This window comes from Pseudomonas sp. 2024-210 (assembly GCF_045062345.1).
Taxonomy (GTDB): domain Bacteria; phylum Pseudomonadota; class Gammaproteobacteria; order Pseudomonadales; family Pseudomonadaceae; genus Aquipseudomonas.
In genome coordinates this window covers 379,532-437,202 of sequence record NZ_JBJGEJ010000002.1, presented here as the reverse complement: position 1 = coordinate 437,202, position 57,671 = coordinate 379,532, and the positions used below count along the sequence as shown (strand labels likewise).

Sequence of the window (57,671 nt, the reverse complement as noted above, 5' to 3'; positions counted from 1 at the left end):
CCGTTGGGTCTGTGGCGTGAATGGCGCGGTATTGCTCGGACATGGGATCTGGTTCCAGCACATAGGTTTTACCCTCGTGCGACAACACTTTCTGCCCCTCGATCAGGTAAAGGCCTGGCTCATTCACCTTGGTGCTGGGATAGATTTCAATCAGGCGTTCATAGGGGCGCAGATCAACGTTCCATAACCGCTGAGTACCATTGCGCAGGGTGATTTTTTTGAGTCCATCGATAATGGGAGACGCCGCGATGACGGCGCCAGCACCTGCTGCCAATGTCGCCATATTTTCCAGCACGGCACTGATGTGGGCCCAGGCCGCTTCCTTGTCGCCGTCAGACCACTCATGAATGCCTTCGATGGTTTCATAAAGCAGTTGCCCCGCCATCACTGCCATCATGACTTCGCCCAAGGGCGGTATGACCATCGCCACAAGGTTGACTGCAAACAACCCAATGTTCAGGTACTGCGTATAGCGCAACGAACGATTATTGGCATCGGCCATCGCGGTGGGTAACGTCATGACGCTCGCATTGGCAAAGGCTTGGGTGCGCATCTCTTTGAGCAATGTGCTCCAGAGATCCAGCTCTGCCCAATAGGCTTCGTCACCCAAGGTAATGGCATTAACGTGAATACTGGGGTGGTCAATCTGAACACGGCGTTTATGAGTTAGCGGGTTGGGCTGTACGGCCAGCGCCAACGAAGCCAGTGGCGCCAAACTGCGGAACCAGAACTGGGTGGTTTCGGAGCGAAACCATCTCAGTCCCCAAGGCTGATCAGGCGCATCATTAACGTACTCGGTTAAGCGCCTGTAGTAATAAGGACGATCCGCTTGTTTAATAAACCGGCTTAGAAACTCCTGATAGGGCGTTAGCCCGCTTTGCGTCAAGGTCGTACTGCGAGCCGTTAGCTTGCGTACCAGCTCGTCACGAAAATCTCCAAACGTGGCATACCACTTAAGGGGATGCTCCGGATCGCCCGCAATCCAGACAATGAACTGGTCGGCATATCGGTATTTCACCCCGAGGGCGAAGACCACACAGCCATGCAGCGCAAGCCCCATCACACAAGGGGTCCAGTACCACAGTTGCTGGTCGCCCACTCTGATCTTGTGCTCACCGTTGATCACGCGCATCAGCAGCGCGTGGCTACTGGAACCGATATCCCCTTTGAGCAAGGCAATTTCCGCATCCAGCTTGAGCATGGCTTTTTGCTGAGTGGCATAGCAGTGTTCCAGTACGCCTTGGGACACCAGGTTCTGGGGATTCAAGTACGTCTGTAGGTGTTCCTGATATTGAGCGCCAATATCAAGGTCGCGGCACAATTGGGTGAAGGTCTCGATTTTCAGTGAGGTTGTATAGGGTTTAAAGCGCCCCAATTCATCAGGCTGTGTAATAAAGCCGGACTCTTCAGTAAAGTAATTGACTCGCGTTTCGGGCTGTTCAAAGTTATGCAGCGCCGCTTGCAGCAATGTCAGCGTACGTACGCTCTGCGCCCCGGACTTGACACCGAAGGCATCCACCGTCGGCGTGTAGAGCCGCAGATACACTTCATTCACAGGCAATGTGAAACCCGCAGCGTTGAGGGCGGCCTCTAACAGCGGTTGCGCGAAAGTCTGCGCCGCCTGCAGGGCTCGTAGGTGGTTATCCAAGCGATTTTGCGAAGTAAATCGAATCTCCAGTAACGTTTTGAGCTGTTTTTTTTGCGTATCGGTCGCAGTGGCATACCACTCCGGAATATGGGGTTGGGTGTTCTTGAGTTCGATTTTGCGTTCAACGCTGGTGTCGACCAGCCATCGGGGAAGTGACCGCTCAAGAAAGGCATCATGACGCCCTCGCCGTGCCGGTTGAATACTCAGAAAGGACGCTGGAGTACTGGAATCAAACATGGTTGACCCTCGATAAATGTCTGAGTCATCAGCTTATCGAGGGGCAACCTGCAACAAGGGTTATCTATGTAGTGCCGCTCACTTAAGCAGACGCGGCGCTTTACACGCCGCGGCGTATCAAATTGATGACGAATCGGGAGTCAGCTGTGCCTGTTTACAGCTCATCAGCGTCAGGCTCTACACTCAACGCCTCATTCGTCAAAGAGCGCCTGAGGGCTCGCGTTTCCTGGTCAAAAACGCCCAACAGCGAGTAATACGCCTCATCACTGAGTACCTGCTCTGGCGCCACCTTCATGGCGAGGGTGTCCGCCGCCTTCTGGATCTCATTGCTTAATAGCGACTTATCCTCTTCGGACAACTCTGCTCCCTTCTCTGCTAATTTGTCTTGCGCATCCTTCAAGTCGGTCAATGCATCTATTTTATTTTTTATCGCCTGAAATTCGTCAGCGTTAGAGCGCTCAAGGAAGTCAGTCCACATTGGCAGTTCAATTAACTGATCACGCAACCCTGTACCCGCCTCCAGGGCTCTCACGTGGATAGCCGCGTTCTCTACCATTTCTGCGGTGACATCCGGCTCAGGGAAAAACATTTCGGCCATTTGCCAAGGCAAATCAAGCTGGTCTTTAAGACCGACGGTGTATTTGAGGTAAATTTCGACTTCATCGATGGACCTCAGCACAACGCCGTTACGCCTGTTAGGTATGATATTCCCCGCATCGTCGTACTCCGGAAAACGACGACCTTCGGCGAGCAATTCATCCACCCGCGCACGCGCAATCTTCCCTAATTGATTAAGACGCGCCTTACCTTTGGACAATTCTACCATCTCGAGCTTGACCAGCCATTCCTGTGGCAACTGGTAGATTTCATACAGCATCACCTCAACGCCCAATGCACTGAATATCTGTGCCCCGGCATCCACACAGGTCGCCGGCGCCAATGCCATTAGAAAAATCTTGTCGCGAAGCTGAGCGCTTTCGTCCATCGACCCCAGCATCCGCCATAATTTAACTTGCATGTCCAGGATAACTTCGAGTGACCGATCCTTGAACGACGCAAACTGCTGTCTGAAAAGATTAAACAGAGGTTCTGAACCATGCTCCTGCTCTATGCGATTCCATAATGCTTGATTACTGACGGCCACTTCGGAGCTTAAACCGCGCAACCATTTGCGACTGTCTCCTTCCAGTCCAGGGGGAAATTGGCGTTCGGGATCAAGCCCCGCGGCTGCCCTGTATGTTCTCAACTTATTGAGCACCTCAATTGGCAACTCTTTGTAAGTCACTATTGCTCGGGCCAGGGTATTAGCCCTATCAGAACCTGGCACTTCATCAGGAATGCTCGATAAGGTGTTGTATTCAAGGAACATCTGGAATTCTCGGGGCCGTGGGACAGCCAAAAAACCTGGTGGCCATTGCATGACCTTACAATCTCTCAAATTCAAGATATTCAGATGCGGCATATGACTGATATCCGGGGGCAACTTGATAGGGTTGTGCTCCAAAGACATCTCAAGCATGCGGGGCAATCGGCTCAGCTGGTCCACAGACTCAGGCGTCAGTTCAATTTGGTTAAACGACAAGTCCAACTTGCCCAAACGCGGCATAAGCCCTATCGACGGGGGTAATTGCTTCAAATCGCAATGCGTGATATCGAGCGAGCGCAACTTTTTGAAGTGAGACATAAAACCATTGATGCCATCGGTTGCGCCTATACCGTCTATGATCAGGCGGGTGACATGCCCAAAGTCCGCCGCCAATGGCGGCAAGGACTCCAGAATGGGGCCCAACCCCGGCCTGTTGAAGATCAACATTTGGCCTAAAGGGCGGTCGTTCGATATATGCCGGGCCCCCACTCGACGCCAGGCGTTCTTCAAACGATCACGCACCCAATGTCGCAGGCTCAGTATTGTGCGTTGCCTCTCAGACAAAAGGTCATCTGCCCTTTGTCCGTCAATAGTCGAAGTAATCCATTGATTGAGCGTGCTGTCCAACTGCGCGAATTCATCCTCCAACGCCTTTATACGAGCCGCTGCATTTTCCCCATGTGCATTCAGATAACCCGACAGCGCCGCCTCAGTTGATTCGGGATAGAGGTTGCGCAATCGTGCCGTCAAGACTTCATTAGCGGTGGGAGTAGCACTTGATGCGCCTCGGCCACTGAGCGGATAGCCCAGTCGACCATCAGACAAACGCTCAGGCGGCAGAAAAAAAGGACGATTATCGGCTTGCATACCTAAAAGCTCGCGCAACACGGGGCGCGATAAGGCGTGCTGCTGGAGCTTGAGCTTTAACTCCCCCCCCTGGCCAACATGGGGCAAGCCAATCGCGTTGCGATGCTCATCCGGCAGGGCATGTTGCAAGCTGCTGTAAAGGTCATCAACACCCTGCAACTCATTGCCTTCGCCATCGAACGCCTTATACCTGCCATCCGAGATTCGGGCTAATACCTTGCGGTCACTCGCCTCACTCTCTCCAAAGCTGGCTGTCAGCTCGCCATGGAAATGGTCATTACGTATTTCAATACGCAGGTCGTTTTTCCAGCCTGGCAGATTGCCAAGGGTATTCAACACCAAGGTTTCGGTATCGGCCGTAATCAAACCGTCCAAATACCCTCCTAAATAAGCGCTAGACAAGCGCGTTTGGCGCTGCCGTTGGCGCGCGACCCTGTACAGGCGCGCCGGTAATTTACCGCTCTTGAGCTGAAGACTTTCTGCCGGGCTGACTTCAGCCACTAGCTCACGCGCCAGGGTAGTCGACAACTTGGGGAACACACGTTTGATGAGCTTAATGGATGCGCTGGCCGGGTCGGTGTCCAACACGGGTTCACCATACAAACTTGAGTAGAGGCGATGCATGTGTTTTTCCATGTGCATGGCCAGTCGCTCTTTGAACACCCGCACTCGCTCTTCGGTGTCAAAGGAAACCCGTTCACCCAGTAACTCTGTTATTTGCGATTCACTCAGCGCACCTATAACTCGCGCCGGAAGTTGCCCCTCCATCAACGCTTCCTGGCCAATTCTGATGACGTTACTGCCCGTTGCCTGTGAGCTGCCGTAACGCTTGGCTTTTTGCGGCGCCCAAGGCTCATCGTACACATCAAAGGCCAGGGTCTGCGGCCACCTCGCAAGCTCGGTGGTAAAGATCACACTGTACGTACTCAGCGCTCTGGAGAGACGCCCGCCCCTTACTTCTTCAACAGCCTTCATGGCTCTGGTGTAGGCCCTGAACTGATTCAAACTGTTGATCAGCATTCCGGATAATGGCTCGTCCTCGACAAACATGCGCCGAAGATCATCTTCCTGTACATCACTGACCCTAAGGATGTGGTCGAACTCCGTATCGCTAAGATCCGCGCTCAAGCCCCCCAGACGGCGCTTGAGCATCGGCAGATCCCAGGTCAGAGGCCGCTCTCCCTCATGCACCCATATACCCTGCCCTTTGTGTTTGAACACAGGTTTATAAGCATGGGGGTTAGTAGGATGGCCGGCACGGTAATCCCCGGAAATGGGATCGAATTGCAGCACATAGGTTTTACCTTCGTGCAGCAGCACGTTTTGACCTTTTATTGTGTGCAGCCCTGTGTCATCGGATCGGGAATTGACAGGGATTTCAATTGAGCGCTCGTAGGGACTCAGGTCTTCATTCCACAGCCGTTTTGAACCATCGGGTAAGTAAATCACTTTGAGTTTTTCGAGAACAGGCGCCGCAACGTGAAAGAGGCCAGCCCCTTCCGCCAGTGTCGCCGTATTTTCCAGTACGTCGCTGATATGAGCCCAAGCTGCCTCCTTGTCACCCTCCCCCCACTCGATAAAACCCTCGAAGGTTTCGTAAACCAATTGCCCCGCCATGACCACCATCATGAGCTCGCCCAAAGGCGGTACGACCATCGCCACCAGGTTGACTGCAAACAGCCCAATGTTCAGGTAGTGCGAAGTGCGCAATGAGCGATTATTGGCGTCGGCCATTGCAGTGGGTAGCGCCATACCTTGCGCATTGGCAAAGACTTGAGTGCGCATATTGTTGAGCAGCGTGCTCCATAGATCTATGTCTGCCCAGTCGCTGCCTCCGTCCAGCGTGGTGGCAGTGACGCGGACCGAGGGATGTGCGAGCTGAACACGGGTTTTATGGGTATCAGGGTTGGGCGGTACGATAAGCGGCAATGACGCTATCGGCGCTAATGCGCGCACCCAGAATTGGGTGTTTTCGGAGCGGAACCACTCCAGACCCCAAGGTTGATCAGGCGTATCTTTAACCAGTTCGGTTAAATGCTGGTAGTACCGAGGTCGATCACTTTGCTGAATAAACCGGCTAAGGAACGCTTGATAAGGCGTAAGACCTGTCTGTCTTAATGCTGTGTTGGGAGCCGTAAGTTTGCGCACCAATTCGTCGCGAAAATCATCAAACGTGGCATACCACTTGAGCGGGTGCTCAGGGTCGCCTGGAATCCAGACAATGAAGCTTTCGGCATATTTGTATTTCACGCTCGGCGCGAACACCACGCAGCCATGCAACACGATTTTCATTACACAGGGGGTCCAATACCACAGCTGCTTATCGCCAACCATGATGTGACGCTCACCGCTAATGACTCGCTGGATCAGCTCGTGTTCGTTGGAATTTATATCCCCTTTGAGCAACGCAATCTGCGCATCCAGCTTGAGCATGTCCTTTTGCTGAGTGGCGTAACGGTGCTCCAGTACGCCTCGGGACACGGGTTCCTGGGGATCCAAATACGGTTTGAGGTACTCCTGGTATTTAGCGCCAATATCAAGGTCGCGGCACAGCTGGGTGAAGGTCTCGATTTTAAGAGCGGTTATATAAGGTTGAAAACGCCCCAGTTCATCGGGTGTTGTAATAAAGCCGGACTCTTCAGCAAAGTAATTGGCTTGCGTTTCGGGCTGTTCAAAGTTGTGCAGCGCCGCTTGCAGCAATGACAACGTACGCACGTTCTGGGCTCCACTGGAGACGCCAAAGGCATCTACAGTGGGTGCATATAGCCGCAAATAGACGTCCTTCACGGTCAAGGCAAACCCTGCTGTCTTGAGAGCGGCCTCCAATAATGGCTGCGCAAACGCCTCAAGCGATTGGACTTTGCCCAAGTGCTGATCCAGACGGTTTTGCGAGGTAAATCGCGCCTCCAGTAAAGGTTTGAGATGTGCTTTTCGAGCCGGTGTCAAAGCGGCATACCAACCTGGCATACGTTTTTCGGTGCTTTTAAGTACTGCATGATGCGCTGGTCTGGCGTCTACCAGGTAGTGGGGGATAGAGGCCTTTAAAAACTCATAATGGCGTGATTCGGTAATAGGCGTTGCGCCGGGTGGCATGGCACGAGCTGTCGTCTCAGACATGGAAAACTCCTTGATAAATGATGAGGACATCAGGTTATCGAGGCGGTGAATCACTCAAGAGGTATCTATATATCCCGGGGCGATAGGCAGGCAGATCCGTGGCGGTATTGCAAAGTTACTTTAACGGCTAAGATGCACCACCCGCTTAATAACAGCTCTTCATCCAGGAAATTGGCCATGCGCCTGTCAGAATTCATCGTGCAAAACGTTGACCGCATCGTCGATGAGTGGGAGCAATTTGCCGCAACCATCACGCCACCTGCCGAAAATATGGACAGCGTCGAGTTGCGCGATCATGCCAAGGCCATTTTGATAGCGGCCTCGCGCGACATGAACACCGCCCAAACCGCCAGCGAGCAGCAGGCCAAGGCTGAGGGCGAATGCCTGGACAAAACGCCAAGCCTGGACCAAGCCTCTGCCAGCCATGGCGAACTGCGCCATGCGGTTGGATTTGATCTGGTGCAAATGACCTCCGAGTTTCGCCATTTGCGCGCGTGTGTCATTCGCCTTTGGGTCGAGAGCGTGAAGACGGCTGAACACTCGCACCTGACGGAGATGATCCGCTTTAACGAAGCCATCGATGAGGCACTGGCCGAATCCACTGCGGCCTATGCCGAACAGGTCAATCGCTCGCGGGACATTTTCCTTGCCATTTTGGGACACGATCTGCGTGCGCCCTTGCAGGCGGTGAGCATGTCTACCGAGATGCTGGAACGTAAAGCCACACTGGACACACCCGCGCAGGCGTACGTGTTGGCCATCAAAAACGGCACTCGCCATATGGGATCAATGGTCAGTGACCTGCTGGAGTTCGTGCGCAGCCGGCTTGGCAGCCGGATGCCGATCGAAACCGTATCCATGGATCTGGCGCATGCGTGCCAGACGGCACTGGAAGAAGCCACTGCCGGACAACCCCACTGTGCCGTTACTTTGCATGTGGAGGGTGACGTGGTAGGGCAATGGGACCCGCGACGTATGGGTCAGTTGCTGCAAAACCTTATCGGCAACGCGCTGCAACATGGAGCCCGCAAGGGAGAAGTGCGGCTGAGCTTGAACGCAACGGCACAAGACGTGACCTTACGCGTTCACAATGTGGGCCTGCCCATCGCCCAGGATGCAATGGCGACATTGTTCGACCCGCTGGTGCGTAGTCCCAGCGAAGACATCGACCAACCGGGCACCTCGACCAGTTTGGGGCTGGGTCTATTCATCATAAAAGAAGTGGTTGATGCTCACGGCGGCAAGATCGATGTCACCTCCACCGCAGGCGATGGCACGACCTTTACTGTGGTGTTGCCGAAAAAGCCGTGATACGTGTAGTCGTTGCCGCCGGCTGCAAGCTGTTAATGCTGGATCACAGCTCGCAGCCTGCGGCAGCGACTACCGGTCAGTCACGCGTAGAGTTGCCTACAAACCGCCCCAGTCGTTGCTTGAGACGCTGGTTCTCGGCGCGCAACTGCTGCACCTCCTCGATCAGGTCCAGCGCCAGGGCGACGCCTTCCCACTCAAGCTCCAGGTCTTTATGCAGCTTGGCCGCACGTTTTGCGATGACCAACTCATAGTCTTCAAAACGCCACGCATCCGGAGCGTGGCCCTGAGGTTCGATAATTCCGTGTTCGACAATCTCTATCACGTAAGTGGCCGGGATATTGGCCTCTTCGCAGAACCTTTCCATGTCCAGCTGAACGATCAGGGTGTTGCTCATGATCAGTTACTCCATTGGGCTCTCGGATCAAATGCCGCTTTGTCGGCGAGTTCTTGCCACAAGGCTTTGGTGGCCTCGTCGCTTTCTTTGGGCATGACCACTTTCAATTGGGCATACAAATCACCGCGCTGGCCTTTCTTGTCCACCAGGCCATGACCCTTGATGCGCAAGCGATGACCTGTCTGGCTGTCGGGGCGCACAGTCATCATCACTTTGCTGGTCAGGGTCGGCACGGGCACTTTGGTCCCTAGCGCGGCTTCCCACGGTGCGACCGGCACGGTGATGATCAAATCATGACCTTCCACGTCGAACTTCGGATGCGGCGCGAAACGAATGATCAGGTATAGATCACCATTGGCTGCGCCGCCTGCACCCGGCCCACCCTGGCCTTTGAGGCGGATCCGCTCACCGTCGGTAACACCGGCCGGGATCTTCACGTTCAGGGTTTTGCTGACACCGCCAATCTGGAAGCTGATCGGCTTCGACTCACCCGACAGGGTTTCTTCAAGGAAAATCGGCAATTCCATTTCAACATCCTGACCGCGACGGCCTGCACTACGGCCAGACTGGCCACCAAAACCGCCTCCGCGCGAACCGAAGATCGAGCTGAAAAAGTCTGAAAAATCGCCAGCGTCCTCGAAGCCACTGCTGGAGTGACCCTGCCATCCGGGTGGGCCCTGAAATGGCTGACCATGCTGGCCATATTTGCGAATTTCGTCGTATTCAGCCCGTTTTTCGGGGCTTTTCAACGCTTCATACGCCTCGTTGACGTCCTTGAACTTCTCTTCGGCGTCTTTTTCTTTACTCACATCCGGGTGGTATTTGCGTGCGAGCTTGCGATAGGCGGTCTTGATCGCCTTGTCGTCAGCCGTGGGCTCGACACCCAGGATCTTGTAATAGTCTTTGAAGTCCATGTAAGGATCACCATCCGTTATCAGAAACGCGCCGCTCAGCGCCCAGAATGCTCGGTTTGCCTGGTCTGCACATTGACCGACCTCAACCCTGTGACCGTGCAGCGCTGCGAAAATGTTCGATAGCTTTGGAGCTACCACGCCAATGTCTGGAAGTTTGGGGATGAAGGATAGTCTTTCAAGAGGATTAAAACCTGCGAATTAACGAATGGTCGCGCTTCGGTTATGTGAGCGACTGACATACACTGCGCGGCCGTTTTTTTAACCGGAACATGATCGACATGAAAAGCGCCACTCCAGCACGTGCCTGCGGCATCGACTTCGGCACGTCCAACTCCACCGTCGGCTGGCTGCGTCCAGGCGTGGAAACCCTTATCGCGCTGGAAGACGACAAGATCACCCTGCCCTCCGTGGTGTTCTTCAACATTGAAGAACGTCGCCCGGTGTATGGACGTCTGGCGCTGCATGAGTACCTGGAAGGCTACGAAGGCCGCCTGATGCGCTCGCTCAAGAGCTTGTTGGGCTCCAAGCTGATCAAACACGACACCAGCGTTCTGGGCACGGCCATGCCGTTCAAAGACCTGTTGGGCCTGTTTATCGGCCAGTTGAAAAAACGCGCCGAAACCACCGCTGGTCGGGATTTCGAAGAGGTGGTGTTGGGCCGCCCGGTATTTTTCGTTGATGACGACCCTCTGGCCGACCAGGAAGCCGAAAACACCCTGACCGACGTGGCCAGGGCCATCGGTTTCAAGGAAGTGTCCTTCCAGTACGAACCGATTGCGGCCGCTTTCGACTATGAGTCGACCATTGAGCGCGAAGAGCTGGTACTGATTGTCGACATCGGCGGGGGTACGTCCGACTTCTCGCTGGTACGCCTGTCACCCGAGCGTCGCGGCATGGACAACCGTCAGGACGACATTCTGGCCACTGGCGGCGTGCACGTTGGCGGGACCGACTTCGACAAACAGCTCAGCCTGCAAGGCGTAATGCCGCTGTTTGGCTACGGCAGCCGCATGAAAAGCGGTGCCTACATGCCCACCAGCCATCATATGAACCTGGCGACCTGGCACACCATTAACTCGGTCTACGCTCAGAAAACCCAGATTGCACTGAACAGCATGCGTTACGACATCGTCGACACGGGTGGTATCGACCGTCTGTTCAAATTGATAGAACAGCGTGCCGGTCACTGGTTGGCGATGGAAATCGAAGAAACCAAGATCGAACTGACCCACAACGACAACCGCCATTTACCGCTGGATCGGGTAGAGGCCGGGTTGAGCGTTGATTTGAGCCGGGTAATGTTTGAAGCCGCCATCGACAACCAGCTGGAGCGTATTCGTAACAGCGTGACCCAGTTGCTGAACAGCGCCGGTGTGGGTGTCGAGGACGTCGACACCGTGTTCTTCACCGGGGGTTCGAGCGGTATCCCGGCGTTGCGCCAGAGCGTCTCGGCCATGCTGCCAAATGCCCACCATGTTGAAGGCAACATCTTCGGCAGCATCGGTAGCGGCTTGGCGATTGAAGCTAAAAAGCGGTATGGCTAAGGGCAGCTGTAAGCTTTAAGCGGCAAGCGGCAAGTAAAGGCAAAAGCACAAGCAACACCGTGCACTGCTCTTAACGTGTCGCTTGCAGCTTGTAACGTGCAGCTGCCTCCATCACACCAATTCCAATTGCTTCAACTCACTTTTCAAATACGCGTAATAGATCGGCCCAGCCACTACGCCCGGCAGGCCGAAGGCTGCTTCGAATACCAGCATCGCCAACAGCAATTCCCACGATTTGGCACTGATCTGGCCGCCAACGATTTTGGCGTTCAGGAAGTATTCCAGCTTGTGGATAACAATCAGATAGCCCAACGCCGCCACCGCCACCCAGATCGACAACGACAGGCCGACGATGGTGATCAGGGTGTTTGAAATCAAGTTGCCGATGACGGGCAGTAACCCCAGCAAAAAGGTCAACATGATCAGCGTCTTGGTCAACGGCAGGTGCACGCCGAACAACGGCAGCACCACGGCCAGAAAGATCCCGGTAAACACAGTGTTGAGCAGTGCGATCTTGATCTGCGCAAACACAATGTTGCGAAACGCACGCACCAACAGGTGAAGACGATCAAACATCGCAGCCGCCAGCGGCTTGCGTCGACTGATATCAGGGATGCGTTGCAACGCGATGATGGCGCCCAGCACCATGCCGATCAGCAACGTCACAAACATGTGCGCCGCATCTTTGCCAACCAGTTGCAGGTCACTCAGGTGTTTGTTGGCCCATGCCCCAATGGCGACACGGAACTCAGCAGCACTGGCCGGCAAATAGCTGTCCAGAAACGGCGGCAACTGCCCGCGCGCCCGGTCGACCACCGCCATGAACTTATTCAGTGAGGCACCGGGGTTTTCGGCCTCATGCAGTAAAAAGCTGATCGCACCCGCAAAGATCAACGCCAGCACGCTGACCACCACTGTGCCCAGCAGGGCCACGGCCAGCCAGCGTGCCCGGCGCCCGGCAATCAGGCGCTGGAGTTGTGGCGTGAGCATGTTGACCAGCTCGTAAACCAGCAAACCGGCCAGCAAGCTGGGTAACAGCCTTAATGGAAAAACCAGTAATAAACCGATAGCAATGATGATGTAACTGGCCAACAGGATGTGACGCTGAGAAAACGATGGCATACAGCCTCAAAACGAGCAGCGCGAAAGGATGGGCAGTCTGCCAGCCTTCGTCCGGCAGCACTACACAATGTGATGGTTGGCGGGCAGCCCACAGGAGCCACTGACGCTTATTTGTTCTTCAAGCACTCGCTCATGAACGTTTTACGCGCGTCACCTTTGAGCGCCTGAGTGGTGGCGGTGGCGTTGCAGGTTTTCATTCTTTCTTGCGGCGAGGTCGGCTTGGCTTTCAGGCAGGCACTCATAAACGCTTTGCGCTCATCGCCCTTTAGGGTTTTAGCGCTGGCGTCAGCGTTGCACGAAGTCATTTTGTTTTGCTGGGTGGTGTCGGCAAAACTGTGGGAGCACAGCACCAAACCCATCAGCAGAAAAGGAACACGCAACATCTTCATGGAGTTTTCTCCTTAGGGCCGCACCGAATGGCCGCGGGCTTCTCAGCAGTGTAGCCAAACTCTGTTACTTGCCACTTCGATAAAACTTTCTGCTCGCGCTGAACTCACAGCCTATGAACCGACGTTGCCTACAGAGCGATGCGGCAACCTGATGAGTGAGGAGATTGAAATGACCGACATAAAACTGTCCGATAAACAAACCCTGCGCGATCGTGCCCGCAAGAACGTCGAAGAAGGTGCTGTGACACCGGGCTACAGCGCTGACCGTGAAGAAATCATCCGCTTGCTCAACGAGTCGCTGGCCACCGAGTGGGTGTGCGTCCTGCGATACAAGCGTCATTACTTTATGGCGGACGGGATCAAAGCGCACGTGGCGGCGGAGGAGTTTCTGGAGCACGCCAATCAGGAAATGCAGCACGCTGACAAGCTGGCCGAGCGCATCGTGCAACTGGGCGGCGAACCGGAGTTCAACCCTGACCTGCTGTCCAAAAATTCGCACGCGCAGTACGTCGCGGGCAAGAACTTGAAAGAAATGGTGTACGAAGACTTGGTTGCCGAGCGCATTGCGGTCGACAGCTACCGAGAAATCATCCAGTACATCGGCGACAAAGACCCCACCACGCGTCGGATCTTCGAAGAAATTCTCGAGCAAGAAGAAGAGCACGCTGACGATATGGCTGATCTGTTGAAGGGTCTATAAAAGCTACCCTCACCCTAACCCTCTCCCAGAGGGAGAGGGGACTGGCTTGTGGTGTATCAAATATCTGTTTTTACCTTTAGCCCCCCTCTCCCTTGGGAGAGGGGGGCTGATTTTTGCCGTAATGCAGCTCTGCTTTTGCCTTTAGCCCCCTCTCCCTCCGGGAGAGGGCTGGGGTGAGGACAGGCTTATTTCACCGTCTTCGGCACTTTGCCCTGCTGCATTTGCTGCAACAGTGGTGCGCATTCATTAGGCTCCCCACCACTCGGCGCAATCAAAGCCAGCAACCCTGCCGCCGGACCTGCAATCACACCCAACGCCACCATGCCAGCACCGCGCAACAACAAGGGCACCGCCTGGACGCCAGCGGACGGATTGCCAAATGTGCCGCGTACATACAACGGCGAACGCAGCGAAAACACCCTGAACCCCTTCGATTCAGGCGTGATCTTCAAGTCCAATTGCTCTGTGGCAAAGTTGGCGGTGCCATCGATGTAAATAATCGCGTTCTCTGTATCGAACACAAATAACTGAGACGTCGCCAGGCCGTTCTTGATCCCGAAGTCCGCGGCGGCGCAGTTGATCTTCACGTCTTCGTCACCAAAGATCTTGCCCACCACGTAGTTACCCACGTTCAACCCGGCGATTTCCATCAGGCTGCGGCTGATGGCGCCATCGTTGATGATCATCTTCAAGCCACCATTGGCCGTGCCCAGCAATTTGGCCACTGAGTTGCCGCGCCCTGAAAGATGAGCATCCCCATTCAGCTCGCCAAAGCTGGTTTTCATCGGTTCAAAGGTCGGGAACAACTGCTTGAGCTTGAAGTTACGTGCTGTCAGTTTGGCCCGCCCTTCCAGCGGAGTATTTCGGCCATTGAGGCGGATTTGCGCGTCCAGCTTGCCGCCCGCCACGCCGAAACGAAGGGGTTCAAGGCTCAATTCACCGTTGTTCAGCACCACATGGGTGAACAGATCGGTAAACGGCAATTCGGCGCTCTGCACGATACGTTTGCCGGTGAACTCCACATCGGCGTCCATGTCTCGCCAGCGCTCAGTGCGGAACTCCTCGACAGGTAACACTTTGCCCGCAGGCTGTTTGCTCGCTCCGCCTCGGGCTTTTTGCTCTGAGTTGGTGTCGGCGCCAATCAACGGAGCCAAGTCAGCCATCAATAACTGGTTGGACACCAACTTGCCGGAGAGCTTTGGCCGTGGCTGACTGGCCGCGTATTTCAGGTCGCCATGAATATCGCTGCTGCCAATCTTGCCGTTGAAGTTTTCATAGGTGAACACGGCACCGCCCGGTTCATGCAGCTTGGCAATCAGATGGCCATCCGTGGAGTAAGGCGGCGAATCGGGTAAGGTCACACCCGTCAGCGGGTAGAGGTTGCTCAGGCTGCTACCCGCCAGCTTGAGGCGTAAATCCAGTGCTCCCAGATTCAGTGGGTCAGTCAGCGTACCCGCCAAGGCCACTTTAGTATCGGCAATGCTGACCTGTGCTTGCAGCGGGAACGGCCTGGCGGCGTCCTGCAACGCCAGCAAACCGCCAATTTTGCCAGTGCCATTGAGTTTCTGGCCGTGATACTCCCCGTTCACCTTTAAAGCAAAGGCATAGTCTTGCGGGGCCGCGCCCTTTTCCTGAGCTTTTTTCGCTTCCTTTTCCCCGACGATCTCACTGAACGGAATCGGCTTGCCCAACGGATCAATGACCACATCCAACCGCGTCCTCAAGGTTTGGTCGTTCAGGGTCACGTGACCTTTATCGAAACCAATCGCCCCAATGTCCACCGTCCAGTCTGAAGGTTTGGCATCGGGGTCTTTCGGATCGAAGGTAAAGGTCCAGTTGGCCCTGCCGTCAGCCAAACGCTCAAGGTTGGCACTGGGCTCAGTCAAGTCGATGCGCGGAATGGCCACCGTCTCGGTCAATAACGCCAGCGGTGACACGCGCGCTTCAACCTTCTTGAGGCTGGCCATTTGCGGGTTTTTCGACCACTCGGGATTGCCCAGGGTAATGTCTTCAGCAATCACATGGGGCCACGGCACCCACGCCCGCCAGCCTCCCTCACCCTCTTCGCGCTGCCAGCGCACGGCCAGGTTGCCATTGATAGCAAAGGGCCGATGAAGAATGTCGGACACTTTGGTGTTGATTGTGGGCTTGATGCGGTTCCAGTCGAAGGTCGCCAGGATCACCACCAGTACGGCCACCAACAGGAAGAAAATACCGATAACCCAGGCAAGGGTTTTACGGGTGCGCGTCATATCACGACTCCTTTCATGCAACTGAACGTCCTTATTAAGACGTTATTAAGGTACGACTGACAAACAGGGCTCAAGGTTTAACCCGACCTTCACTTTCGTAAAAAAAACATGGAAGAGGCCCGGACTAGAGCAGTTGAACCTGGACAATCAATTGTGTTGATTATCACCATTGGCCTTATGAACTTTGATCTTGAGAAGGCAAGCGTAGCATTGGCACCCTACCTACTTGATTGCACTGCTACGGAGTACCCTCATCATGAAACGCCCTGTCTTGTTTGGCCTGAGCCTGTCACTGCTTGCCTTTAACGCCTTTGCGATGCCCGCCGAAGACGAACCTACGCCCATGGTACAGCCTGCCTCCAGCACCTTGAGCCAGCCCCTGAACCCAATTGCTGAAGACGGTGCTCAACGCACGCTGGATCAGCAAAACCGTGTGGCTGAAGATGGCTACGACCGCACCAAAGGCAGCACCTTTGTCGCCGAAGGTGGCGCTGATCGTCTGGCTGAAAGAAATCAACGTGCGAGTTAATACCGACGCCAGCGGCCACCCGGCTTATTGAGCAACACAGCGTTCGACGTCATCAAAGCCGATTTGCTAGAGTGCGCCGCTGTACTTGTCTGGAATACCAGCCCCGATGCTGCCCCGCGCCGAACAGAAGCAACAAACCCGCCTCGCACTGATGGACGCTGCCCGCCACCTGATGGAATCGGGACGCGGCTTTGGCAGCCTGAGCCTGCGTGAAGTCGCCAAAACGGCTGGCATTGTACCCACCGGTTTTTATCGCCATTTCAGCGACATGGACCAACTGGGCCTGGCACTGGTCAGCGAGGTCGGCCAGACCTTTCGCGAAACCATTCGCCTCGTGCGTCACAACGAACTGTTTATGGGCGGCGTGATTAACGCCTCGGTGCGTATTTTTCTCGATGTGGTTGAAGCCAACCGCTCTCAGTTTCTGTTTCTGGCCCGCGAGCAATACGGTGGCTCACAGCCGGTTCGCCAGGCCATTGGCGCCCTGCGCGAAGACATTACGCTGGATTTGGCCACTGACTTGGGCTCCAAACCCAAATTGCGGCATCTCAATCATGCCGGGCTGACCGTCATTGCCGATCTGGTCGTTAAAAGCGTGTTCGCCGCCTTGCCGGATGTCATCGACCCGCCCGCCCAGATGCTGCCCGATTACTTGCAGCCTCAGGCCAAGATCAGTCAGCAACTGCGTTTTATCTTTATCGGGCTTAAACATTGGCAAGGTCTGGGCAGCACCGAATAACCCCTCAGGCGCACCTTTCTGGTGCGCACGCAAGCTAATCACGCACCAGCTTTGACCTTGTCGCACCCTTCCGAGGCTTTTTTCCTACACATTTGCACCACACCAGCAGGTTGGCGCGGCCTTTGCTCTGCTCAAAGCATTGTCATTCGCAGGAAGCCTTCCGATGTTGGTGATTCATCGCAGAGTTCAACCCCACCCCGTGTGGAGCGCCGAGTTACACCTGCACTTCGAAGCCCGCAGCAAAAGCCGCCTGCGCTGTTTCAGCAGCGACGGCGAAGATGTCGGCCTGTTTCTTGAGCGCGGTCAATCGCCTTTGCATGACGGCGAGTTTCTTCAGGCTCAGGACGGGCGCATCGTGCGGGTTTGCGCCAGCCCCGAAAAACTGTTGCACGTCACGTGCAGCAATGCCTTTGAGCTGACTCGCGCTGCCTATCACCTGGGCAACCGCCACGTCGCGCTACAAGTAGGGGACAGCTGGCTGCGCTTGCTTGATGACTACGTGCTCAAGGCCATGCTTGATCAGCTGGGTGCCCACTGCGACACCATCGACGCCCCGTTTCAACCGGAGCATGGCGCCTATGGCGGCGGTCATCATCACTCAAGAGCCGGTGAAGAAGATTTCAACTATGCCCCGCGTCTGCACCAATTTGGCGTGCGTTTGTGAACCCTGCCTGGGCGCTGCTGCGACTGGCCAGTCCACAGCTGCCCATTGGGGGTTACAGCTATTCCCAAGGGCTGGAAATGGCCGTCGACACTGGCCGCGTCGTCGACCCGGTGACGGCCAGCCGATGGATAAGCGATCAGTTGTTGCTCAATCTGGCGCGCTTTGAAGCGCCACGGTTGCTGGCGCATTGCCAGGCAGCGGCAGACGAAGATTGGGAGCGCTTGCAGCGCTTTTGCGACGAACACCGTGCCAGCCGCGAAACTCGGGAGCTGTATCAGGAAAGTCGACAAATGGGCTATTCCTTGCAGCAACTGCTCACGGGCCTGCCCGAACTGGACGACCCTGCCCGCCTCTTTCTCAGCCAACAGAACGAGCCCCATCTGGCCCTCGGCTGGGCCTTGGCGGCGCGTACCTGGGGCATCAGCCCACAGGACGCACTGGCGGCCTGGCTGTGGAGCTGGCTGGAAAACCAATTGGCGGTGCTGATGAAAACCTTGCCGCTGGGTCAACAAGCGGCCCAGCGCATGACCAGCGAGCTGTCACCCGCGTTGCAGCTGGCTCAACAACACGCCAGCTGTCTTGATTTGAACCACATGGGCAGCGCCGCGTTTGGCCTGTCATTGGCGAGCATGGCCCATGAGCGCCAGTACAGCCGTCTGTTTCGTTCCTAGGAGATGTCATGAACACACAACCTTTACGCGTGGGCATCGGCGGCCCGGTAGGCTCCGGCAAAACGGCCCTGACCCTGGCCCTGTGCCTGGCCCTGCGCGACAAGTACAACCTGGCCGTCGTGACCAACGACATCTACACCCGCGAAGATGCTGATTTTCTGGTGCGCAACGAAGCGCTCGCGCCTGAGCGCATCATCGGCGTTGAAACCGGCGGCTGCCCGCACACCGCCATTCGGGAAGATGCGTCGATCAACCTTGAAGCGGTCGACCAATTGAATCGGCGGTTTCCAGGTCTGGATCTGATTTTGGTGGAATCGGGTGGGGATAATTTGTCCGCGACCTTTAGCCCGGAGCTATCAGACCTGACCATTTACGTGATCGACGTGTCGGCTGGCGACAAGCTGCCGCGCAAGGGTGGGCCGGGAATCTGTAAATCAGATTTGCTGGTCATCAACAAAATTGACCTGGCGCCGCTGGTCGGTGCCTCGCTGGAGCTAATGGACAGCGACACGAAACGCATGCGCGGTGACAAGCCTTTTGTGTTCAGCAATCAAAAAACCGGCCACGGGCTAGAAACCATCGTGGCGTTTATTGAACGTCAGGGTTTGTTGGTTTAAATCCGAACCTGTCGCCGCTGCCGCAGGCTGCGATAGGGGCCGAAGGACCTTCACGTTTATTTAAAAACAGGGTCGCTGCGCAACCCATCGCAGCCTGCGGCAGCGGCTACAAGTTTTGCGTGTATCATGTCGCGCAAACGCCCCAGCCGTGACGACGCCCGCCAATGCCCGATGTAGCCCGCACCACCTTTGCGCCTGAATTGACCGCCACTTTTGCGGCCGTGCAGCAGCATTTCCGTCAGGTCATTGTGCCGCTCTGGCAAGGCCCGGGCTGGAATGCCGAGCTGGCCTTACCCTACGAGGCGCTCAGCCCCGAGCATCGGCCGCTCCCGCCCCAGCGCTATCGGGCTATGGCCTGCGCCCGTCAGTTGTATGTGTTTTCCAGCCTCATCGGCGACCCGGCCTTCCCTGCTGCTGCCGAGCGCGCAGCCGATTTGTTTCGCTCGCTGCAAAGCCGCTTTCATGACGCCGAACACGGTGGCTGGTTCTACAGCATCGATCCCCACGGGGCGCCGCTGGACACACGCAAAGACCTCTACACCCACGCCTTCATCATCTTCGCCTGTGCTCATTACTGGGCCAAAGTACGCGAGCCGATGGTGGAGTCAGCGCTCAATGCCGCGTTACAAGTGGTTGCAGAGCGTTTCAGTGACGGCAAGGGCTTGTACGAAGCCAACCTCAATCAGGATTGGTCCTCGCTGAACACCGGCCCGCTGCAAAACCCGCTGATGCACTTGGCCGAAGCGTTTCTTGCCACCTTGTCCGTGCGTGACGATGCCGCCGTGCAATCCGCCTTGTTGGCACTGGCCGACGGTATGCAGCAGCGCTTTATCGAGCCTGTGCATAACGTGATGCTCGAAAAACCGTGTGGGGCTGTGGATAACTGGTTTGAGCCGGGGCATCAGTTCGAATGGCTGTATCTGCTGGAATCGTCGCCTTTGTTGCGTTCAGGGGCTTTGCACGGGTCTCTGGATCGTGCGTTCGACTTTGCCGAGCAGGTAGGCGTCGATCCTGAAAGCGGCGCTGTGTGCGGGATGCTGGCGCCTGATGGCACGCTGCGCGATGGCACGCAACGCATTTGGGCTCAAGCCGAGTACGTGCGCGCCCTTACGTTGCGGCCAGACAACCTGACGCGCTTGCAACGCCAGTTGCGGGCGTTGCAGCAGCAGTTTTTGCATGCCGGGGGCTGGTACGAGTGTCGGGATGCCGAGGGCAACATTAGCCGCGAAGACATGCCGTCGACCACGCCTTATCACCTGGCGACGTGCTACAGCGGCTTGGCGCAGTTTTTCGGGTAAGGCAAAACCCTCACCCTAGCCCTCTCCCAGAGGGAGAGGGGACTAAAAGCCAAAGCAAATCTTCAGAATGACCCGGGTCAAGCGCCCTCTCCCCATGGGAGAGGGTTGGGGTGAGGGGCTTACCGACTCAAGCAATCCACTTGCGATCCCCGGTAAAGCTGATGGTCAGCCAACGCGCACTGTCCCCCGGCCCCAGCAACGCGGAAATTTCTTCGCGCAGCGCATCAAGGGTGTTGATGCTCGTCAGAGCAAAACCCCTTGGCAGTACGATGTGAATTTCGATAAAGCGCGCCCGCCCATGCTTCTGCACATAGGTTTTGTAACCCTCAAAACCGTGGCGCGCCGACATTTCTTCCAGCACTTCACGCACCTTGTCATCGAGCCGATCCGGGGCAATGCCCAACACGTCACGCAAGGCCGGCTTGAGGATTTTGAACGCTGGCGCCAACATGCTCAGCGCCAGCAAGATCAAAATCGCGGGGTCAACGTAAGCCGCCCATTGTGCATAACCTTGCTGTTTCAACACCAAGGCCGTGACAAAACTTATCAACAGGCCCACCGACAACATGGCGTCCACCAGCCAACTGATGTTGTCGAACTGGATCAAGGTGGATTTGAGCTTGAGGTTTTTTCGCCGTACCCAAAAGTAGTAGCCAAATTCGATCACGGTAAACACCGCCGCGTAGGCGATGACCAACCCCAGTTCAATATCACGTCCGCCATTGATGATGCCGAACACACCATTGAGAAAGGCATAGATCGCAATCAAAAACAGGAAGCTGCCTTCGATCAACAGCACCATCGGCTCAAGGTGCCAGAAGCCGAACTGGAAACGCTGATTGCTTTCTTTGGCGATCAATTGCGCCGTAATCAACATCAATACTTTGATAAAAGTCGCGATCAGCGAGAAAAACCCGTCAAACAGGATGGACTCAGATCCCGATACAAAACCCGTCACGATGCCAGCAACGGCCACCGCAAACATTAAAACAGTCGACTGCTTGAGCAATTTCTGCTCACCACGGTTACTCACACGAACTCCTTTCAGCCCCGTTGAATGCGACCTCCTCAGGAGGCCGCGAGTGGGCTGCCAGGCGCGAGTTTACTCCTTGGCGTGACGTTCGATGGCAAAACCGCTCCAGGACTGCGTCACAGGCATCAGTTCAAGACGGTTGATGTTGATGTGCGCCGGGGTGTTGAGCACCCAGAAAATGGTCTCTGCAATGTCTTGCGGCTGGATCGGCTCCGCCCCTTGATAGGTCGCATCGTAGCGCGCCTTGTCGCCGCCAAAACGCACCATCGAGAACTCGCTTTCACACAGACCCGGCTCAATGTTGCTGACCCGCACCCCCGTGCCCTGCAAGTCACAACGCAGGTTCAGGGAAAACTGCTTAACGAATGCCTTGGTGCCGCCATACACATGGCTACCCGGGTACGGATAGTTGCCTGCCACTGAACCCAAATTGATGATCCCGGCACCCCGACCATAGGCAATCAGCCGTGGCAGCAACAGGCGAGTCGTGAATATCAAGCCTTTGATATTGGTGTCGACCATGGTTTCCCAGTCGTCCAGATCGCACTTGGGCGCAGGGTCAGTGCCCAGTGCCAGCCCGGCATTGTTGATCAGCCCCCGCAATGTGCTGAACGAGGGTGGCAAATCGGCAATCGCGGCCTCCATCGCCGCCCGGTCGCGCACATCCAGCACCAGCCCGTGCACTTCGGTCTGTTTGGACAGTTCTTCACACAACGCCTTAAGACGCTCTTCGCGTCGCCCCGTCAGCACCAGTTTCCAGCCTGCCTGCGCAAACCTGCGTGCACACGCTTCACCAAATCCGGAAGTCGCGCCCGTAATAAACAGGGTGGAAGTCATCGTGTTCTCCTTGGCTGGCGGGCTTTGGCCGCCGTTGAAATAGACGCTGAGCAGCATGCCCCGACTGCGTTCGGGCGGCAACCCGACCGCGCTAAATGCTCCCGGACTGTACGAAAAACAACCAATCGCTGCCAGCCCACGTTTTACATAGGCTGGAGCACTGTGCACTCACCTTATCCACAGGCCCGTCCACAGTCTTTGGGGGCAAGTCAAAAAGCTGCAAGCTGCTAGTTACGCGGGGTCCAGAGATTCTTACCGGGTTTATGACTTGACCTTTATACGCCGAATATGCAAACGCCCCAAAAAGGTGCGCAAGGTTAACGTTCAGGAGATAGCCAGAAGCCAGCAATTACACCGTCTAGCGCATTCTTTCCAGAGTTTAACCACAGACTTATCCACAGGCTGCGCAAACATTTAAGAAGGGCTATATAACTGAATAAATCTGTTGACAAATAATCCAGACAGCTTGGTAAAAATCACTGTACGAAAAATAGCCACACCGCTAAACGCCTTATATATAAAGGCCTGCAGCCAACTACTCCCACGTTACCCACAGGCACCTCCACAGCAAACGGGGACAAGTCAAAATGATGACAAAACAGCGATTTACAGCGGCTTTATGTCGCGCTTTCGTAGGGTTGCAATATTGTTTTCCACAATTTCAGGCGCGATAAAAAAGCCCCTGAAAAGGGGCTTGTTTACCTGTGGTTAATGCCCGCCTAAATAGGCGTTACGCACCTCGTCATTGCTCAACAGCTCTTTACCCGTGCCGGTCAATCGGATCTCGCCGTTAACCATCACGTAGGCACGGTCTGAAAGGCGCAGGGCATGATTGGCATTCTGCTCGACCAGAAAAATCGTCATCCCGGTTTTCGCCAACTCACGCAGGGTGCCAAAGATCTGTTTCACCACAATCGGTGCCAATCCCAGACTGGGTTCATCGAGTAACAACAACTTGGGCCGGCTCATCAATGCACGGGCGATGGCGAGCATTTGTTGTTCGCCACCCGACATGGTCATGGCCCGTTGAGTACGTCGTTCTTTCAAACGCGGAAACAGCTCGAACATACGCTGCATGTCTTCCGTGGCGTATTTGTCGCCAATGGGGATGGTGCCCATCAACAAGTTCTCTTCGACGGTCATGTCCGGGAACACCCGGCGCCCTTCCGGCGATTGAGCAATGCCGTGAGAGGCAATGTAATGCGAAGACTTCTGAGTGATGTCCACACCCTGATAGAGAATCTGCCCGCCGCTGGCCCGAGGCTGGCCGAAGATCGACATCAGCAGCGTGGACTTACCCGCACCGTTGGAGCCGATCAAGCTCACCGTTTCGCCCTCCTCGATGTGCATCGATACTTTTTTCAGGGCCTGAATCGGCCCGTAGTGAACGTCGAGCTCCTTGAGTTCGAGGATCTTGTCCGTCATACCAGCTCCTCTTCATCGGCGCCCAAGTAGGCGGCAATCACTTTGGGATCGTTACGAATGGCATCAGGCCCACCCTCAGCGATCACGTTGCCGTGGTCGAGCACCACAATGTGATCGGAGATGCTCATGACCATGCCCATGTCGTGTTCAATCAGCACGACGGTCAAGTCATGCTCGTCACGCAATAAACGAATCATCCCGCTCAGCGCTTCTGTCTCTTGCGGGTTGAGACCGGCTGCGGGCTCATCCAGGCAGATGATTTGCGGCCGCGTGCACATCGCCCGGGCGATCTCCAGGCGCCGTTGCTGACCGTATGACAGCTCACCGGCCAAGCGGTTGGCGCAGTCCACCAGGTCAACCACTTCCAGCCAGTAGAAGGCATGGTCTAACGCGTCGCTTTCGGCCTTGCGATAGCCTTTGGTGTTGAGAATGCCCGCCAGCATGTTGCGGTTGACCCACATGTGCTGCGCGACTAATAGGTTTTCCAGCACCGACATTTCCTTGAACAGCCGAATGTTCTGGAACGTCCGCGCCAGCCCCGCCCGATTGACCAAATGGGTGCCCCCGAACATTTTGTAATACAGCCGACTGGCAAACGCCTTGGGTGACACAAAGTCGGTCAAGCGGAACGGCTCGCCCAGCAGCTTGATCACGTTGGTGCGGGTGCCACGGGCATTGACTTCAATCTGGCCACCGCTGGCTTTGTAGAAGCCGGTCAAGCAGTTAAACACGGTAGTTTTACCCGCACCGTTGGGGCCTATCAGGGCAAAGATTGAGTTGCGCTTAACCTTGAGGCTCACATCGCTGAGGGCTTTGATGCCACCAAAATGCATCATCAATTTATCGACACTCAGCACCACTTCGTCGTGTTTGGCGAGATCGGTCATGGCGCGACTCCTTTACGTGGTGTAACCCCGACACGGCTGATGCGAATCAGGCCTCGCGGTCGCCAAATCATCATCAACACCATCAACACACCAAACAGCAGCACCCGGTATTCCGCAAAGCTGCGCAGCAACTCCGGGGCAACGGTGAGCACAAAGGCCGCTATCACTACGCCCACCGTCGAGCCCATACCGCCGAGCACGACTATCGCGAGGATCAGCGCCGACTCGAAAAAGGTGAACGAGGACGGGTTGACGAAGCCTTGATAGCTGGCGAAAAACACGCCCGCCAGTCCCGCTGTCGAGGCGCCGAGGGTAAAGGCCGATAGCTTGACCAGTACGTGGTTCAAGCCCATGGAGCGGCAAGCAATTTCGTCTTCGCGCAGCGCTTCCCAGGCCCGGCCGATCGGCATGCGGGTCAACCGATGCTTGATGTACAGCACCAGCAGCACCACCAGAAACAGCACGATGTAGATAAACAGGAATTTGATATTGGGGTTGTAGTCCAGGCCGAAGAACTCATGGAACGGCACGCCGCCTTCCTTGGCACGACGACCAAACTCCAGGCCGAAGAACGTCGGTGACGGCACCGGCATGCCGTTAGGCCCACCGGTAAACGACAGCCAGTTGTTGAGTACCAGACGGATGATTTCGCCGAAGCCCAGCGTCACGATGGCCAGGTAGTCGCCGTGCATTCGCAATACCGGAAACCCGAGAATGCACCCCGCCATCGCCGCCGCAATCGCCGCCAGCGGCAGCACCGACCAGAAACCCAGCCCCAGATACTGATACCCCAAAGCCAGGCCGTAGGCACCGATGGCATAGAACGCCACGTAGCCCAAATCGAGCAAGCCGGCCAAACCGACCACGATATTCAACCCAAGGCCGAGCAATACGTAGATCAGCCCCAGAATCACCACAGTCAAAATGTATTTATTGGCAAAAAACGGAAAGACGATCGCAATGACGATCAACAACGGAATGATCCAGCGCAGCCGCGATTTGTAATCCGGCGGCAGCACATGAACGCCAGAGCCGCTGGATTCAAAACCCTGAAGAATTTTCAGCCCCTTGGAGGTCTGTAAAAACAGGCTTAAAAGGAAACGCCCCAGCATCACAATCGCTACCAGCCAACCGACCCGTGCCGGTTGCAAGTTAAAGCTGTAACCGTCGAGCACCACGCCCACGATAGGGCCAAACAGAATCAAAGAAATCAACCCGGCAAGGATCGAGTCGACAACGCTTTTTTTGATATCAATCGGTTTATTAATGGCTGCAGACATACTCACACCTTCGCCACAAGTGGACGACCCAGCAGGCCTTGGGGACGGAAAATCAGAATCAGCACCAACAGGGAGAAACTGAACACGTCTTTGTAGTCAGAGTTGACCAGACCGGCAAACAGCGACTCGGACACCCCCAGAATGATGCCGCCCAACATGGCGCCGGGCAGAGAGCCGATACCGCCCAGTACCGCCGCGGTGAAGGCTTTGATACCGATGATAAAACCCGCATAAAAATCGAACGTGCCGTAGTTCATGGTAATCAGCACACCGGCCAATGCCGCCATGGCAGCACCGATCACAAACACATAGGAAATCACTCGATCCGTATTGATCCCCAGAATGGAGGCCATTTTGCGGTCTTGCTGCGTGGCGCGACACATGCGGCCCAGTTTGGTGTTCTTGATGATGTAGGTCAGCAACCCCATGCCGACGAAGGCTGCAACCAAAATAAAGACTTTGGTGTAGGTCAGTTGCACAAAGCCCGTGCCAATATCGACGCGCCAGGCGCCGCTAAGCAAGGTCGGAACGCCTTGCTGGCGTGAACCCTGAGCAATTTGTACGTAGTTCTGCAAGATCAAAGAAATACCGATGGCACTGATCAGCGGTGCCAGTCGTGTGGAGTTGCGCAGCGGTTTGTAGGCCACGCGCTCAATCACCCAGCCATAGACGCCGGTGACCACGACCGTGAAGATCAAAGTGCCCAACATCAGCAGCGGGAAGGATTCGATACCGAAATACGCCAGCAGAGCCAGACTGATTGCCGCCAGGTAGGCAGAAATCATGTACACCTCGCCATGGGCGAAGTTGATCATGCCGATGATGCCGTAGACCATTGTGTAGCCGATGGCGATCAGGCCGTAGACAGACCCGAGGGTCAGACCGTTCAGCAGTTGCTGCAGGAAGATACCGTCCATAACGCAATCTCACACAGGTGAGCCTTTGCGCAAACCCAGACCTGCCACACCGTCAGCAGACAGTTTTGACAGGCCGGATAAGCGCGACTCTTGGAAAAGATGACAGGTGTTGCAGATGCTCCCTGAGACTGATCAGTAGCCAAGCGCCGATCAGTCGAGGGACTCATCTCACTTCTGTTTTTCCAACTGGTGATACTTGCCGTCTTTGTCCCACTGGTACACCACGTAGTCAGAGACTTTCAGGTCGCCTTTGTCGTCCCAGGCTTTTTCGCCCATCACCGTTTTCACCGGGTTAGCTTTGAGCCATTTGGCAGCGTCCTCGCCCTTGTTGGACTTGGCGCCATTGAAGGCGTCTGCCAAGGCTTGAACCGACGCGTAGGCATACAGGGTGTAGCCTTCTGGCTCGGTGCCGGCTTTGCGGAATGCGTCCACCACTTCTTTACTCTCTGGCAGCTTGCGCGGGTCTGCACCGAAGGTCATGTACACACCGTCGACGTATTGCGGGCCGCCCGCGGTCGCTACCAGTTCATCGGTGACAACACCATCATCGGACATGAACTTGACGTCTTTAAGACCCGCCTCACGCAGTTGACGCACCAACGGGCCCGCCTCTGGGTGAAGGCCACCGAAGTACACGACATCGGCGTCTTTGGAGCGGATCTTGGTCACCAGAGCGCTGAAGTCTTTTTCACCCCGGGTCAGGCCTTCCTCAAGAATGGGCTTCACGCCGCGCTTGGTCAGTTGCGCACTGGTAGCATCGGCCAAGCCTTTGCCGTAGGTGTCTTTGTCATTGATTACCGCCACTTTCTTGCCTTTGAGCACGTCGACAATGTAATCCCCCGCCACAATGCCTTGCTGATCATCGCGCCCACACATGCGGAACATGGCTTTCAAACCACGCTCGGTGACTTGCGGGTTGGTTGAGCCTGGCGTGATTGCAATCACTCCCGCATCGTCATACACCTCCGATGCCGGAATAGTGTTCGACGAACAGAAGTGGCCGACAACGCCAATCACCTTGTCCTGATCGACCAGACGGTTTGCCACCGCCACAGCCTGCTTGGGCTCACAGGCATCATCGCCTGCCACCAGCACAATTTTTTCACCGTTAACCCCACCCTTGGCGTTAATGGCATCTGCCGCCGCCTGCGCACCCTTCATGTACTGCTCACCAAATGCTGCGTTGGCGCCGGTCATGGGACCTGCCACACCGATTTTCACATCAGCCTGAACAAACGAAGAAACGCCCAGCGCAGCAGCCACTGCGAGGGCTAGAAAACCTTTTTTGTAGAACATCTGCGACATGAGGTGGTGCTCCTGAGGTTTTGTTAGATGGCACTTCGACTTCACGTAAAGCGCAGAGCAAGCCGCGTGCCATTGGTTTTTTATTCTCAAAAAAGCGGTTGTTTCCGGGGTGGGCAGACGTCTTTTCTCCCTGTACAGCAGGCGTGCACCCGTCTAGACCGGGGAAGGTCAATCCAAGCTTCAAGGGTCGGCCAAACCCGACACATCACGAGTTGCAACCCGGCCGCTCTGCACTGTGCTACGGCGTCGTAACCGAGTGCGTCACCGAACTGCACACTCTCGGTGCGTCACTGCTACAAGGCGCACCTTTTTAAGTGGGTGGTTAAACGAGCAATCCGTCTCAGATCACAATTCGTAAACACTGACCGGCGTGATACAGCGAAAAACCGGCTTCGTATAAACAACTGCGCAAGCCCGTGCCAGACAGTGGCCGCATGGGTGTGAAGGGAATCGGCAGGAGGCTGGCATCGCCGTGGCACAGATAGTCGGCAAAGGCTTTACCGACCACAGTTCCCGTGGTCACACCGCGCCCGTTGTAACCGGTGACTGCCACTAAACCGGGCGCGGGCTCGAATAAACGCATCAGGTGATCAGGCGTAAACGCGATACACCCCGTCCAGGTACATTCCCACTCCACGCCTTTCAAGTACGGGAAATAGTGCTGCTGAACGCGGTCGGCCCAGGCTTTGAGAAACCATGCGGGTTTTTGATTGCCATTGCCCAGACTGCCCAGCAATAAACGCCCTTCGGCATCACGGCGAATACTGCTGAGTACCTGACGGGTGTCCCACGAACCTTGCCCACCCGGCAGAATGCGCTTGGCACAGTCATCGGTCAGTGGCGTTGAGGCGACCTGGTAGTAATAACCGGGGAAGAAATGACGCCGCAGATCGGTCCATTCGCCTTCGGTGTAGGCATTGGAGGCCAACACCACCTGTTCGGCGCTCACCGCACCGCGTGAGGTCTGAACCGACCAGCGCTGACCCTGACGTTCCAGCCCGGTGACGGCGGAGTGATCAAACAGGCGGCCGCCCAGATCCGTGGCGGCCTTGGCCAGCCCCGAGGTGTAGGCCATGGGGTTGAGCGTACCGGCGCGACGGTCGAGCAAGGCCGCAGCTATTTTCGGCGTGCCGGTGGCCGCTTCGCAGGCGGCCCCTGTGAGTAATTCAACGGGTGCGCCGCGACGTTTCCATTGCTGCTCACGGCTGCGCAAGTCTGCTTCGCCCTTGGCATTGTGGGCCATGTGCAAGGTGCCTTCGCGCCGAAGCTGACAGTCAATGGCGTACTTGTCGATCGTGCTGAACACCAGCGCCGGGGCGGCGCCGAGCATGCGATTGAGCTGACTGCCGACCGCCTCACCAAAGCCGGATTCGATGTCATCGGGGGCGATCCACATCCCGGCATTGACCAGCCCTACATTGCGTCCCGAACCGCCATGACCGGTGCGATGAGCTTCGAGGACGCACACCGTCTTGCCTTGTTCGAGCAAATGAATGGCGGCAGACAGACCGGTAATTCCGGCACCAATGACACAGACATCGACCTTGAGTTCGCCTTTGAAGACGGTCGCTTGAGGTCGTTGCGGCGTGAGGGTTTCCCACAGACATTGTTCGCGTAAAGGCATTGCCAAGCTCCAGAAATGAAACCCAACCACGAAATCAAAAGCCCCTCACCCTAACCCTCTCCCAGAGGGAGAGGGGACTGATTTGCGGCGTTCTTAAAACCGCGTGCGGTCAGCCCCCTCTCCCATTAAAAGCGAGAACTGAATGCACGCGGACTCAAATCCTCCATCAATCCAAACCCCTCACCCTAGCCCTCTCACAGAGGGAGAGGGGACTGATTTGCGGCGTTCTTAAAACCGCGTGCGGTCAGCCCCCTCTCCCATTAAAAGCGGGAACTGAATGCACGCGGACTCAAATCCTCCATCAATCCAAACCCCTCACCCTAGCCCTCTCACAGAGGGAGAGGGGATTGACCGTGGGCGTCCGCAAATCAGCCCTGTATCCCCGAACGCGGGGGGAACTGACCGCACGCGGCCTCAAAAACACCGCAAATCAGCCCCCTCTCCCTCCGGGAGAGGGTTGGGGTGAGGGCAAGGCATCACCTCAATCGAACGTAATCCCCTGCGCAAGCGGCAGTTCAAGCGAGTAATTGACGGTATTGGTCTGACGTCGCATATACCCACGCCACGCATCCGACCCGGATTCACGGCCGCCGCCGGTTTCTTTTTCACCGCCAAACGCACCACCAATTTCAGCCCCGCTCGGCCCAATGTTGACGTTGGCAATCCCGCAGTCACTGCCCGTCGCGGACATAAACTGCTCGGCCTCACGCACATCGGTGGTGAAGATGCACGACGACAAGCCCTGCGGCACGGCGTTATTCAGACGTATCGCATCGGAAAAATCGCTGTATCCGACAACATACAAAATGGGCGCAAATGTCTCGTTACACACCACCTCACTCTGTTCTGGCATTTCCACAATCGCCGGGGCCACGTAGTAAGCATTCGGGTACTGGTCAGCCAGCTGGCGCTCACCGCCAAATACCCGCCCGCCTTCACTCAATGCTTGTTCCAGCGCATCGCGCATGTTTTCAAAGCTGTTCTGGTCGATCAGCGGCCCCACCAGATTGCCTTCAAGCGGGTGACCAATACGGATTTTGGAATACGCAGCCTTGAGTCGGGTGACGATTTCTTCTTTGACCGATTCATGGGCGATCAACCGGCGCAGGCTGGTGCAACGTTGGCCCGCGGTGCCCACGGCGCTGAACAGAATGGCGCGTACTGCCATGTCCAGGTCGGCACTCGGCGCCAGAATCATCGCGTTGTTGCCACCCAGTTCCAGAATGCTGCGAGCAAAACGGGCAGCGATTTTGGGGGCCACTTCGCGCCCCATCCGAGTGCTGCCCGTCGCACTGATCAGGGCTACACGCGGGTCATCGACCAGCGCTTCACCCGCGTCGCGACCGCCAATTATCACTTGGCTCAAGTACGGGGGCGCACCGTCAAAGGTTTTCAACACACGATCAAACAACGCTTGGCAGGCCAGCGCGGTCAGCGGGGTCTTCTCGGACGGTTTCCAAACCACAGCGTTTCCGCACACCAGCGCCAGCGTGGTGTTCCACGCCCAGACCGCCACCGGAAAGTTAAACGCGCTGATCACACCTACCACGCCCAGCGGGTGCCAAGTTTCACGCATATGGTGGCCCGGACGCTCCGAAGCGATGGTCAAGCCATAGAGCTGGCGTGACAGGCCGACCGCGAAGTCGCAGATGTCGATCATTTCCTGCACCTCACCCAGACCCTCCTGAGTGATTTTGCCCGCCTCCCACGACACCAGTTCGCCGAGGTCAGCCTTGTATTCACGCAGCAAATCACCAAACTGACGCACCAGCTCGCCACGGCGCGGGGCCGGCACCTTGCGCCACAGGTCAAAGGCATGCTCGGCACGGGTAACGTGCTGCTCGGCTTCGGCCGCACCCTCCCATTGCACAACGCCTATCTGGCTGCCATCAATGGGCGAATGCACAGGATGTTTGCCCTGTTGGTACAACGCGGGGTTTATCCCTAAACGATCCAGCAATGCGGCAACCATGGGTCACTCCTCAACTCAATAATCGGAAACTCAGGCCATTAGTTGTAGCTGGCTCAAATCGCCGCAACAAACGACCTTTAAGCGAGATATCATTCCGAAAATTCATGCTGCGCTGGTCATCCACCCAAAAGGGCCGCCCGATGCTCAATAAACGCTATCTGCCATCGATCGCCGCGCTGCAGTGCTTTGAAGCCGTGACGCGTCACTTGAGCTTTACCCGCGCAGCAGAAGAGCTGAACCTCACGCAAAGTGCAGTCAGCAAACAAGTGGCCCAGTTGGAAGATTTGCTCCAGCACTTGCTGTTCCGTCGGGTAAGGCGGCGTTTACAACTGACACCGGCTGGCGAGCTGTATCTGGTAGAAGTCCGCAAAATCCTGACCCAAGTCGAAATGTCGACCCATACGCTGCGTTCTTATGGCGGGGAAACTGAGGTACTGCGGGTGGCCACACCCTCAACCTTCGGCGCCCGCTGGCTGGTACCCCGGCTAAAAGGCTGGCGGTTACGTCATCCACACATACATCTGGACCTGTGCAATGAGCGTGTAGCCGATGAGCTGCTGCAAGGTGGCTGCGACCTGGCCTTTTACTTTGGTCAGGGCGCACGACCGGGCAGTGAATGCCTGAAACTGTTTGGCGAAGACATGGTGGCGGTTTGCGCGCCCGCGAACCTGCCAGTTTCGCCGTTCACTGACCCCACGCAACTCACCGATCTGGTTCTCCTGCAAAATGCCTCGCGCCCTCAAGCCTGGCATGAATGGTTTGAAAGCCAGGGCTATCACACAGACCACAGCTACCATGGGCCGCGCTTCGACACCTTTTATATGAGCACCCGGGCCGCTCAAGTCGGATGTGGCGTCGCCCTGCTGCCACGGTTTCTGATCGAAGAAGAATTGAACGAAGGCAAATTGGTGATTGCCTGGCCCCATTCGCTGCCCAGTCAGGACGCTTATTACCTCACGTACCCTGAGCATTCAGCGGGTGTGCCGAAGGTGCGAGCCTTTGTCAGCTGGATGATGGAGCAGTTAGATGATGCACAGGCTTGAAAAAACCGCTGGCAATACTGCCCGCGGATATGCGCCACTAGCGCCATTCATTTAAAACCGCTGAACGTCGTGACAATCAGGCACGGCCAGCATGGAGATTGCCGTTATGAGCGAGAGTGTATTTGCCGATCGCATCGTGCAGAACCTGCTCGACACCGACTTCTACAAATTGACCATGATGCAGGCGGTGCTGCACAACTACCCCAACGTCGAAGTCGAATGGGAGTTCCGCTGCCGTAACAGTGAGGATTTGCGCCCGTACCTGAACGAAATTCGCCATCAGATTGATCGTCTGGGTGAGTTGAGCATGACCCAGGACCAGCTTGGTTTTCTGGAGCGTATTACCTTTATGAAGCCGGATTTCATTCGGTTTCTCGGGCTGTTCCGCTTCAACCTGCGCTACGTGCACACCGGCATCGAGAACGGCGAGCTGTTTATCCGCCTGCGCGGGCCGTGGCTGCACGTCATCCTCTTTGAAGTGCCGTTGCTGGCGATTGTCAGCGAGGTGCGCAACCGCTCACGCTATGCCGACACCGTGCTTTCTCAGGCGCGCGAGCAGTTGTACCGCAAGTTCGACTGGCTTCAGGCCAATGCCAGCACAGAAGAATTGTCCGAGCTTCAAGTCGCCGATTTCGGAACGCGCCGTCGATTTTCGTACCGCGTACAAGAAGAAGTGGTCAGCGTGCTCAAGCACGATTTCCCCGGACGCTTCGTCGGCACCAGCAACGTTCACCTGTCCCGCGAGCTGGACATGAAACCGCTGGGCACGATGGCCCACGAGTGGATCATGGCGCATCAGCAACTCGGCCCCCGGCTGATCGACAGCCAGAGCGCCGCACTGGATTGCTGGGTACGGGAGTATCGCGGCCTGCTGGGGATTGCCCTGACCGACTGCATCACCACTGACGCCTTCCTGAAAGATTTCGACCTGTACTTTGCCAAGCTGTTTGACGGCTTGCGCCATGACTCGGGCGACCCTGTGGTCTGGGCCGAAAAATGCATCGCCCATTACCACCAGCTCGGCATTGATCCGATGAGCAAGACACTGGTGTTCTCCGACAGCTTGACCTTGCCCCGTTCGCTGGAGATCTTCCGGGCGCTGCGCGGCAGGATCAATGTCAGCTTTGGCATTGGCACCAATCTGACCTGCGACATTCCGGGTGTGGAGCCGATGAGCATCGTGCTTAAAATGACGGGCTGCAATGGCTCGCCGGTGGCGAAGATTTCCGATGAGCCGGGCAAGACCCATTGCTCCGACCCTAATTTCGCCGCCTACTTGCGCCACGTTTTCCAAGTTCCCGAACAGTCCCCCAAGGAGTGAATCATGCAGGCCGTACAGCGTCAGATTGCTGAAGACCTCAAGGTCCAGCCACCGTTTAAAAACCAGGACGCGCTGGAGGCTGAGGTCGCCCGCCGTATCACCTTTATTCAGTGCTGCCTGGTCAACTCCGGGCTCAAGACGCTAGTGCTGGGCATCAGCGGCGGGGTGGATTCGCTGACCGCAGGGTTGATGGCCCAGAAAGCCGTCAAGCAACTGCGTGAACAGTCCGGCGATCAGGCCTATCGTTTTATTGCCGTGCGCCTGCCCTATGGCGTGCAGCAGGATGAAGCGGATGCGACCGCTTGCGTCAATTACATCAACCCTGATGAACGCCAAACAGTGAATATTGGCCCGGCCGTCAAGGCGCTGGCGGCCGAGGTCACAGCGTTTGAAGGCAAATCACCTGCAACCGTGGATTTTGTGCTGGGCAATACCAAGGCACGAATGCGCATGGTGGCGCAGTACACAATTGCGGGCGCAACGGGCGGGTTGGTGATTGGCACCGACCACGCGGCCGAGGCGGTGATGGGTTTCTTTACCAAGTTCGGTGACGGCTCTTGCGACCTCGCGCCGTTGAGCGGGCTGGTGAAGAACCAAGTGCGGGCGATTGCACGCTTTTTCGAAGCGCCTGAGTACCTGGTCGAGAAAATCCCGACGGCGGATCTTGAAGACTTGGCGCCGGGCAAGCCTGACGAGGCGTCCCACGGTGTGACGTATGCCGAGATTGATGCCTTTTTACACGGCGAGCCGGTGAGCGAAGAAGCCTTCAACATCATCTGCAAGACGTACGAAAAAACTCAGCACAAGCGTGAGATGCCGTTCGCGCCTTAAGCCTGCGTACATCGTTTGCCCTCACCCCAACCCTCTCCCGGAGGGAGAGGGTGTCGACGGGTGGCGTTGCGCAAATTTTCTTTTGATTGAGTCCCCTCTCCCTCCGGGAGAGGGCTAGGGTGAGGGGCTCATCGTCCAGCCTGAAAAAACGGAATGACCCCCACGCTTTTTTTCGCTTGTCGCCCCGGCCTCCAAACGCTTTGATAGACGCCTGTCTCGTCACCAGAGCCTGCCCCATGCCTGCCTTTGATGGTTTGTTCACACTCGTAGAGTCCGTTCTCGGCCAACCCGCGGCCCACTGGCTGCGCGCCCATGTCGAGGTGCCCCAAGCCTTGCAGCGCTTCAACTGGAGCACGCAGGCCGTGCATCGGGCCTGGTTGGCCGAAGCCCTAAACCTGTGTTTGCTGCACAAACTGGTGAATGCCGTCCCTGACGGCCTGCGCTATGTCGAAGAACAAGCGCAACAAGGTCGAAGAGTCGTGTTCGACCATGGCGCTATTCGTACCGTGGACTGGGCACTCAACGGCCAACTGCCCCGTGGCCGTCAGGCATTTACCCGATTGCTGGAGCCACTAGGCTTTACCGATGTACGCACCTACCCTTTGACCAAACTGAATATGACCGGCTGGGGCTATCAACACAGGGATCTGCCCGAAGACATTGCACAATTTTTTGTCTCGGAATTACACCCCGGACGATTCAGCGAGGCATTTCAACAGGCCGTTAGCCGTGTGGTCGCTTCCAGCCTTGACCCGCTTCACGACGAACACCAGCACATCCTCAAGTGCCTGCAACTCACCCGTCATTGCAGCCTGCAAGAAGCCAACACATTGTTACCCGCGCTCTACCGGGCGTTTGAGCGTCAACACGGCATCGTTTCGGAAGCCGACTATCAATGCCTGCTCAGCGAAAGCGCTGAAATGGCCTGGATTGCCACCGAAGGCAACAGCTTCAACCACCTCACTGATCGCGTCGCAGATCTTCAAGCCTGCGTCGCCCAACAGCGTGAGTTGCAGCGGCCGATGAAAGACAGCATTGAGGTGTCGGCGTCAGGTCGGGTTATGCAAACGGCTTATCGCGCCTGCACCGTGACGCGAGGGTTGACCGATGCGCAGGGGCAACTTCGCGAACACTCAGTGCCAGGATCGTTTGTCGAGTTCATCCAGCGCAAGATCGACCCGGAGACGGGCCATATCGACTTGAATTTCGACAGCAGCAATGCCCAAGGCATTTTCAAAATGACCGACTCAAAAGCCTGACGCGGAATGCAAAAAGCCCTGACGGCGTACGGCACGTCAGGGCTTTTGAACGTGAACCGGATTCTTATTTAAGAACCACAGCACCTTTCATCATCGAGTTGTGGCCCGGGAAGGTGCAGAAAAACTCATAGTCTTCACCCGCCTTGAGCTTAGACACATCGAAGGTCACGGAGTCTTTCTCGCCAGCGCCAATCACTTTGGTGTGGGCAATCACGCGCTCGTCGCCGTCCTTGAGGTAGTTTTTGTCCAGGCCGGCCGCAATCCCGTCAGTGGAGACAGCCTGCATGTCGGCTTTTTTGCTCAGCACCCAGTTATGCCCCATCACGTTTTTAGGCAAGTTGCCGGAGTGCTCCAGGTTAACGGTGAAGGTTTTGCACGACTTGTCGATCACGATTTCTTTGGTGTTGAATGACATTTGATCAGTCGAGTCGACCGTCACTGCACACTCGGCTGCCAGCAAATGGCCGCTGGCCAGGGTCAACAGGGATACCGCAACAGCTTTAGCGAACATGGTTTCTCTCCAAGGCAGGGTACAAAAAACACATAATTTGTATACAGGTTGCACGAAAATGGTCGCATTGCCAATGACCCACGTCATGCTCCCTGTGTATAAAAGGCACTATGAACCCTCTTAACGAACCGTAAACGCTCAACCTTAGGGCTGTATCGACCGATTGGTTCCGTTACACCCCGGAATTAATCCACCTCGCGTTTTTTGAGCGGTGTAAAGTCGTCAAAGCCGCGCAAAAGATCGCCTTGCAAAAACCCAGCTAACGGCTAAGCACTAATACAGGGCAGAATACGCGCCGCTCAACTTCCCTTCGAGCCCCAGAGGATCGCCCATGGCCAAACCAAACTATAACTTCGCTAAGCGTCAAAGAGACTTGGCTAAAGAGCAGAAGAAAGAGGAAAAGCTTGCGCGCAAGAAAGCCGCAGCTGAAGAAGGCACTGTAGAGCCGGGCACTGAAACCGACACCGACGTCGATGAGCAAGGTGATGTTGTCGCTGAAACGACCGACACACCTGAAGAAAAAGCTCCAAACGCGTAACCCCCACGGCCCGGTTATCCACAACCCGGCCCACAGGATCTGTGATCAGGATCAGCAGCGCGCCTGCTGATCCTCGCAGATAGCCTGAGCGTCATTCAGACGCCTTAAGAGCCACTCCCCTTACTCAGCCGCAGCAAATAGCCTACAAGTGCGTGGCAGGCTTCTCAGCGCCCAGAAACCACAACGCCAGCCCGAAGGCTGGCGTTGATCACTTTCCTCCGTAGCAGCTGCCGCAGGCTGCGTCCGACGACAGCGTCGTCGTAAATTCAGAAATCACAGTGCGACTGTAAAATCGCGATTACTGGTTTTACGATCGCTGCGCAATCGGACGCTGCCTTCGGCAGCTGCTACGAATTAGGTCTTAGCGAGGCACAGCCGGTTTGCGGGTTGGCTTTTGGCCTTTGCCACCCTTGGCCGCTTCATGACGCTCTTTGGCCGCCTGCTTGTTACGGGCGAATGCCGCAGCCTTGGCCTGCTCGCGTTTGTCCCACGGGTTACCACCGTCGCTGGCACGTGGCGGCAAGCCCGTGTGCTGGGTCAGGATTTTGGTGGTCTTTTCTCCAGCCACTTTATGGCTGCCAGCCGGCGTCGAGTTTTTGCGACGCGCACTCTGGTAGCTGTCAGTCGCCGGCTGATGCAGGGGAATCAACTGATCTTTACCCGAGCCGATCAGGTCAGCGCGGCCCATGCGGGTCAGCGCTTCACGCAGCATCGGCCAGCCTTTCGGGTCGTGGTAGCGCAAGAACGCCTTGTGCAGACGGCGCTGCTCTTCGCTCTTGACGATGGTGACCGAATCGCTCTTGTACGTGACCTTGCGCAGCGGGTTCTTGCCCGAGTGGTACATCGCCGTAGCGGTAGCCATTGGCGAAGGGTAGAACGCTTGCACCTGATCCGCCCGGAAGCCGTTGCCCTTGAGCCACAGCGCCAGGTTCATCATGTCTTCGTCTTTGGTGCCAGGGTGAGCGGCGATGAAGTAAGGAATCAGGTACTGCTCTTTGCCCGCTTCCTTGGTGTACTTCTCGAACATGCGCTTGAACTTGTCATAGCTGCCAATGCCCGGCTTCATCATTTGATTGAGCGGACCTTCCTCGGTGTGTTCCGGGGCGATCTTGAGGTAACCACCAACGTGGTGCGTCACCAGCTCTTTTACGTATTCCGGCGACTCGACCGCAAGGTCATAGCGCAAGCCGGAAGCAATCAGAATCTTCTTCACACCCGGCAGGGCACGGGCGCTGCGATACAGCTGAATCAACGACGAATGGTCGGTATTCAGGTTCGGGCAGATACCAGGGAACACGCAGGACGGCTTGCGACACGCGGATTCGATTTCCGGCGTTTTGCAGGCGATGCGATACATGTTCGCGGTCGGGCCACCGAGGTCAGAGATGACGCCGGTAAAGCCGGGCACCTTGTCGCGGATCTCTTCAATCTCACGAATAATCGATTCTTCAGAACGGTTCTGAATGATGCGGCCTTCGTGCTCGGTAATGGAGCAGAAGGTGCAGCCGCCGAAGCAGCCACGCATGATGTTCACCGAGAAGCGGATCATGTCGTAGGCCGGGATTTTTTCCTTGCCGTACGCAGGATGCGGAACACGTGCGTAAGGCATGCCAAACACGTAGTCCATTTCTTCGGTGGTCATTGGAATCGGAGGCGGGTTGAACCACACATCCACTTCGCCATGCTTCTGCACCAACGCACGGGCATTGCCCGGGTTGGTTTCGAGGTGAAGCACGCGGTTGGCGTGAGCGTAGAGAACGGAGTCGCCACGCACTTTCTCAACCGACGGCAGACGGATCACCGTCTTGTCGCGGGTCATGCGCGGGCTGGCCAGAATTTGCACCACTTGGGCTTCATTCGGGTCTTCAACCGGGCCTTTTTCCTGCTCAATGGCGCAGGCTTGAGTGTCCTGGGTGTTCACGTACGGGTTGATGATCTTGTCGATCTTGCCCGGACGGTCGATACGCGTGGAGTCGACTTCGTACCAGTCTTTTGGCGTATCGCGACGAATGAACGCGGTGCCGCGCACATCGGTAATGTCTTCAATCTTGTGGCCGTACGACAAGCGCTGGGCAACTTCGACAATGGCACGCTCGGCGTTGCCGTACAGCAGGATGTCGGCGCAGGCGTCGATCAGGATCGAGTTGCGGACACGGTCCTGCCAGTAGTCGTAATGCGCGATACGGCGCAGGGACGCTTCAATCCCACCGAGCACGATCGGTACGTGTTTGTAGGCTTCTTTACAACGCTGGCTGTACACCAGACTCGCGCGATCCGGACGTTTGCCGGCCATGCCACCTGGGGTGTAGGCGTCATCGGAACGAATCTTTTTGTCGGCGGTGTAGCGGTTGATCATCGAGTCCATGTTGCCGGCCGCGACGCCGAAGAACAGGTTCGGCTCGCCCAGCTTCATGAAGTCGTCTTTGGACTGCCAGTTCGGCTGCGCAATGATGCCCACACGGAAGCCCTGAGACTCCAGCAAGCGACCGATGATGGCCATGCCAAACGACGGGTGATCGACATACGCATCACCGGTGACGATGATGATGTCGCATGAATCCCAGCCAAGCTGATCCATCTCCTCCCTGCTCATCGGCAGGAATGGCGCTGGACCGAAACATTCGGCCCAGTACTTCGGATAGTCAAATAGTGGCTTGGCTGCTTGCATGTCGATGACCGGTGTTGAGTGCAAAAAGGAGCGCGTCATTTCCTAAGAAATTCGCGGGCGCGGAATATAGCACAAAAAATAACCAATTCCGACGGCAATGGTCGGCTTTATTCCAGCCCGTACGCAGGGTTGCATACACGATTAGTCCATCTAATGGGCCTATTTAGCTGAACGTTAATTAGAAAAAGCGTGGGTAATCTCCTTGCAACACTCTTCACCCAAGGCTAAAGCTATGACCCATGCTCGCTCTTCTTCCGGGCTTCCCCCTGTATCTATCCATGCTGACTTTATAAAAGAACGCTTACCCAGTTGGGCAACAAAAGCCCGCCCGGCCATACTCGCAGAACTGCGTAGTAGTCTGATCAGAAACAATCAATCGCGGCACGACCTCAATGAATTATTGGGTCAAGTGCAAAGTCCTGAGATCTTCGTCCGCCCTCTATTTAGAGACGCCCTTAGACGACATTTAAGGGGACTTGACGCTGACAAAACTCTGTTTGTTCGCGAATGGCGCAATCAGCATCTGCTCGGTTTGTACAGCACCCATGCCCGAACAACAGAACAATCCTTGTTAGAAGCGGCACTGCAAAATTTTGAGCCCTCGGAAGCAGAAAGTGGCGGCATTGAGGAAGGTTCGGGGCTGTTTCTGCCGACAGCTAACGGGCGAATGCGAGCCCAGACCCCGCCGATTGCTTTTGCTGCATTTTGCCGCCGCCTTGATTTAGGCAGCCGTTACCAACGTCATCTGGACGATTTTTTCGATCCCCCTCCCCAATCGGACGCCTTACAGACGTCGCCCACCCCACGTCAGGTTTTACGCGCATATGAACAAAGCAGCTTTGAAAGCGCCCTGCACTTGGCACTCGTCAAAGGCGAAATCAGCACTGAACTGTATCAGCAATTATTTAACCTTCAGCGCGATGGACTGCATCCGGATTTAATCTGTAATCATCTGACCATTAACGGCGTAACACTGCCCGGAGTTCTGGTGATCCGGGACCGTCACTTCGACAGAAGTCAGATTCTTTACACTCCTCATGATCCAGTCGCAATGTTTCGCAGACACGCCTCAATGGACGTGCTCAAGGATGAGTTGGCCAAGCGCTTGCTGAATGCTCACTACCTTGAGTTCTTTAACCGATTTGTCCCTCTGCGTTATCGTGGCCAGCTGATCACTATCACCCCCGCACGAATTGATTCACGGCCTGTAGGGCGACCCATCGGCCTTTTGCCCGCCAAAGTAGATCAAACGATCAGCCCCACGCCTATCACCGGCAATATTTTCCATGCCATCGCTGAACACCGTATTAACCACATCAAAAGTGATGCTCGTGTGTTGGTTGTACCGACTGCAGATGCTGACTTGCGAGGTCGCGAGGCACGCCTGCAACGCTATAAAGAAATCGGGACGTCTATACTCGTTTTCGCTGCATCGTTCATTCCGATTGTGGGCGAGGCACTGTTGACTGTGACAGGGCTACAACTGATTAGCAGTGTCTACAACGGCTTTTCTGCCTGGAGCCGTGGCGATAGTGATCAAGCTCTGAATGAATTGCTGGATGTGATGGACACTGTCGCTTTGGGACTGGCCACAGCAGGCGCCGTCAAGACGGCAGGCTTCACAACAAAACTGGTGAAAGTGCAGCTCAAGAATCAATCATGGCGGTTATGGAATCCAGATTTGACGCCTTACCGTAGCCTTCATGAGTTGCCCGAAGGCTTGCCTGTGAACGCACAAGGGCTCTATGAACACAACCAGCGGCACTATTTGAAGCTGGGGAAAGATTTACTGCATGAGGTCAAACAGGATCCGCAAACTCAACAGTGGTATGTAGAGCATCCGTTCAGTGAGGCGGCATACACCCCTGCTTTGCTAACCAATGGCGTGGGGACGTGGCGGCACGCGCATGAAGCGGTCAAGAACTGGGATGATTCAACGCTCCTGACCCGAGTGGGCCCCGACGCCTTAAGCATTGATCAACCTGAATTCGAACCCATTCTTAAAATTAGCAATGTAAACATCGAGCAGCTGCGTCACGTGCATCTGGACATGGTTCGCCCCCCACCTCAGCTGCGGGACACGTTAAAACATTTCTATATCGAAAAAGAAATTAACCAATTCACGATGAACCGTGCCGAAGGCATCACGGTGTCCGCTTATTCCCCGCTCATCCAATTCCATCTGCTTTGTTTACTGCCGGAATGGCCCGCCCAAACCGTATTGAAAATTGTCGATGACAAGCAAAACACGGTTCTGAGTTTCGGGGCGCAGGGTACAGACATTTTAATTAACGAAGAAAAATTCAGGAAAGGTGAGCTGTTGCATGCACTTGAGCAGAAAATACCTGCGCATGTGTTTGAGCAATTGGCACAAACAGACTCAATACCGTTCGAAGCCAGGCGACACTTCAGTAACGTCTCAAGACTGGCATCTCGGTTAAGTGAAGAGGCAATGCATCACAAACAACGGATATTCACTTGGTTATGTGAATACAGCGAAAAACCGGTCACGCCGGTCGAGAAACAACTGAGCGAAATAATCCCACTGCTCACGAAAAGCCAGTTGGAAGAGATGTCAGCCGTGCTCGGTGAACATGAAAAGAGTCGATTGTTACTGGAACAAAGCCTGACGTCAGATCAACGCTGGGAAGCCGACCAATATATTCGGCAATCCGAGACACTGCGGATTCGCGAAGGTCTTTACCTGGATTCGGTCAGCACACCTCAAAGCTTGAGCATGACGCTGTTCACGCTCGAACAGCTTCCGGGCTGGCCCACTTCTCACTGCATAGAAATCCGGGACCAGACATTCCACGGAGATCTTCTTGGCCGTGCCGGGCCTGGCAATGCTGGAACGCTGTATACCCTTACGCGCGAAGGTGAACTATACGGTGTATTTTCTTCGGCAGGTGTACGCCTAAGTGAACCGACTGACCTGTGCAGCGCCGTTGAACACACGCTCTGCGGCACACAACGCCAAGTTATTGCCTCCCGCACCAACACGGCTTCAGTTAAGCAAGCTGCACGCGAACTCAGCATGGAGTTACTGGCGAACTCTGCCCCAACGGCCAGAGGAAAACTTAACGAGGTGAAAATCCCGCCCAAACCTTTGCAACCCTTCGATCCTCTTTTTGCAGAACACATACGCCCGGTGATGAACACACTGCGTAACGACGGTATTTATGAAAGCGTGCCGTCGACTGGCGGAGAAAACCGCTACTACGTGCTGCAAAACGCCCGTTACTATCAGATCAAGAGGAACCCAGTGGGATGGCAACTGATCGATGCTCGCAGCCCTTTCAGAGCATACAAGCCCTATGTGAGCAGAAACGCTCAAGGCGAATGGGGCATTGATCCAAATAGTGGGGCGCTCTATGGCGGAATGCCTGATTCACCGCCCAGGCGCTTAAGTGTAGACACCAACGTTGATTCGCAACACTCGTCTGGAAAGGCTCAAGCAAGTATCTCTGAGGCCAGCTCGGAAGCTGATTTCACTTCAATGGTCTCTGCCGAAGAGTATCCCCGCTCAATCCCTTCTGAAAGTTCTTACCAAACGGGCGAAGAGGCCTCGAACCCTGCTCCTTATACACAGCAGGAACTTGCGCAAATGCACTCCAGAGCGAACTATCAACACAGCCAGAACTATCGGCACCAATACAATCGCGCCAACAATGGCCGTTACCCATTGCGAGATGTTGACGGTCAACCGTTACGTATCAAATTTATTCAAGCGGTGGCCAAGTCTCACACCACAGAAACAACAATCCATAAAGACCTAGTATTGCCCTATCTCAAATGGGAAGGTTTTGATGAAGTCGCGCGTTTGTAAGACGAAAAGTTGGAAGTGGTCCCTTTCACAGCAGAACATCAAAAATTCCCCCAAGAGTCGAGCTTGATTGGAGAATCCACTGTTATTAGTCGCAGGGTCATTCAAAAAGGTGAGGTTCTGGGCGTCTATGGCGGCGAGTTGCTGCCAACCCCGGTGGCGACCTTTCGTAAAGACCCTTATTTAATGGATATAAGGGCTAAAAACCCGCCAAAAGATGACACGCCCGGACACCCCTCGATGATGACCCGTGAGGTGATGTTGTCTGGCGACAACATCACCTCACGTATCAATACGATTTTCGATTACGAAGACGGACGACCTGTCAGACAAGCTGCGTCTGGTTATAACGTCGAAAGTGCACCTTTTGACGTGGATGTGCAAAAAGGCAATGCACCCTGGAAACGAATGAGCTTGTGTATCTTGTTTGCCAGCGAGCAGATTGAAGCCGGGGCAGAATTGCGCTGGAATTATTGCTACCCGGAATCGAACGTTAGAAAGCTATTTGGAGCACCTGCCGCGAGCACTTCATCAGGCGTGCCGAAGCCTTAGTCATCGTCGAAGTTATAACTGCCCGGCGCCAGGTTTTCGAAGCGGGTGTATTTGCCGATAAAGGCGAGTCGCGTCGTCCCGATCGGGCCGTTACGCTGCTTGCCGATGATGATTTCGGCAATGCCTTTGTGTTCCGTCTCGGGGTGATACACCTCATCCCGATACACGAACATGATCACGTCGGCATCCTGCTCGATGGCGCCGGATTCACGCAAGTCGGAGTTGATCGGGCGTTTGTTCGGGCGCTGCTCAAGGGAACGGTTGAGCTGCGAGAGGGCAACTACCGGGCAATTGAACTCCTTGGCCAAGGCTTTCAAGGAACGCGAGATTTCGGAAATCTCGTTGGTACGGTTATCACCGCCCGAACCCGGAATCTGCATGAGTTGCAGGTAGTCGATCATGATCAGGCCGATGTCGCCGTGCTCACGCACCAGACGTCGGGTACGGGCGCGCATTTCCGAAGGGCTGATACCCGCGGTGTCATCGATGAACAACTTGCGGTCGTTGAGCAGGTTGACCGCCGAGGTCAGGCGCGGCCAATCGTCATCTTCAAGACGTCCGGCACGAACCTTGGTCTGGTCGATGCGCCCAAGCGAGGACAACATACGCATGATCAGCGATTCACCTGGCATCTCCAGCGAGTAAACCAGTACAGCCTTCTCGCTGCGCAACACGGCGTTTTCCACCAGGTTCATCGCAAAGGTGGTTTTACCCATCGATGGACGACCGGCGACGATGATCAAGTCCGCAGGCTGCAAGCCGCTGGTCATGCCATCCAGGTCGGTGTAGCCGGTGGACAGGCCCGTGATGGCGTTGTCGGTGTTGAACAGCGTGTCGATGCGGTCGATGGCTTTGGTCAGCAGGTCGTTGACGCTGACCGGGCCGCCGGTTTTTGGCCGGGCCTCGGCAATCGCAAAGATCTGCCGTTCAGCTTCATCGAGAATCTCTTCAGCGCTGCGCCCTTCGGGGTTGAACGCGCTGTCGGCAATCTCGGTGCTGATGCCGATGAGCTGACGCAAAGTCGCACGCTGGCGCACGATCTGGGCGTAAGCCTTGATGTTGGCGACAGACGGTGTGTTTTTCGCCAGTTCGCCCAGGTAACCCAGGCCACCCACTTGTGAAGTCTGACCTTCCTTGTCCAATTGCTCGGCAAGGGTCACGACGTCAATCGGGGAGTTCTGGTCAGCCAGTTTGGCGATGGCGCGGAAGATCAGGCGGTGGTCATGTCGATAGAAATCACCGTCCGAGACCTGATCCAGCACGCGTTCCCAGGCGTTGTTGTCCAGCATCAAACCACCAAGCACAGCCTGTTCGGCCTCGATGGAATGCGGAGGCACCTTCAGGGCTGCGGTTTGTAGATCGTATTGCTCAGGAGCGGAGATATCGTTCATGGCCACTTGAATTTGAAAAAGCAGGGGTTTGAAAATCAGGATCAGCAGAAAGACAAAGGGCACGACCTGTAAACAGGATCGTGCCCGATGTTAACCGTCCAGCACACAAGGTGCCAGTCAGTTAAGACTGCTTAAGCAGCTACCACAACAACGCGTACGGTTGCTTCAACTTCGGCGTGCAGGTGCACAGCCACGTCGAATTCGCCAACGTTGCGGATAGTGCCGTTCGGCAGACGAACTTCGCTTTTAGCAACTTCAACGCCAGAGGCGGTCAGTGCATCAGCGATGTCGTGGGTGCCGATCGAACCGAACAGCTTGCCTTCGTCACCAGCAGTGGCAGTGATAGTCACTTCCAGCTCAGCCAGTTGGGCAGCGCGTGTTTCAGCCGAAGCTTTCTTGTCAGCTGCTGCTTGTTCCAGCTCAGCACGACGCTCTTCAAACGCAGCCAGGTTGGCAGCGGTTGCAGCGGTAGCTTTGCCGTATGGCAGCAGGTAGTTACGACCGTAACCGGCCTTAACATTTACTTTGTCGCCCAGGTTGCCCAGGTTTGCGACTTTTTCCAGAAGGATCAGTTGCATGTGAAAATCCTCTTAACTTTTAACCTTCACCGTCCGCAGAGCCTTTATCAGCGTCTTTCGGCGCCAGACGTCCGCGAAAATCAATCAGGCTGTCGACAATGGCCAAAACCACGAGCAACGGATAGATCAGCTGCATAAACAGCAAGAGCGTGACGTACATCCCCACCAGCCAAAACTTGGACAGTCGCTTTCGCGCCACCAGCCCATGAATCAGGGCCAGTCCGGCGAAGAACAACGCTACGCTGCACAACGGCGTGAGCATGGCCATTTGAGGACCGAAGTTTGGCCCTACAAGCATGCACGCCAGCAACAGTAACGCTGGACCCAGCGGTAGGCGGATGCTGCGAAATTCGCTGGCAAAACCGCCCGGGTTGTACAACAGCGCTTGCCAGTAACGCCCAAGTATCAGGCTCAGCACGCTGACGACCTGCATCAAAGCTGCAATCAGACCGGTAAGGACGGGTGCAATCAGTGCTCCAAGGCGCGCTCGCTCTACGTCAGATAACTTGTCGTAGAGACCATTGAGGACCTGCGGCAGAAGTTTTTCCAACTCCTGCGCCATCGCACCAATGGGTTCGCGGAAAACCGTACCCAGGATCACGCCATACACCACACCCAACGCTACGCTGACCAGCAGCACGCGATACCAGGGCTGACCGGCGCGCAAAAGCATCGCCAATCCCAGAGTTCCCAACAGCACCATCAAGGTGCGAGGTTCTCCGATAAACCACCAGACCAAGGCCGGCAGTAAAGCCCATGAGAGGATGCTCAAGGCATCTCTCGGACCGCGCCGCAGAAGCACAAGGCACCCTGCAGCAGCACTTAACCAGAACAAAAACGGCAATGCCGCACATCCGGCCACGATTAACGTGGCCTGTACGCGGCCTCGCATGATGAACTCAGCTAAGGCGCGCATACTTTCAATCCTTTACTACCTGTCGACTGCCCGGTCTCAGCGGCCGTGGCTGTCGGTGTAGGCCAGCAGGGCCAGGAAGCGGGCGCGCTTGATAGCGGTGGCCAGCTGACGCTGATAACGAGCTTTAGTACCGGTGATACGGCTTGGAACAATTTTGCCGGTTTCGGATACGTAGGCTTTCAGAGTGTTGAGATCTTTGTAATCGATCTCTTTCACTTCTTCTGCTGTGAAGCGGCAGAATTTACGACGACGGAAGAAACGTGCCATGTAATTGGCTCCTCAAAAGGTCCGTGGATTACTCGTCAGCGTTATCGCTGGCGTCGCTGTTATCGCTGTCATCGCCATCGGCGCTGTCAGAATGCTCAGGACGGTCACGACGCTCACGGCGCTCACTGCGGTTCTCTTCAGCCTTGAGCATCTCGGACTGGCCAGTTACGGCTTCGTCGCGACGGATGACCAGGTTACGGATCACAGCATCGTTGTAACGGAAGTTGTCTTCCAGCTCAGCCAGGGCTTTGCCAGTGCACTCAACGTTCAGCATCACGTAGTGAGCCTTGTGAACATTGTTGATTGCGTAGGCCAGTTGACGACGGCCCCAATCTTCCAGACGGTGGATTTTGCCGCCGTCTTCTTCGATCAGCTTGGTGTAACGCTCTACCATGCCGCCGACTTGTTCGCTTTGATCCGGGTGGACCAAAAAGATGATTTCGTAATGACGCATGAATGCTCCTTACGGGTTGTAGCCTGCCGCTAACTAAAAAGCGGTCAGACAAGGAGTGAATGACACTTGTGTGTCTTGCCTAGAGAGGCACATATGCGCCCGCCATGACGGCAAGGGGCGCAATAGTAGAGAAGCAGAGGTCAAGCTGCAAGCTGTAAGCTGCAAGTCGTAGCGGCAAGTGACGAGCTGCAAGCGGTAAACCAGATTCAAAGCCGCCTTAACTTGCCGCTTGAAGCTTATCGCTTGCGCGTAGCGGCTGCTTTCAAGCCCCTCTGACGCAGGGCTTCGAACAGGCAGACGCCCGTCGCCACCGATACGTTCAGGCTGCTGACGCTACCCGCCATCGGTAGACGCACCAAGTAATCGCAGTGCTCACGCGTCAGGCGACGCATGCCTTTGCCTTCGGCACCCATGATCAGGATGGTCGGACCTGTCAGGTCTTGCTCGTACAGTTCCTGCTCGGCTTCGCCAGCAGTGCCGACAACCCACAGACCGCGCTGCTGCAGTTTTTTCAAGGTCGCAGCGAGGTTAGTCACCGCCACCAAAGGAATCACTTCCGCCGCACCGCAGGCTACTTTTCGCACAGTCGGAGTCAGCGTCGCCGACTTGTCCTTCGGCACGATGACCGCCAACGCACCCGCCGCATCGGCAGTACGCAGGCAAGCACCCAAATTGTGCGGATCGGTCACGCCATCCAGCACCAGAATCAACGGCGCGCCTTCGGTGCGGTCCAGCAGCTCATTGAGCATTGCCTCGCCCCACACTTGACTCGGGCTTACATCTGCCACGACCCCTTGGTGAACGCCTTCAACCCAGACGTCCATTTCACGGCGCTCGGCATTGCCCACCGGCACACGGCTTTCGTCAGCCAGCGTGATCAGGGTTTGAACGCGAGGATCGCTACGACCCTCAGCCAACCACACTTGTTTCACGCGCTTGGGGTGATGACGAAGCAACGCTTCTACGGCGTGAATGCCGTAGATTTTTTCCAACTGACTCATGACTTGGCCTTAGGTTTGCGCGACCCGCTGCTTTTGGCAGCAGGCGCGGCGCCCGTTTTTGGCGGGCCTTTACGATGTTTGCTCGGCTTGGAAGGCTTGCCTGCATCTTTAGCAGGCGCCGCCCTACCCGACTTTCCCGGCTCCGATGTCCGACCGCCGCTTTTCGATTCGGCCAGCAGCGCCTGTTTCAATTCACGACTTTTGCGCAGCTCGGCATTTTTTGCCGCTGCATCGCCCGGGCGATAGGTCTCGTCCGTATTTTTTGCAGGCTTTTTGGCCGGCGCACTACGACGACTGGTTTTTGCTGGCTCAGCCGGCTTTTCAGTGTCATAACCGCTTGGCTTGCCTGCCGGCTTAGTCTTGGCTGCCGGTTTGTCAGTGCCACGGTTCTTGCGACCAATCGGTGCGCTGAGGGTTTTCTCAGCCATTTCGAAGTCGATTTTGCGCTCGTCGAGATCGACACGCATCACACGCACTTCAACGGTATCGCCCAAACGGAAGCTACGACCGGTGCGCTCACCCGCAAGGCGGTGATGCACAGGGTCAAAGTGGTAGTAGTCACCCGGCAAGGCGGTGACGTGCACCAGACCTTCGACATAAATGTCGGTCAGCTCTACAAACAAGCCAAAACCGGTAACTGCCGTCACAACACCCGGGAACGACTCGCCAACGCGGTCCTTCATAAACTCGCACTTGAGCCAGTTGGTCACGTCACGCGTGGCTTCGTCGGCACGGCGCTCGCTCATGGAGCACTGCTCGCCGAGCTGCTCCAACGCAGCTTCGTCATACGGATAGATGCGTGCTTTCGGGATGGTCATCGCGCCAGCACGGCGAACGTGCGGGGTATCCATTTTGGAATGGATAACACTGCGAATCGCCCGGTGCGTGAGCAAGTCCGGATAGCGACGAATCGGCGAAGTAAAGTGGGTATAGGCTTCATAGTTCAGGCCGAAGTGGCCCTGGTTATCAGCGCTATACACCGCCTGGCTCAACGAACGCAGCATCACGGTCTGGATCAGGTGGAAGTCCGGACGGTCCTTGATGCTGGCCAGCAACGCCTGGTAATCCTTCGGCGACGGACCGTCCTTGCCTTTATGCAGGCTCAGGCCCAGCTCACCGAGGAAGGCACGGAGTTTTTCCAGGCGCTCAGGCGGCGGACCGTCGTGAACGCGGTACAGCGCAGGAATTTCGTGCTTCTTCAGGAATTCGGCAGTGGCCACGTTGGCCGCCAGCATGCATTCTTCGATCAGCTTGTGCGCATCGTTACGAGTGGTTGGCGTAATTTCAGCGATTTTGCGATCAGAACCGAAGATGATTCGGGTTTCCTGAGTTTCAAAATCAATCGCGCCACGAGTATGACGCGCGGTCAGCAACACCTTGTACAGCGAGTAAAGCTGCTTGAGATGCGGCACCACATCAGCGTATTCGTTGCGCAGTTGCTTGGCTTCAGCGGTTTTCGGCTGCTCCAGAATGGTGCTGACCTTGTTGTAGGTCAGACGCGCCTGGGAGTGAATTACCGCTTCATAGAACTGGTAGTCAGTCATTTCGCCGGTTTTGGAGATGGTCATCTCGCAAACCATGGCCAAACGGTCAACGTGCGGGTTCAGCGAGCACAGCCCGTTGGACAGCTCCTCGGGCAGCATCGGAATCACGCGCTCAGGGAAGTACACCGAGTTGCCACGCACTTGGGCTTCGGTATCCAGCGCCGAACCGATTTTCACGTAGCTGGACACGTCGGCAATGGCCACGTAAAGCTTCCAGCCACCGGAGAACAAGCGCAGCTTGCCCGGTTTGGCCTCACAGAACACCGCATCATCGAAGTCGCGCGCATCTTCGCCGTCAATGGTGACGAACGGAAGGTGACGCAGGTCGATGCGTTTTTCTTTGTCTTTTTCTTCAACTTCAGGCTTTAGGCGACGCGCTTCCTTGACCACGGCTTCTGGCCAAACGTGCGGAATGTCGTAGGTGCGCAGAGCGATGTCGATCTCCATGCCCGGCGCCATGTAGTTACCCACGACTTCAAGCACATCACCTTGCGGCTGAAAGCGCGGCGTCGGCCAGTGAGTAATCTTCACTTCAACAAACTGGCCAATCTTGGCGCCCGCATTGCGGCCCGGCGTGACCAGCACTTCTTGCTGAATCTTCGGGTTGTCAGCTACGACAAAACCGATGCCGCCTTCTTCAAAGTAACGACCCACGATGGTTTCGTGAGCTCGCGACACCACTTCAACGATCACGCCTTCACGACGACCACGGCGATCAAGCCCCGAAACACGGGCCAAAGCGCGGTCGCCATCGAACACCAGTCGCATTTGCGACGGGCTCATAAACAGGTCGTCGCTGCCGTCGTCCGGGATCAGGAAGCCGAAGCCATCGCGGTGACCGCTGATGCGCCCCAGGATCAAGTCGAGCTTGTCGACCGGCGCGTACGTACCGCGGCGGGTATAAATAAGTTGGGCATCACGTTCCATCGCTCGCAGGCGACGACGCAGGGCCTCAATTTGGTCTTCAGTCGTCAGACCAAACTCTTCCACCAACTGTTCGCGAGCAGCAGGCGAGCCACGCTCGGCCAGATGCTGAAGGATCAGTTCGCGGCTAGGGATAGGGTTTTCGTATTTTTCCGCTTCACGTGCGGCCTCGGGATCGAGGGTCTGCCAATCGGCCATTAGATAGTTTTCACCTTGTCTATATGCGGGTTAGTTTGGCATACGCGTATTGAAACGGGAAATTTCGGACTCACTCAGAGCCTTAATAATCCTTTCTGACACGCTTTGACACTGCCGTCCCACCGTTCGCGAAATATTTGCAATATTTTTAATCACAATGCTTTACAGGTCAAAGGGTCATCCGTATAGTGCGCGCCATCGACAACGGCAACGTTGAAGATGCTGCCCAGATGGTGAAATTGGTAGACACGCCAGCTTCAGGTGCTGGTGATCGCAAGGTCGTGGAAGTTCGAGTCTTCTTCTGGGCACCAATTTAGAGTTGTAGGTTAGTACAATCTGCACACTCACACAAAAACCCGCGAAAGCGGGTTTTTGCATTCTAAGCCGCTGATTTAATAAAACTAAAACAGGGGTTTACAGATTTAAAAGCTGTCCGTATAGTGCGCCACATCAACAGCGGCAACGTTGCTGATACTGCCCAGATGGTGAAATTGGTAGACACGCCAGCTTCAGGTGCTGGTGACCGCAAGGTCGTGGAAGTTCGAGTCTTCTTCTGGGCACCAATTCAGGTCATTCACCAAAAGGTGAATCACCACTCAAAAAGCCCGCGAAAGCGGGCTTTTTAGTTTCCGGGATTTCATGCATAGCCCCCCCTTCTCTTTTGGCCTGATGCCTCCCATCAGTACACCAATGTTGCATTTGATAATCCATCTCACTCGCACTAATATCCGGCCACCTTCAGATCGCCTTTGCGACATCCTGGATTCGAGTGTCCGACAACAACGAAATATTACAGCTCTACCTCATGCATCGACATGCTCTGGTGGACTATGCCGCACCCATTGTCGGCTGCCGCGCCAAAGCAGAAGATGTGGTGCAAGACGCGTGGCTACGTTTCAGCCAAAGTGCCGACAACCTCATCCCGCTCAGGCAACCGGTGGGGTACCTCTATCGAATCGTGCGCAACCTGGCCTTTGATCTCAATCGCCGCGTCACCCTGGAAAATCGCCACACCTCCCGTGATGAACTACTGGATGAGCACGCGTCCAACGCGCCGTCACCGGAACAAGAAGCCCTGCATCTGGACGAGCTTCGCAAATTGCAACATGCTTTGTCGCGCCTGCCGGAACGCACTCGACAGGCATTCGTCCTGCATCGACTGCAAGGCCTGACGTTTCAACAAATAGGTGCCCAACTGGGTATCTCTGTGAGCCTGGCCCACCAATTGGTCCGCGACGCCCTGACCTACTGCGCGGAACAACTGAGTGATGACTGATAAAGCGCCCCCGAATCTGATCTGGGAAACCGCACTGGACTGGCTGCTGCTGATTCAGGAAAACCCGGGCGACCCAGATTTGACCCTGCGCCTCAATCACTGGCGTAACAGCGCACCCGAGCATGACGCTGCTTGGCGCAAGGCGCAGAAAGTCTGGCGCCTGAGCGGGTCGGCACTGACCTTGCCAAACGTAGCGGAGTGCGGGTCGGCACAGATTGCGTCGCCCGCGCCAGCACACCGACGATTCGGTCGGCGTAAACGCTCACTGGCAGGTGCAGTGGCCGCAGCGTGTGCTGTGTTTATGCTGCTGCCCGACTGGCAGGCCCTGAGGGCCGACTATTACAGCCCAACCGCGGAACATCGGGACATCACCCTGAGCGACGGCACTCATATGCTGCTCGACAGCAACAGCGTGGCAGATGTGCAGTTTGATCCCCAACAGCGGCAAGTCACATTGTTGCGCGGGCAGGCGTTTTTCTCGGTCACCTCCCAGCCAGACCGTGCTTTTTACGTGAATGCCGGCCAGGTCCGTGTACGCGTCACAGGCACCGCCTTTGCCGTCAGCGTGGACAACAATGATGTGCATGTCAGCGTTGAGAGCGGCACGGTTGCCGTCAAAACCCCTTCATCGTCTGTGTCTTCAACCCTGCACCACGGCGATCACTTGAGCTATGACTCATCGGATCAGCAAACCCGCCTGGAACAACTGCCTGCCGGATACGTAGCCCCTTGGCGCCGCTGGCAATTGGTGGTTGTGGATCAATCAGTCGATGACGTCATCAAGCAACTGCGCCGTTACCAGCCAGGCGTGATTCTGCTGACCGACAAGGCATTGGGTCAGCGCCGAGTCACCGCAGCGCTGAACATGCGTGACCCCAAACGCGCTCTGCAAACGGTCATCGCCCCGCTCGGCGGGAACGTGCAAGACGACGTGCCGTATACCCTGATTGTGTCGGCCAAGCGGTAGGGCTTCAATGCGCCGTCTTTAGCCGCCTAAAAATATTTTCATTTATTTATGGAAATCCTACACCGCCGAGAGTCTTTACCTACGAACGTCACTGATAAGGATTCGCATTAGTGACAAGGCGTTTTAATTCGTAGGTCTACTCATGCCTTCTCAGCGTTTGCGTTGCGTCAGCCTCACTGGTTACCGTTCGTTGTCACTGGCCCTGTTGCTTGGCTTGCCCACGCTGACCCTCGCCGCCAACCCTGGATCAAGCCCGCAGAGCCGTCATGAGCAACCACAGCATTTCCAGATTCCGGCCCAACCGCTGTCCACGGCGCTGATTGCTTTTTCGCAGCAATCAGGCTGGCAGGTCAGCGCAGAAAGTACGCTGCTCACCGGTCTCAACAGCGCGCCGGTAGACGCCACTACGAGCCCCGAGAACGCACTGGCTCACCTGTTGCGCAACAGCGGCCTGCAATGGGAAGTCACCTCCCCAGAGAGCGCCTCAATTCTGCCGCCCGCAGAGAGCGATGTCTTACAGATCAAGAGCACACCGATTACGGCGATGGACTCGGTTTTCCAGGGAGAACAGGTGATTGATCGACAAATGATCGAGAGCCTGCCTTCAGGTAACGGCGATATCACTAGCCTGCTGCGCACAAACCCCAACGTGCAATTCGACAACAACCAGCTAAGCAGCAAGACCCCCGGTGAAATTGCCCCCGCCGACATCAGCATCAACGGAGCACGACCTTGGCAAAACCTGTTTGTGGTCGATGGCATGACCATGAACAACGACCTCGATCCCGGCAACAGCAATGACAGCTTCGCAGAGATTTCGGGGCGCAGTCAGGGCATGGCGCTCGATACCGACCTGCTCGAAGACATCAAGGTCTATGACAGCAACGTGCCCGTAGAATTTGGCGGGTTTAACGGCGGTGTGGTCGAGGCCAACACCCGCGACCCCAAAAAGGACTTTCACGGCAAGGTGTCGGTGCAAATGTCGCGTTCGGAGTGGACCCGCTATCACCTCAACGAAGATGACCCGGACCTTGAGAACTTTGAAGCGGGCTTCGGAAACGACAGTCAGCCAGCGTTCAAGAAGATCATCACTCGCGCCACACTCGAAGGGTACTTGACCGACAACTTCGGATTGATGGGCAGTTTTTCACGCAAAGACTCGACCATCCCCACCCGAGTGTTTGCCGTTTCCAACCAGACCGATACGGCCAACGCTACCGAAACACAGACCCGGCGCATCGACAATTACTTCCTCAAAGCCGTGTGGCAGGTCAATGAAGATTGGAAACTCGATGTCAGCCTGACCCACGCCCCGGAAACCGCCAAAACCTTTGGCCCTAACTCGCTCTACTCCGCACGAGACATGGAAGCCGGCGGCGAGAGCATTAGCGCCCGTCTGGTATGGAATGCGCCAATGGCTCGCGTCGAACAAAACCTCAGCTGGAGCGAACTGAACACGTCACGCTACTCAGACAGTGACTACTTGATTTTCTGGCGCACCTCCACGACCAAAGACTGGAGCACTTCACCGGTTGCTTCCGAAGGCGGCTTTGGCGACATCGAAGAAACCCAGAAAACGCTGGCTTACAAGCTCAAGGCTGACTGGAACAGTTTCAATTGGCTGGGGTTGGATCACTCGGTACAAAGCGGCCTTGAACTGTCACAGAACTCGGCCAGTTATGAACGCAGCAAACCCCACAGCAGTTACACCGTGGCGTCCACCGGCACCTGTGTGGGCAACGATCATTACTGCTCGATCGGCACCACCCAAGAAGGGTGGCCCGGGCAATACGCCAACAAGATGACCGTCAGCCAAGGCAAAGTTGCCTTTGACACGCGCGCTTGGGCGCTCTACCTGCAAGACGAAATGCGCTATGGACGCTTAACCGTCAGACCCGGCGTACGGATCGACGGCGATGACTACATGAGCCAGACCACAATCGCGCCGCGCCTGGCCATCGAGCTGGACGTGTTCGGTGACAACAAGACCCGTATCACCGGCGGCGCCAACCGCTACTACGGCCGCAACCTGTACGCCTATCGCCTGCGCGACGGTATCGCCGCCATGGGCACCGAATACAGCCGTGCCAGCCCGTCTTCTGAATGGGTGAAAGGTCAGCAGAACGCCAATGACAGCAAGTTCAACCAGCTGAAAGTGCCCTATGACGATGAGCTGACCCTGGGCCTTAGCCACGTGCAATGGGACACCGAATTCGCCGTCAAATACGTCAAGCGCATGGGCCGCGAGCAAGTCAGCCGCGCGTGGGGCTCGCAGATTGGTGAGCCGTCCGAAGACACCAGTACGCTGGCTGCCAACTACTACACCTATTACAACGGCGGCAAAAGCGACGCCGACATCTACACCCTGACCATTACCCCGCTGCAGGCCTTTACGCTGGGCAGCACCCGCACCTCGGGTCAGTTCGCGATGGACTGGAGCAAAATCAATAACACCGGCCTGTCGAACTACAGTGCCAGCATCGGCGCCACCTACGTCGAAGACCCCACGATCCAGTACGACGGCAAGTTCATGAAGTACTCCGACATGCCCGCGACCAATTACAACCGCCCCTGGACCGCGCGCCTGACTACCATCACCGAAATCGAGCCACTGCACCTGACCTGGAGTAACTTCCTGCGTTACCGCGACGGTTACCGTCGAATTGCAGCCACTGGCAAAAAAGTCCAGCACGAGGGCAAGGACGCTTATGTGTGGGCCGAAACACCGTTTTCCGGCGCCCTGACCTGGGACACACGCATCGCCTGGCAAGTGCCCACCGCGAAAGACCAGGCTGTGTTCGTCAACCTGGACGTGATCAACCTGCTGGACAAACAAATTGTCGGCGCTACCGAGAACAGCGGCTTGCCCACTTATGAAGTCGGCCGTCAATTCATGCTTGAAGTGGGGTACACCTTTTGAACCGCCTGATTTTCTGCTTCAGCGTAGGGGTGGCGCTGAGCAGCCTGAATGCGACCGCTGCGTCGGTCTGCGATGAAAAGGCCAGCGACTACAGCGCCTGCATAGCCCAGCTGTACCGCCAGCCTGTCGCCCAGTGGCCCGCTCCGCAAGTTGATGCCGACGTGGCCTGGCAGGAAATGGCCGCCCTGCCCGACCATGCGCCCGCCCCGCCCGAAAACCCGTTCAGCGAAGCCAAGGCCGAGCTGGGCAAAAAACTGTTTAACGACCCCAAGCTGTCACGCTCGGGGCAAATTGCCTGCGCATCCTGCCACGAAGCCGACATGGCCTTTGCCGATGGTCGCCGAGTGTCTTTTGGCCATGATCGCCAGAACGGACGACGAAACGCGCCCAGTCTGGTGATGAGCGGCTATAGCTCCCAGCTGTTTTGGGACGGTCGAGGCGGCAGCCTTGAGCAGCAAGCCATGCACCCCATCGTCGATCCAGTGGAGATGGCCTTCGATATTCCGCAATTGCTTGAACGGCTTAATGGGGACGCGACCTACCGCGAGCAATTTGCGCAGGTTTTTGGCGACGGCGCGATTACCACCGAACGAACCGGGCAAGCCCTGGCCACATTCCAGCGCACGCTGGTCAAAAGCACTCGCAACACCCCCTTCGAGCAATTACTGCGCGGGCGCCCGCAGCGCATGACAGACGAACAACTTTACGGCCTGCATGTATTCCGCACCAAGGCCCGCTGCATGAACTGCCACTTCGGCCCGGCCCTGAGCGACGAACAATTCCATAACGTCGGCCTGAGCTACTACGGACGCGCTAAATATGAAGACTTGGGGCGCTATGAAGTGACGCGCAAACCAGAAGACGTGGGCGCCTTCCGCACCCCGTCATTACGCCTGGTGATGAAAACGGCGCCGTGGATGCACAACGGCCTGTTCGTCAACATGGACGGCACGCTGGCCTTCTACAACATGGGCATGCCGCGGCCGCGCCCTAACGCGCAGCAGGTCAACGACCCGTTATTCCCAAC

45 protein-coding genes and 2 tRNA genes (2 of these 47 running past the window's edge) are annotated in these 57,671 nt (G+C 56.1%); 22 read left to right on the top strand and 25 right to left on the bottom strand.

Annotation, left to right across the window (positions count from 1 at the left end; genetic code table 11):
- Together ACI7MX_RS04540 and ACI7MX_RS04535 are read right to left on the bottom strand one after the other, a co-directional pair.
- A protein-coding gene (locus ACI7MX_RS04540) for an NEL-type E3 ubiquitin ligase domain-containing protein (protein WP_405585290.1) crosses the window boundary here: on the bottom strand, window positions 1–1,885 show its start. The gene continues 3,341 nt to the left of window position 1, outside the view; the window shows 1,885 of its 5,226 coding nt (coding positions 1–1,885); the start codon lies at window positions 1,883–1,885; its stop codon lies beyond the left edge, outside the window.
- Between the two features lie 154 nt (window positions 1,886–2,039).
- Window positions 2,040–7,235 carry a dermonecrotic toxin domain-containing protein gene (locus tag ACI7MX_RS04535; protein ID WP_405585287.1) on the bottom strand — a complete coding sequence of 1,732 codons (5,196 nt, stop codon included), beginning with the start codon at window positions 7,233–7,235 and terminating at the stop codon, window positions 2,040–2,042.
- Between the two features lie 177 nt (window positions 7,236–7,412).
- On the opposite strand from ACI7MX_RS04535, the gene ACI7MX_RS04530 reads away from it, so the two are divergent.
- Window positions 7,413–8,546, top strand: coding sequence for a HAMP domain-containing sensor histidine kinase (locus ACI7MX_RS04530; RefSeq protein ID WP_314484475.1), 1,134 nt, complete (start codon window positions 7,413–7,415; stop codon window positions 8,544–8,546).
- Window positions 8,547–8,622: 76 nt separating this feature from the next.
- Here the strand turns inward: ACI7MX_RS04530 and ACI7MX_RS04525 are convergent, their stop codons facing one another.
- Both ACI7MX_RS04525 and cbpA read right to left on the bottom strand, forming a co-directional pair.
- The gene (locus tag ACI7MX_RS04525; RefSeq protein WP_405585284.1) at window positions 8,623–8,940 is read right to left on the bottom strand and encodes a chaperone modulator CbpM; all 318 of its coding nucleotides are present in this window, start codon (window positions 8,938–8,940) and stop codon (window positions 8,623–8,625) included.
- A gap of 2 nt (window positions 8,941–8,942) precedes the next feature.
- Window positions 8,943–9,854, bottom strand: a complete 912-nt coding sequence (gene cbpA / locus ACI7MX_RS04520; RefSeq protein WP_122785037.1) for a curved DNA-binding protein — start codon at window positions 9,852–9,854, stop codon at window positions 8,943–8,945.
- 278 nt (window positions 9,855–10,132) lie between these two features.
- Between cbpA and ACI7MX_RS04515 the strand changes: the two genes are divergently transcribed.
- Window positions 10,133–11,398, top strand: coding sequence for an Hsp70 family protein (locus tag ACI7MX_RS04515; RefSeq protein ID WP_405585280.1), 1,266 nt, complete (start codon window positions 10,133–10,135; stop codon window positions 11,396–11,398).
- A 111-nt stretch (window positions 11,399–11,509) separates the two neighbouring features.
- On the opposite strand, the gene ACI7MX_RS04510 is transcribed toward ACI7MX_RS04515, so the two are convergent.
- Both ACI7MX_RS04510 and ACI7MX_RS04505 read right to left on the bottom strand, forming a co-directional pair.
- The gene (locus ACI7MX_RS04510) at window positions 11,510–12,520 is read right to left on the bottom strand and encodes a hypothetical protein (RefSeq protein ID WP_314484487.1); all 1,011 of its coding nucleotides are present in this window, start codon (window positions 12,518–12,520) and stop codon (window positions 11,510–11,512) included.
- Window positions 12,521–12,627: 107 nt separating this feature from the next.
- Window positions 12,628–12,909: a PsiF family protein gene (locus ACI7MX_RS04505; RefSeq protein ID WP_314484491.1), complete on the bottom strand. Its 282-nt coding sequence runs from the start codon at window positions 12,907–12,909 to the stop codon at window positions 12,628–12,630.
- A 169-nt stretch (window positions 12,910–13,078) separates the two neighbouring features.
- On the opposite strand from ACI7MX_RS04505, the gene ACI7MX_RS04500 reads away from it, so the two are divergent.
- Window positions 13,079–13,609, top strand: a complete 531-nt coding sequence (locus tag ACI7MX_RS04500) for a ferritin-like domain-containing protein (protein ID WP_314484494.1) — start codon at window positions 13,079–13,081, stop codon at window positions 13,607–13,609.
- A gap of 185 nt (window positions 13,610–13,794) precedes the next feature.
- Here ACI7MX_RS04500 and ACI7MX_RS04495 read toward each other — a convergent pair whose 3' ends face one another.
- A complete protein-coding gene (locus ACI7MX_RS04495; RefSeq protein ID WP_405585275.1) occupies window positions 13,795–15,861 on the bottom strand; it encodes an AsmA family protein in 2,067 nt (688 codons plus the stop codon).
- A 256-nt stretch (window positions 15,862–16,117) separates the two neighbouring features.
- Here ACI7MX_RS04495 and ACI7MX_RS04490 point away from each other — a divergent pair, with 256 nt between their 5' ends.
- The 6 genes from ACI7MX_RS04490 to ACI7MX_RS04465 all read left to right on the top strand — a co-directional run bounded on the left by ACI7MX_RS04490 (window position 16,118) and on the right by ACI7MX_RS04465 (window position 20,379).
- On the top strand, window positions 16,118–16,390 hold the full coding sequence (locus ACI7MX_RS04490; protein WP_122785042.1) for a hypothetical protein: 273 nt from the start codon (window positions 16,118–16,120) through the stop codon (window positions 16,388–16,390).
- Window positions 16,391–16,496: 106 nt separating this feature from the next.
- Complete coding sequence (locus ACI7MX_RS04485) at window positions 16,497–17,129, top strand: TetR family transcriptional regulator (protein WP_314484500.1); 633 nt, start codon at window positions 16,497–16,499, stop codon at window positions 17,127–17,129.
- A gap of 163 nt (window positions 17,130–17,292) precedes the next feature.
- Complete coding sequence (gene ureE / locus ACI7MX_RS04480; protein ID WP_314484503.1) at window positions 17,293–17,793, top strand: urease accessory protein UreE; 501 nt, start codon at window positions 17,293–17,295, stop codon at window positions 17,791–17,793.
- Window positions 17,790–18,464 carry an urease accessory protein UreF gene (locus ACI7MX_RS04475; RefSeq protein ID WP_405585270.1) on the top strand — a complete coding sequence of 225 codons (675 nt, stop codon included), beginning with the start codon at window positions 17,790–17,792 and terminating at the stop codon, window positions 18,462–18,464. The genes ureE and ACI7MX_RS04475 overlap by 4 nt, the downstream gene beginning before the upstream one ends.
- A gap of 8 nt (window positions 18,465–18,472) precedes the next feature.
- Window positions 18,473–19,081 carry an urease accessory protein UreG gene (gene ureG / locus ACI7MX_RS04470; protein ID WP_314484508.1) on the top strand — a complete coding sequence of 203 codons (609 nt, stop codon included), beginning with the start codon at window positions 18,473–18,475 and terminating at the stop codon, window positions 19,079–19,081.
- Between the two features lie 164 nt (window positions 19,082–19,245).
- On the top strand, window positions 19,246–20,379 hold the full coding sequence (locus ACI7MX_RS04465; protein WP_405585267.1) for an AGE family epimerase/isomerase: 1,134 nt from the start codon (window positions 19,246–19,248) through the stop codon (window positions 20,377–20,379).
- A gap of 127 nt (window positions 20,380–20,506) precedes the next feature.
- On the opposite strand, the gene ACI7MX_RS04460 is transcribed toward ACI7MX_RS04465, so the two are convergent.
- The 9 genes from ACI7MX_RS04460 to ACI7MX_RS04420 all read right to left on the bottom strand — a co-directional run bounded on the left by ACI7MX_RS04460 (window position 20,507) and on the right by ACI7MX_RS04420 (window position 31,659).
- Window positions 20,507–21,412 carry a cation diffusion facilitator family transporter gene (locus ACI7MX_RS04460; protein WP_405585264.1) on the bottom strand — a complete coding sequence of 302 codons (906 nt, stop codon included), beginning with the start codon at window positions 21,410–21,412 and terminating at the stop codon, window positions 20,507–20,509.
- A 69-nt stretch (window positions 21,413–21,481) separates the two neighbouring features.
- Window positions 21,482–22,249: an SDR family oxidoreductase gene (locus ACI7MX_RS04455; protein ID WP_405585261.1), complete on the bottom strand. Its 768-nt coding sequence runs from the start codon at window positions 22,247–22,249 to the stop codon at window positions 21,482–21,484.
- Window positions 22,250–22,957: 708 nt separating this feature from the next.
- Entirely contained in the window at window positions 22,958–23,674 is a 717-nt protein-coding gene (locus ACI7MX_RS04450) for an ABC transporter ATP-binding protein (RefSeq protein ID WP_314484519.1), read from the bottom strand.
- Complete coding sequence (locus tag ACI7MX_RS04445) at window positions 23,671–24,561, bottom strand: ATP-binding cassette domain-containing protein (RefSeq protein WP_314484522.1); 891 nt, start codon at window positions 24,559–24,561, stop codon at window positions 23,671–23,673. Before ACI7MX_RS04445 ends, ACI7MX_RS04450 begins: the two co-directional genes overlap by 4 nt.
- The gene (gene livM, locus ACI7MX_RS04440; RefSeq protein WP_314484526.1) at window positions 24,558–25,841 is read right to left on the bottom strand and encodes a high-affinity branched-chain amino acid ABC transporter permease LivM; all 1,284 of its coding nucleotides are present in this window, start codon (window positions 25,839–25,841) and stop codon (window positions 24,558–24,560) included. Before livM ends, ACI7MX_RS04445 begins: the two co-directional genes overlap by 4 nt.
- 2 nt (window positions 25,842–25,843) lie before the next feature.
- Window positions 25,844–26,758, bottom strand: coding sequence for an ABC transporter permease subunit (locus ACI7MX_RS04435; RefSeq protein WP_122785052.1), 915 nt, complete (start codon window positions 26,756–26,758; stop codon window positions 25,844–25,846).
- Window positions 26,759–26,926: 168 nt separating this feature from the next.
- Window positions 26,927–28,063, bottom strand: a complete 1,137-nt coding sequence (locus ACI7MX_RS04430) for a branched-chain amino acid ABC transporter substrate-binding protein (protein WP_314484529.1) — start codon at window positions 28,061–28,063, stop codon at window positions 26,927–26,929.
- 340 nt (window positions 28,064–28,403) lie between these two features.
- Window positions 28,404–29,687, bottom strand: coding sequence for an NAD(P)/FAD-dependent oxidoreductase (locus ACI7MX_RS04425; RefSeq protein ID WP_405585255.1), 1,284 nt, complete (start codon window positions 29,685–29,687; stop codon window positions 28,404–28,406).
- Between the two features lie 481 nt (window positions 29,688–30,168).
- A complete protein-coding gene (locus ACI7MX_RS04420; RefSeq protein ID WP_314484534.1) occupies window positions 30,169–31,659 on the bottom strand; it encodes an aldehyde dehydrogenase family protein in 1,491 nt (496 codons plus the stop codon).
- A gap of 140 nt (window positions 31,660–31,799) precedes the next feature.
- On the opposite strand from ACI7MX_RS04420, the gene ACI7MX_RS04415 reads away from it, so the two are divergent.
- The 4 genes from ACI7MX_RS04415 (at window position 31,800) to ACI7MX_RS04400 (ending at window position 36,113) form a co-directional block, all read left to right on the top strand.
- Window positions 31,800–32,702, top strand: coding sequence for a LysR family transcriptional regulator (locus ACI7MX_RS04415; protein WP_405585252.1), 903 nt, complete (start codon window positions 31,800–31,802; stop codon window positions 32,700–32,702).
- A gap of 106 nt (window positions 32,703–32,808) precedes the next feature.
- Complete coding sequence (pncB, locus tag ACI7MX_RS04410) at window positions 32,809–34,023, top strand: nicotinate phosphoribosyltransferase (protein WP_314484540.1); 1,215 nt, start codon at window positions 32,809–32,811, stop codon at window positions 34,021–34,023.
- 3 nt (window positions 34,024–34,026) lie between these two features.
- Window positions 34,027–34,854 (top strand): ammonia-dependent NAD(+) synthetase, encoded by an 828-nt coding sequence (gene nadE, locus ACI7MX_RS04405; RefSeq protein ID WP_405585248.1) that lies wholly within the window; start codon window positions 34,027–34,029, stop codon window positions 34,852–34,854.
- Between the two features lie 236 nt (window positions 34,855–35,090).
- Entirely contained in the window at window positions 35,091–36,113 is a 1,023-nt protein-coding gene (locus tag ACI7MX_RS04400) for a DUF1338 domain-containing protein (RefSeq protein WP_405585245.1), read from the top strand.
- 64 nt (window positions 36,114–36,177) lie between these two features.
- Here the strand turns inward: ACI7MX_RS04400 and azu are convergent, their stop codons facing one another.
- Window positions 36,178–36,624 (bottom strand): azurin, encoded by a 447-nt coding sequence (gene azu / locus ACI7MX_RS04395; RefSeq protein ID WP_314484550.1) that lies wholly within the window; start codon window positions 36,622–36,624, stop codon window positions 36,178–36,180.
- Between the two features lie 331 nt (window positions 36,625–36,955).
- Here azu and ACI7MX_RS04390 point away from each other — a divergent pair, with 331 nt between their 5' ends.
- Window positions 36,956–37,162 carry a hypothetical protein gene (locus ACI7MX_RS04390; RefSeq protein ID WP_122785062.1) on the top strand — a complete coding sequence of 69 codons (207 nt, stop codon included), beginning with the start codon at window positions 36,956–36,958 and terminating at the stop codon, window positions 37,160–37,162.
- A 361-nt stretch (window positions 37,163–37,523) separates the two neighbouring features.
- Here ACI7MX_RS04390 and ACI7MX_RS04385 read toward each other — a convergent pair whose 3' ends face one another.
- Window positions 37,524–39,830, bottom strand: coding sequence for a YgiQ family radical SAM protein (locus ACI7MX_RS04385; RefSeq protein WP_122785063.1), 2,307 nt, complete (start codon window positions 39,828–39,830; stop codon window positions 37,524–37,526).
- A 232-nt stretch (window positions 39,831–40,062) separates the two neighbouring features.
- On the opposite strand from ACI7MX_RS04385, the gene ACI7MX_RS04380 reads away from it, so the two are divergent.
- Window positions 40,063–43,659: a dermonecrotic toxin domain-containing protein gene (locus tag ACI7MX_RS04380; RefSeq protein WP_405585242.1), complete on the top strand. Its 3,597-nt coding sequence runs from the start codon at window positions 40,063–40,065 to the stop codon at window positions 43,657–43,659.
- Between the two features lie 63 nt (window positions 43,660–43,722).
- Window positions 43,723–44,208 (top strand): hypothetical protein, encoded by a 486-nt coding sequence (locus ACI7MX_RS04375; RefSeq protein ID WP_405585239.1) that lies wholly within the window; start codon window positions 43,723–43,725, stop codon window positions 44,206–44,208.
- On the opposite strand, the gene dnaB is transcribed toward ACI7MX_RS04375, so the two are convergent.
- The 7 genes from dnaB to rnr form a co-directional block, all read right to left on the bottom strand.
- Window positions 44,205–45,599 carry a replicative DNA helicase gene (dnaB, locus tag ACI7MX_RS04370; RefSeq protein WP_016783319.1) on the bottom strand — a complete coding sequence of 465 codons (1,395 nt, stop codon included), beginning with the start codon at window positions 45,597–45,599 and terminating at the stop codon, window positions 44,205–44,207. The two genes, ACI7MX_RS04375 and dnaB, sit on opposite strands and share 4 nt — an antisense overlap.
- Window positions 45,600–45,730: 131 nt before the next feature.
- Entirely contained in the window at window positions 45,731–46,177 is a 447-nt protein-coding gene (rplI, locus tag ACI7MX_RS04365; protein WP_003439047.1) for a 50S ribosomal protein L9, read from the bottom strand.
- 19 nt (window positions 46,178–46,196) lie between these two features.
- Entirely contained in the window at window positions 46,197–47,093 is an 897-nt protein-coding gene (locus ACI7MX_RS04360) for a hypothetical protein (RefSeq protein ID WP_122785065.1), read from the bottom strand.
- 36 nt (window positions 47,094–47,129) lie between these two features.
- Window positions 47,130–47,360: a 30S ribosomal protein S18 gene (gene rpsR / locus ACI7MX_RS04355; RefSeq protein WP_003171373.1), complete on the bottom strand. Its 231-nt coding sequence runs from the start codon at window positions 47,358–47,360 to the stop codon at window positions 47,130–47,132.
- Window positions 47,361–47,388: 28 nt separating this feature from the next.
- Window positions 47,389–47,814 (bottom strand): 30S ribosomal protein S6, encoded by a 426-nt coding sequence (gene rpsF / locus ACI7MX_RS04350; RefSeq protein ID WP_003439045.1) that lies wholly within the window; start codon window positions 47,812–47,814, stop codon window positions 47,389–47,391.
- Between the two features lie 236 nt (window positions 47,815–48,050).
- Window positions 48,051–48,815, bottom strand: a complete 765-nt coding sequence (gene rlmB, locus ACI7MX_RS04345; RefSeq protein WP_405585232.1) for a 23S rRNA (guanosine(2251)-2'-O)-methyltransferase RlmB — start codon at window positions 48,813–48,815, stop codon at window positions 48,051–48,053.
- A complete protein-coding gene (gene rnr / locus ACI7MX_RS04340; RefSeq protein WP_405585229.1) occupies window positions 48,812–51,481 on the bottom strand; it encodes a ribonuclease R in 2,670 nt (889 codons plus the stop codon). The genes rlmB and rnr overlap by 4 nt, the downstream gene beginning before the upstream one ends.
- A 224-nt stretch (window positions 51,482–51,705) precedes the next feature.
- On the opposite strand from rnr, the gene ACI7MX_RS04335 reads away from it, so the two are divergent.
- From ACI7MX_RS04335 to ACI7MX_RS04310, 6 genes are all read left to right on the top strand, one after another.
- Window positions 51,706–51,792, top strand: a tRNA-Leu gene (locus tag ACI7MX_RS04335).
- A gap of 165 nt (window positions 51,793–51,957) precedes the next feature.
- Window positions 51,958–52,044: transfer RNA gene (locus tag ACI7MX_RS04330), tRNA-Leu, on the top strand.
- A gap of 242 nt (window positions 52,045–52,286) precedes the next feature.
- The gene (locus ACI7MX_RS04325) at window positions 52,287–52,757 is read left to right on the top strand and encodes a sigma-70 family RNA polymerase sigma factor (RefSeq protein ID WP_405585363.1); all 471 of its coding nucleotides are present in this window, start codon (window positions 52,287–52,289) and stop codon (window positions 52,755–52,757) included.
- Complete coding sequence (locus ACI7MX_RS04320) at window positions 52,750–53,724, top strand: FecR family protein (RefSeq protein WP_405585226.1); 975 nt, start codon at window positions 52,750–52,752, stop codon at window positions 53,722–53,724. Before ACI7MX_RS04325 ends, ACI7MX_RS04320 begins: the two co-directional genes overlap by 8 nt.
- Window positions 53,725–53,866: 142 nt before the next feature.
- A complete protein-coding gene (locus ACI7MX_RS04315; RefSeq protein ID WP_405585223.1) occupies window positions 53,867–56,644 on the top strand; it encodes a TonB-dependent receptor plug domain-containing protein in 2,778 nt (925 codons plus the stop codon).
- Window positions 56,641–57,671 carry the 5' portion of a cytochrome-c peroxidase gene (locus tag ACI7MX_RS04310; RefSeq protein WP_405585220.1) on the top strand. 79 nt of this gene lie beyond the right edge of the window, so only the first 1,031 of its 1,110 coding nucleotides appear in the window; the start codon lies at window positions 56,641–56,643; its stop codon lies off the right edge, out of view. The genes ACI7MX_RS04315 and ACI7MX_RS04310 overlap by 4 nt, the downstream gene beginning before the upstream one ends.

Bases quoted from the DNA above. Each gene is read 5' to 3' on its own strand.
- rlmB (WP_405585232.1), bottom strand. From the start codon at position 48,815: ATGAGTCAGTTGGAAAAAATCTACGGCATTCACGCCGTAGAAGCGTTG.
- ureG (WP_314484508.1), top strand. From the start codon at position 18,473: ATGAACACACAACCTTTACGCGTGGGCATCGGCGGCCCGGTAGGCTCC.
- ACI7MX_RS04525 (WP_405585284.1), bottom strand. From the start codon at position 8,940: ATGAGCAACACCCTGATCGTTCAGCTGGACATGGAAAGGTTCTGCGAA.
- ACI7MX_RS04500 (WP_314484494.1), top strand. From the start codon at position 13,079: ATGACCGACATAAAACTGTCCGATAAACAAACCCTGCGCGATCGTGCC.
- nadE (WP_405585248.1), top strand. From the start codon at position 34,027: ATGCAGGCCGTACAGCGTCAGATTGCTGAAGACCTCAAGGTCCAGCCA.
- ACI7MX_RS04490 (WP_122785042.1), top strand. From the start codon at position 16,118: ATGAAACGCCCTGTCTTGTTTGGCCTGAGCCTGTCACTGCTTGCCTTT.
- ACI7MX_RS04415 (WP_405585252.1), top strand. From the start codon at position 31,800: ATGCTCAATAAACGCTATCTGCCATCGATCGCCGCGCTGCAGTGCTTT.
- rpsF (WP_003439045.1), bottom strand. From the start codon at position 47,814: ATGCGTCATTACGAAATCATCTTTTTGGTCCACCCGGATCAAAGCGAA.
- dnaB (WP_016783319.1), bottom strand. From the start codon at position 45,599: ATGAACGATATCTCCGCTCCTGAGCAATACGATCTACAAACCGCAGCC.
- ACI7MX_RS04360 (WP_122785065.1), bottom strand. From the start codon at position 47,093: ATGCGCGCCTTAGCTGAGTTCATCATGCGAGGCCGCGTACAGGCCACG.
- ureE (WP_314484503.1), top strand. From the start codon at position 17,293: ATGTTGGTGATTCATCGCAGAGTTCAACCCCACCCCGTGTGGAGCGCC.
- ACI7MX_RS04320 (WP_405585226.1), top strand. From the start codon at position 52,750: ATGACTGATAAAGCGCCCCCGAATCTGATCTGGGAAACCGCACTGGAC.
- ACI7MX_RS04485 (WP_314484500.1), top strand. From the start codon at position 16,497: ATGCTGCCCCGCGCCGAACAGAAGCAACAAACCCGCCTCGCACTGATG.
- azu (WP_314484550.1), bottom strand. From the start codon at position 36,624: ATGTTCGCTAAAGCTGTTGCGGTATCCCTGTTGACCCTGGCCAGCGGC.
- ACI7MX_RS04505 (WP_314484491.1), bottom strand. From the start codon at position 12,909: ATGAAGATGTTGCGTGTTCCTTTTCTGCTGATGGGTTTGGTGCTGTGC.
- ACI7MX_RS04315 (WP_405585223.1), top strand. From the start codon at position 53,867: ATGCCTTCTCAGCGTTTGCGTTGCGTCAGCCTCACTGGTTACCGTTCG.
- ACI7MX_RS04495 (WP_405585275.1), bottom strand. From the start codon at position 15,861: ATGACGCGCACCCGTAAAACCCTTGCCTGGGTTATCGGTATTTTCTTC.
- rplI (WP_003439047.1), bottom strand. From the start codon at position 46,177: ATGCAACTGATCCTTCTGGAAAAAGTCGCAAACCTGGGCAACCTGGGC.
- ACI7MX_RS04450 (WP_314484519.1), bottom strand. From the start codon at position 23,674: ATGACGGACAAGATCCTCGAACTCAAGGAGCTCGACGTTCACTACGGG.
- rpsR (WP_003171373.1), bottom strand. From the start codon at position 47,360: ATGGCACGTTTCTTCCGTCGTCGTAAATTCTGCCGCTTCACAGCAGAA.
- ACI7MX_RS04445 (WP_314484522.1), bottom strand. From the start codon at position 24,561: ATGACCGATCTCGCCAAACACGACGAAGTGGTGCTGAGTGTCGATAAA.
- ACI7MX_RS04325 (WP_405585363.1), top strand. From the start codon at position 52,287: ATGCATCGACATGCTCTGGTGGACTATGCCGCACCCATTGTCGGCTGC.
- ACI7MX_RS04380 (WP_405585242.1), top strand. From the start codon at position 40,063: ATGACCCATGCTCGCTCTTCTTCCGGGCTTCCCCCTGTATCTATCCAT.
- ACI7MX_RS04435 (WP_122785052.1), bottom strand. From the start codon at position 26,758: ATGGACGGTATCTTCCTGCAGCAACTGCTGAACGGTCTGACCCTCGGG.
- ACI7MX_RS04510 (WP_314484487.1), bottom strand. From the start codon at position 12,520: ATGCCATCGTTTTCTCAGCGTCACATCCTGTTGGCCAGTTACATCATC.
- rnr (WP_405585229.1), bottom strand. From the start codon at position 51,481: ATGGCCGATTGGCAGACCCTCGATCCCGAGGCCGCACGTGAAGCGGAA.
- ACI7MX_RS04400 (WP_405585245.1), top strand. From the start codon at position 35,091: ATGCCTGCCTTTGATGGTTTGTTCACACTCGTAGAGTCCGTTCTCGGC.
- ACI7MX_RS04420 (WP_314484534.1), bottom strand. From the start codon at position 31,659: ATGGTTGCCGCATTGCTGGATCGTTTAGGGATAAACCCCGCGTTGTAC.
- ACI7MX_RS04530 (WP_314484475.1), top strand. From the start codon at position 7,413: ATGCGCCTGTCAGAATTCATCGTGCAAAACGTTGACCGCATCGTCGAT.
- pncB (WP_314484540.1), top strand. From the start codon at position 32,809: ATGAGCGAGAGTGTATTTGCCGATCGCATCGTGCAGAACCTGCTCGAC.
- ACI7MX_RS04455 (WP_405585261.1), bottom strand. From the start codon at position 22,249: ATGACTTCCACCCTGTTTATTACGGGCGCGACTTCCGGATTTGGTGAA.
- ACI7MX_RS04535 (WP_405585287.1), bottom strand. From the start codon at position 7,235: ATGTCTGAGACGACAGCTCGTGCCATGCCACCCGGCGCAACGCCTATT.
- ACI7MX_RS04515 (WP_405585280.1), top strand. From the start codon at position 10,133: ATGAAAAGCGCCACTCCAGCACGTGCCTGCGGCATCGACTTCGGCACG.
- ACI7MX_RS04465 (WP_405585267.1), top strand. From the start codon at position 19,246: ATGCCCGATGTAGCCCGCACCACCTTTGCGCCTGAATTGACCGCCACT.
- ACI7MX_RS04430 (WP_314484529.1), bottom strand. From the start codon at position 28,063: ATGTCGCAGATGTTCTACAAAAAAGGTTTTCTAGCCCTCGCAGTGGCT.
- cbpA (WP_122785037.1), bottom strand. From the start codon at position 9,854: ATGGACTTCAAAGACTATTACAAGATCCTGGGTGTCGAGCCCACGGCT.
- ACI7MX_RS04390 (WP_122785062.1), top strand. From the start codon at position 36,956: ATGGCCAAACCAAACTATAACTTCGCTAAGCGTCAAAGAGACTTGGCT.
- ACI7MX_RS04385 (WP_122785063.1), bottom strand. From the start codon at position 39,830: ATGCAAGCAGCCAAGCCACTATTTGACTATCCGAAGTACTGGGCCGAA.
- ACI7MX_RS04425 (WP_405585255.1), bottom strand. From the start codon at position 29,687: ATGCCTTTACGCGAACAATGTCTGTGGGAAACCCTCACGCCGCAACGA.
- livM (WP_314484526.1), bottom strand. From the start codon at position 25,841: ATGTCTGCAGCCATTAATAAACCGATTGATATCAAAAAAAGCGTTGTC.